Below are 48,229 nucleotides of genomic sequence, written 5' to 3' on the forward strand. Positions count from 1 at the left end.
TGATTTGTTGTCCGGTGGTGAGCGTCGACGTACCGAAATTGCGCGAGCATTAGCTGCTAATCCATCCTTTATTCTTCTGGATGAACCTTTTGCAGGGGTTGACCCGATCGCCGTAGAAGAAATTCAGACGATTGTAGCCAAGCTCAAAACCCGTAACATCGGCATCTTAATTACCGACCACAACGTACAGGAAACACTATCTATTACGGACAGGGCCTACCTCCTAACCGAAGGAAAGATCATGCTGACGGGTACCCCTGAGGAAATTGCAGATAATGAGCTTGCCCGTAAATTTTATCTCGGTCGACATTTTGAATTAAGAAGGAAAAAATTTTAAAGATTAAAGAATCCCTCCCCCTATGGCCTTATTAAACTCCATTTTTACTTGGTTCATGAAAAAAAGAATTCACCAGATTGAACTTTTCATGAAATACCCACACGATGTACAAGAAGAATGGTTTCAGAGTTTAATTGCCACTGCTGAAGCGACGGAATGGGGAAAAAAATACGATTATACAAGTATATTAACCCCAGAGATCTTCAAAGAACGCGTCCCGATACAGGACTATGATGATATCAAGGGCTACGTTGATCGCATGATAAAAGGAGAACAGAATATCCTGTGGCCTTCTGATATCAAATGGTTTGCCAAGTCTTCTGGCACCACATCTGATCGCAGCAAATTTATTCCCGTTAGTGAGGAAGCACTCGAAGAGTGTCACTTCCAGGGCGGTAAAGATATGCTCACAATATACTGTCATAATAGACCTGAAAATCGCGTATTTACGGGAAAATCAGTTGTTATTGGTGGTTCTTCACAAATAAACAATTTCAGTCCGGATTCCTACTACGGTGATCTTTCATCAATCCTCATCCGTAACCTTCCTTTCTGGGCCGAATTTAAGCGAACGCCCAATATGGAGGTTACTTTAAACCCCAACTTTGAAGAGAAAATTGAGCAGATTGCCCAAATTACACTTAAAGAAAATGTAACGAGCTTAGCTGGCGTACCGACATGGAATATTGTTATGGCCAAGCGGATTCTTGAGATTACAGGCAAAGACAACTTGCTTGAGGTATGGCCAAATCTAGAATTTTATGGACATGGCGGAGTGAGCTTCAAACCTTACCGCGAGCAATTCCAAAAATTGATCCCTTCGGACAACATGTATTATCTCGAGAATTATAATGCCTCAGAAGGATATTTTGGCTTACAGGATCAATCTGATTCGGAAGATCTTCTGCTCATGCTAGATTATGGTATTTATTACGAATTCTTACCTACTGAACGAATGCACGAAGAAAATCCGTCAACCTTACGTTTGGATCAGGTGGAGCTCGGAAAAAACTATGCATTGATCATTTCAACCAATGCGGGTTTGTGGCGTTATAAAATTGGAGATACCATCAGGTTTACGTCATTGTCTCCCTATCGCTTTCAGATCTCAGGACGAACCAAACAATATATTAACACCTTTGGCGAAGAGGTTATTGTTGACAACGCCGAACAAGCCTTGGCCGAAGCGAGCAAATTGACACAGGCACGAATCAGAGATTATACCGCTGGACCGGTCTATTTTAAAGATGCCGAGGCCGGAGCACACGAATGGGTGATCGAATTTGAGCAACAACCCAATGATTTTAAGCGTTTTTGTGAAATATTGGATGCTAAACTCCGTGAAATCAATTCGGATTATGACGCCAAACGTTTTAAGAATATGGCGCTTCGACCACCTATTGTACACAATGCGCCCGAAGATACATTCTATAAATGGATGAAATCAAGAGGTAAGCTAGGTGGACAAAATAAGGTTCCAAGATTGAGTAACAGCCGCGAATATCTCGAGCCGCTCCTGAAAATACTCGCCGAATAATACGGCATATCAACTTAAAAATACGGCACAGCGACCGAATAATAGCACGGTCTCCGGCTGGAGATTAGCCAAAATTTTTGGAAACCTTATTTTGGCTAATCTCGTATTGCTGAATTTTGTTGTTTTAAAGAACTGCTGTGAGTTCGTCTAATTGATAAGCTCAAGAAAGCTTAGACTATAATGGAGGTTTGTTAAGGTTTAATTGCCGTTTTATATAAAAAAACAAAAAAACCAAGAATAAAATTCATAGAAATACCTTTCTTCTGAACTTCAACATCACCCTGTAACAAGGAGCGATTATCGCCTGCTGCTACTTCGTTACTTTTGTTTAGACTGTGCGTCAATTCCATACTAAGTTTATTTTTATGATAAGTGATTTTATAGCGTTACTGCGGACCAGAATGCCCATCTAAAGGACCGCATTCTTTACAGCCAAACTTTATGCCATAATATGAAAAGAGTGTATTAATTAATAAAAAATTAACACATTTAATTATTAATACAGGATAACCGAGAGATATGAAGTGAAATTCTTCCATTTCAAAAAAAAGTGTAGTAAAATAGGGAACAACTGTCCGAAATAAAAGGCATAGCCAGGCTGGTAAATTATACAGGTACATGTGCAACTTATATTTCATTTTTTTCCTAACTTAGCCTAAGTAATTAAATAATAAGATGAACGCGACAGAGAACTATTCAATTCGCGTAGAGCCAACTCAAAATTCAAGACTCTCGCAAGTAGATTTCGACAATCTAAAATTCGGAAAGATTTTATCCGACCACATGCTGGTCGCAAACTATGATGACGGTGAATGGAAAGATGTCAGCATCGTCCCTTATGGAGATATCAGTATTAGTCCTTCGATGTCCGCTTTACATTATGGTCAAGCGATCTTTGAAGGAATCAAAGCTTATAAATTTGCAGATGGAACAGTGAGTATCTTCCGTCCGGACAGAAACTGGGAAAGATTCAATAAATCTGCCGCACGTCTTCAAATGCCGGAGGTGCCTGAGGAGATTTTTATGGATGGTCTAAGCAAACTATTGGACATCGACCGTAACTGGATCCCGGCAAAAGAAGGTTCATCATTGTACATCCGTCCTTTTATGTTCGCAACAGAAGCGGCATTAGGTGTACACCCTTCTAAGTCATACAAATTTATCATTATCACTGGCCCTGTAGGCGCATATTATAGCAAAGCAATCAGCTTAAAAGTGGAGACCTACTATACACGTGCAGCAGAGGGTGGTGTTGGTTTTTCTAAAAATGCAGGTAACTACGCCTTATCGCTTTACCCAACACAATTGGCCAATGACGAAGGTTATGACCAAATTATGTGGACAGATGCTTCTGAACATAAATACATTGAAGAAGCAGGTACGGCAAACCTTATTTTCCGCATTGGCGATACGATTATCACACCACATGGTGATACAATCTTACACGGTGTGACACGCCGTACAATTATGGAATTGGCGGAGAAATGGGGTTATAAAGCCGAGCAGAGAAAGGTATCTATTCAAGAACTAATCGACGGTATTAAAGCCGGTACAGTAACGGAAGCTTTCGCAGCTGGTACTGCAGCCACAATTACGGATATCAGCCGTATCGGTTTTGAAGGACAAGATTATCACTTGCCACCAGTAGCGGGCCGCGAGTTTTCAAATCGTGTTTTGAATTACCTCAACGACTTGCGTTATGGTAAAGTAAAAGATCCATTCGGATGGAACTATTTAGTGAAGTAATTTCTAAGAAGAAATAAAAAAAGCCTTNNAAGGCTTTTTTTATTTCTTCTATTTAAATTGCCTGTGTACGATAGGTATGCTTTGAAACACAGGCCATATGCTTCATTTGAATCTTCGCGGATAAGCCCAAGTTCTCTCCTATCAGATCCTTAGGAATGTTCTCCCCTCAGCTCCTTTTGAATAAAATCAATGATAGCGGCAGTTTCCTGGGGTTGGAACCAGTGTGTATTACCGTATTTTTTAAACCATGTAATCTGTCGCTTGGCATAACGTCGCGAATTTTGTTTGATTTTTTCGGTCGCTTCCGCCAAAGACTGCTTGCCATCAAGATAATCAAACAACTCGGCATAGCCAACAGTTAGCAATGCAGGCTTCGTTCTGAAAGGAAGTAAAGCTTTCACTTCGTCCAGCAAGCCATTTTTCATCATCAGATCGACACGTAAATTGATCCTTTCATACAACTTTGCCCGATCCATATTCAAGCCAATGGTAAGAATATCAAAAGGTCTTTTTTCGACATCTTTCTTATGGTAAAATGACATCGGTTTACCAGTCGCCTCAAAAACTTCAAGCGCCCGTACGACACGTTGCGGATTATCGATGTCCGCCGTTTCAAAATATGCAGGGTCAATACTTTTCAATCGATCTTTTAAGGCCTCCAATCCCAATACTGCAAGTTCATGATTAAGTCGCTCGCGCACTTCATCTCCGGCCTTGGGTAGATCATCCAATCCTTCACATAGGGCCCGTACAAACAAGCCTGATCCACCTACCATAATGACGACGTCATGCGATTGAAATAACTCTTCTAGTTTCAGTAAAGCCTCCCGTTCAAAATCTCCTGCAGAATAATCCTGCGTGATGGAATGTGAATCAATGAAATAATGGGGAGCAGCAGCAAGTTCCACTGGATCTGGTTTAGCCGTACCAATAGACATTTCTCGATAGAACTGACGGGAATCAGCCGAAATGATCGCTGTTTTAAAATATTGTGCCAATGAAATAGCCATTGTAGTCTTACCAACAGCAGTTGGCCCCACAATGGCTATCAATGTTTTTTTATTTGCCATAATATAGCACTTCACAGGCCGAAAGAACCTGTAAAGTCTTCTTAATTAATATTCGTCTTCGTAGCCGCTGGATTCTTCACGCTCTTCACCTTCTTCGCCCTCTTCCTCATCGTCACCATCACTGTCGAAGCCATCCAGTTCGTCTTCATCATCGACCCCATATTGCGTATCGTCTTCCTCCACATAATCGTCCTCTTCAACAGCATCTGAGACCGGAAAATTAGCAGCAGTCATTGTTTTGGGAACCTGACCAATAGATTTAAACAACGCCGGATAGTCCTTTCCATCCTCTTCCTTCAAGATCTTGATCAATTCAACCTGGAAATCATAAGGGCGATCAAAATTGTAAACGTAGTAAAATTTCTGATGTGGATCATCGATAAACTTACTTAAACGGATATTCTCCATCAACAATACCTCAGCATCTTTTTTACGTTGTGTAGGCTTGAATGCAATCTCTGTTCCCTTTTTCCACTGATCATTGCTCACATAGAACGAGGAAGATGCATCTGCAGCATAACCTGTTGATTTATGGATTTCCTCATGTAGGTCTATAAATGTGCTTTTAGAAGGCATGTCGATCTCACGATATACATCTTCATAATCCTCAAAAGTAACTCTAAATCTATAAATTGCCATCTCTGCTATTTTCTTCTTTTAACCCTCTAAAATTAATACTATATTTTAAGAATTGGAAATTTCCAATGGGATTTCTTCTTTGATCGTCAGGTTCATTTCCCCTGCTTTTTTCACCAAAAATTGGTATGCTTCTACTCTGGAATTTGGAATCTCGCCCTCTAAAATAGCCTCGCGAATCAAATTTTTCAGCAACCCTACAGTACGCCCTGGTGCCAAGCCAAATAGGATCATGATATCCTCGCCACTGATCGGCGGCTGCCAGTTCCGAACCTTGTCCCGCTCTTCGACATCCTTCAATTTTTGTTTGACAAGTTCAAAATTCTGACGATATTTCTTCTTTTTAAACTCATTTTTTGTGGTCACATCCGCATGACATAACATCATCAGGGCTTCAATATCATCGCCAGCCTCAAACAACAGACGACGTACAGCAGAATCTGTTACGATATCCTGCGCCAAGACAATTGGCCGAAGATGCAATTGTACCAACTTTTGCACAAATTTCATTTTCTCATGGAGCGGCAACTTTAGTTCGGCAAAAAGCTTTGGTACCATACGGGCACCACGATCTTCGTGCCCATGAAAGGTCCAGCCGAGCTTTTTATCGAAACGTTTTGTTGCCGGTTTGGCAATATCATGCATAATCGCTGCCCAACGTAACCAGAGGTCATCAGACAATTCACATACATTATCCAGCACTTCCAAGGTGTGGTAGAAATTATCTTTATGGCCTTTGCCATCAATGACATCAACCCCGTGCAAATTATACATGGCCGGAAATATCAATTCCAGGAGACCGGTATCAAAAAGATATTTAAAACCTACTGACGGTTTAGGTGAGAGAATAATCTTATTGATTTCATCGATAATACGTTCTTTCGAGATAATCTTTATTCGCTCTTTGGTATCGCTAATCGCTTTGATTGCATCAATCGTGATTTTAAAATTTAGCTGTGTCGCAAAACGGATAGCCCGCATCATACGCAGTGGATCATCAGAAAACGTTTCTATCGGATCTAGAGGCGTTCGAATAATACGTTGTTCAAGATCTTGCACGCCGTCAAACGGATCCACCAAAGCACCATAATCTGCTTTATTCAATGAAAACGCCATCGCGTTGATCGTAAAATCACGTCGATTTTGATCATCGGATAAGGTACCGTCTTCCACAATAGGCTTACGCGAGTTGGCACGATAGGATTCCCTTCGGGCACCGACGAACTCCACATTGAGTCCTTCATAAACCAGCATGGCTGTACCAAAATTCTTGTAGACAGCAACTTTAGTATGTAGCCTATCACCCAGTAAAGTCGCAAATTCAATGCCGCTGCCGACGACAACAATATCCACATCATTCTTAAAAGGCCGCTTCATAATATAGTCGCGAACATACCCCCCGATGACATAACATTCTGTATTTGTTGTCTCGGCGAGTTCCTTAATGATTGAAAATATTGGATGTTGTAAATTATCGTACATAGTTAGAACAGCAGGTAAAAACCCAAACAGTTTGCAAAAGTAACAATTTTTTTTGTATTGGAATTAGAGACAATTGAACAAGGATCAAAGACGCTGACACTATAAGCGGCGAGCTTACAGATTAAATCAACCCTCTTTATCCTTGTCCCTAAAAAAGTAAGACGGAATATTTAGTCTCTATCTTTGGATAACTTACGGAAAGCAAGTGGATTTTTAAGTAATTCGGCTTGTTCACGGCGGCGTTTTACAATATGTAAAGCCGAGAAAATTGCCTCTACAAAAGAGCTTTCAGAAGCTAAGTTTTTTCCAGCAATATCATAGCCTGTACCGTGATCTGGCGAAGTACGTACAATAGGTAAACCAGCTGTAAAGTTTACACCGGCACCTTTGGCAATATGCTTAAAAGGGATTAAACCCTGGTCATGGTACATCGCGAGTACCGCATCGAATTTCTCATAAGCACCTTTTGCGAAGAATCCATCGGCAGGATATGGACCAAAGCAGAAGATCCCCTGTTCGTTTGCTTTTTCTACGGTAGGTCTAATGATCTGATCATCTTCGGTACCAATAATCCCATGATCGCCAGCATGTGGATTTAGTCCCAAAACTGCGATCTTAGGCTTTTCAATCCAAAAATCTTTCTTCAATGAGTCATTCATGAGGGCTAGCTTTTTAAGAATAGCCTCTTCGGTAATATTCGCCGCAACCTCATGCAGTGGAATATGACCTGTTACCACGCCAATACGCAATTCATCACAAACCATAAACATCAATACATCATCAGCCTCTACTTTGGCCTGCAAGTATTCGGTATGGCCGGGAAATTGAAATCCTTCCTGTTGAATATTATGCTTATTGATTGGGGCAGTCACTAAAGCATCAATCTTGCCGGCTTTCAGGTCTTCAACAGCTTTCTCCAACGAAAGGAAAGCATACTTACCGCCGATCTCGTTTTCTTCACCCAACGAAATCTTGACGTCTTCCTGCCAGCAATTGATCATATTTGCTCTTTTGGAATGCGCCTGCTCAGCATCATTGATCACGTTAAAACTAAAATCATTTACACCGATCGCTTTACGGTGAAAAGAAGCCACCTTTGTATTTCCGTAAACCACTGGCGTAAAGAAATCGCACATACGCTGATCTACCAAAGATTTAATGATGACTTCAAGTCCAATGCCGTTAATATCGCCTACGGTAATTCCGATTTTTAATTTATCGCTCATTCTGTTTAAATGCTTTGATTCAAAAATAGGGATTTTTTTCTTAGAATGACTTTTCACTTATTTATTTTTTACTTTTGCACTATGAGCACAGTAAGAGCAAAAAAACATTTAGGACAGCATTTCTTGAACGATAAAAATGCTGCACAAAAGATTGTGGAAGCATTGGATCCTAAATTGGGTTTTAGCCAGGTGCTTGAAGTTGGCCCGGGAATGGGGGTACTTTCAGATTTTCTCTTGCAGAAGGAAGATTATGAAACTTATTTGATCGATGTGGATGATGAATCCATTGCTTATTTGGACGATAAATATCCCCAGTTGGGTAAGCGATTGATCCACGGTGATTTCCTGAGCCTTGACTTTTCACAGTATTTTGGCGAGAAAATGGCCGTTATCGGCAATTTTCCGTACAACATCTCCTCTCAGATTCTCTTTAAAATTTTGGATGAGCGGCATCGTGTTGTTCAAATGGCGGGGATGTTCCAGAAAGAGGTCGCTGAACGCTGTACTGCCAAAGCAGGAAGTAAAGAATATGGCATCTTGAGTGTCTTTTTACAGGCGTATTATAAAGTAGAATACCTGTTTACTGTAAAGGCGGGAGCATTCAATCCACCGCCAAAAGTATTGTCGGGCGTGATTCGCATGACACGCAACGACAGGGAACAATTGAATTGTGATGAGAAATTATTTTGGCGCGTTGTTAAAGCAGGTTTCAATCAACGTCGTAAGACCCTCCGAAACTCACTTTCGGGTGTTGTTCCGAAAGATAAAATGTCTGACAACCCACTATACGAACTACGCGCAGAACGACTAACAGTAGATGATTTTGTCGGCTTAACAAACGAAATAGCAAACAGTCTCTAATATGCATCCGACCGGCAGCACATTTATGATTATTGGCGGTGGTATCGCTGGATTATGTGCCGCAATAGGGCTTGCAAAAGTAGGTATTGAAGCACATGTCTATGAAAGCGCCATTGAACTCAAAGGCATAGGTGCTGGATTCGGGCTCGCGGCCAACGCCATGCAAGCTTTGGAACATCTCGGATTGAAGGATGAAATCGTCCCGATAGGGCACTACCTTGCATCCTACAACGTCTTGGATCAAAAAGGAAATATTCTTGTTGAACCAGACACTAGGTCAATCAGCCAGAAATATCAACAGGACAACTTCGCTATCCATCGGGCTGATCTGCATCAGTTTCTCCTATCCAAAATCCCCACTGAACAAATTCATCTCGGCAAACGCGCCGTTTCCTTTGAACGAGAGGGGGAAGATATTCAAGTTTATTTCGCAGACGGAAGTCATGTACGCGGCCAGGCTCTTTTGATTGCCGATGGCGTACACTCAGCATTACGACAACAGCTCATACCGGGCTCCGCCCCTCGTTATTCAGGCTATACCTGTTGGCGGGCAACCATTGACAATAGCAGCATACAGCTCAGTAAAGGAACGGAGACCTGGGGCAGCAAAGGACGCTTTGGAATGACCCCACTTGTCAATAACCGCATCTATTGGTACGCCTGCATCAATGCAGAAGCACAGAATCCGGTCTTAAAAAACTGGAAAACAAAGGAGCTCCTCGAAAATTTTAAAGATTATCATGCCCCTATTCCAACGATCCTGTCGGAGACAAAAGATAGCGAACTAATCGCAAATGACATTATTGACATCACACCACTTCAACAACTCGCTTTTGGCAATATCCTGTTATTGGGTGACGCTGGACATGCGACGACGCCCAACTTGGGCCAGGGAGCCTGTCAGGCTATTGAAGATGTTGCTGTTCTCGTGGATGAACTCCAAACCTCAGCTTCCGTTAATTTGGCTTTCCAACGATTCGAAAAAAGACGATTGGATCGCGTAAATTATATCTGTAATACTTCCTGGAGGATAGGAAAAATAGCCCAATGGGAAAATCCTTTCCTCATAGGAATGCGAAATTTTGGCATGAAAATAATGCCCAATCGCATGAAACAACAACAGTTAAATAAATTACTGTCTGTAGATTTTATGCAGATCAACCATAATCATGACGCTGGGATCTAAATCATCGTACTACATAGCAACGGTATTCACTGATCAGTGCCACATAAAAAAAAATTGAATGAAAACTACTATTTTGATCGTCGACGACATTCATGAAATCATGCTTGAGAAATTTGAACAGGCGGGGATCGCCTACAATTATCAACCTGATATCAGCCGAGAAGAAGCTGAAAAAATCATCGCTAATTACTCGGGTATGGTTATCCGTTCCAAATTTCAGGTAGATAAAGCTTTTTTTGACTTGGCGCCAAACCTCCGCTTTATCGCTCGTGCTGGTGCTGGGATGGACAATATCGACGATACAATTGCTGCGCAAAGAGACGTGCTGTTAATTCCGGCCAATGAAGGCAATCGGGATGCTGTAGGTGAACATATGATCGGTATGTTGCTTAGTCTAATGAACAATTTGAATCGTGGTGACCAACAAATACGATCTGGGCAGTGGCTGCGTGAGGCCAATCGTGGATATGAACTTAAGGGGCGTACTGTAGGTTTGATCGGCTATGGACACAATGGTGTGGCCATGGCAAAAAAATTATCCGGCTTTGATGTACAGGTACTTGCCTATGATAAATATCGAATCGACTATACGGATCAATATGCATCGGCAGCAGACATGGAAAAGATCTGCAAAGAAGCCGATGTGATCAGTTTCCATATCCCCTTAACGGATGAAACAAGAGGTATGATTGATGTGGATTATCTGGCAAAATTTGAGAAACCCATTTTCTTCTTACTTGGTGCCCGAGGCGGTATTGTACAGGTACCTGCAGTATTAAGCGGCCTTGATTCCGGTTCCATTATCGGAGCAGCATTTGATGTGTTGCCCGTAGAAAAGTTCCCAAAACTCGCCGAACAGAGCTGGTATGCAGATCTTATCCGTAGAGACAATGTAATCTTGTCGCCGCATGTTGCCGGATGGACCTTTGAAAGTTATTATAAATTGTCGGAAGTCGCCGCAGATAAGATCATCGCCTTTTTGGCGTCTTAATTTTGGCAAAGAGCTATTTGCCAAAATCTTCAATCAATCAATCAATCAATCATGCGAGCAAGTAATCAATTAAGCATCCCCTATTCATACAGATACAGGAGATTAAAGTAAGCCATTGCTCTTGAAAGGTCTAAAAAATCAGGTTCCGAGGCTAAAGATACCGACGACAACAACAATCAGAAACTGAAGCACCAAGCTACAGTCCAGTAGATAAGCGTAGTGGTAATGATCTTTTGTTTTGAAAACAGCCAACTTAAGCAAGGCAAATATGAGTACGTTGGTCAGAATTAATCCGATTTTAATAGGTGCTGTATAAGGCACGGTCAAGATCAAAACACAATGCAGGCCTAATAGTCCATAGGTTAGATTTTTAGCTTTTTGTTCGCCCAGCATATTAGGTAAAGTCCGTAGATGATAATAGGAATCCTGTTGGATATCCCGAATATCGAAAGGCAATGTACAGATAACCAAAAATATAAACTTCAATCCGCAGAGCGCAATAAAAACCCACTGATCTATTGTGACACCGATGTTGGCTAGTTCCACATAAGGGAGCACCACACTGCTGCAGACCCAGACCAGGGCAATGTGAAAAATCTTGGCCCCGGGTATCTGTCGAAGCCCCACTTTGCGATCACGGAAGGTAAATAGAGGCATTCCGTATAGTAGACTCAGGATTCCAATAAATCCCAAAAACAAAAAGGAATACACATGAATAAACCACAAGCAATAACCAAGCACAAGCAAAGCGATACCATTGTTTAACCACATGACCCATTCATGATTAAAGATCCAGCGTGTCCGGGGGAATTTTGATTCTTTTGGGTGCTTCGGTTTGGACCACCACAGGCTAAAATTATAGAGTAGCAAGGTCGCCGTTCCTTCTACTAAAACGATATACCAATTGATAGACCGTTCAAATATGATATAAGTCAATGCGCATTGTGCCATGGCCGCCATGGCGATCAGAAGATTTGTATAGATTGTAATATAGAATAGCTTTCTTAGAAAAGACATCTTGAAAAATCTTGATGCAAGATAACAATCTTATAGATAAAAGTAGTTTAACATTATATTAAACATCAATTTTTTGATAAAATGGGCAAAAACCGCTAAATTGTACACCGAAATCGAAATATCAAAAACAATTTCGCAACAATAACAATATAAATTAAAATAATTCATAATAATCCTAATAACGATGAGCCTACAAATAAAATCATTTGAAGAATATCAAAGTGAATATAAGCGAAGTGTAGAACAACCTGAGGAGTTTTGGGCGAGCATTGCAGATCATTTTTTCTGGAAGAGAAAGTGGAATAAAGTGCTGAACTGGAACTTTGAGGAACCCAATGTCAAATGGTTTGAGGGTGCTAAATTAAATATTACAGAAAACTGTCTAGATCGCCATATTTATGCTAATGGTGATAAACCAGCCATCATCTGGGAACCTAATGATCCCAATGAAGCGCACCGCATTCTTTCCTATAAGCAATTACTACAAAAGGTAGAGCAATTTGCCAACGTACTTAAAAATAATAACATCAAAAAAGGAGACCGGGTATGTATTTACTTGCCAATGGTTCCTGAATTGGTTATTGCTGTATTAGCCTGTGCTCGTATCGGCGCTATCCACTCGGTGGTGTTTGGAGGTTTTTCAGCACGATCTATCGCGGATCGTATCGTCGATGCGGAATGCAAACTGATCGTCACTTCAGATGGTAGTTACCGCGGCAATAAAACCATTGGTTTAAAAAACATTGTGGACGATGCTTTAATGCAATGTGACACTGTTGAAAAAGTAATTGTTTTAACACGTACGCGTACACCGGTATCGATGATCAAAGGACGTGACGTATGGTGGGAAGATGAGATCAAAAAAGTAGAAACACAGGGAAATCCAGCATGTCCAGCAGAAGAGATGGATGCTGAGGACAATTTATTCATCCTTTATACATCGGGGTCCACAGGTAAACCTAAGGGTGTAGTACACACTTGTGGTGGTTATATGGTGTATACAGGCTATACCTTTATGAATACCTTCCAATATAAGCCAAACGATGTATTTTTCTGTACAGCGGATATCGGCTGGATTACAGGACACAGTTACATCGTTTACGGACCGTTATCACAAGGAGCTACTTCTTTAATGTTTGAGGGTATTCCAACCTTCCCGGATGCGAGCCGTTATTGGGATATCGTTGATAAATTCAAAGTCAATATTATCTATACATCCCCTACTGCTTTGCGTTCATTGATGGCTTTTGGGGACGAATTTGTCGACAAAAACGACCTTTCATCTTTACGTGTTTTGGGATCTGTAGGCGAACCAATCAACGAAGAAGCCTGGAACTGGTTTAACGAAAAAGTTGGTAAAAAGAATTGCCCTATTGTTGACACCTATTGGCAGACAGAGAATGGAGGCCATTTGATCACTTCATTGGCCGGGGTAACACCAGAAAAAGCAAGTTATGCGATGTTCCCGATGCCGGGCATTCAACCCGCTTTGATGGATGAGAATGGAAAAGAAATCGAAGGCAATGACGTAACTGGCAATCTGTGTATTAAATTCCCATGGCCAGGTATGTTACGCACGACATGGGGCGATCATGACCGCTGTCGTCAAACTTATTTCTCGACGTATAAAGATATGTATTTTACGGGCGATGGATGTTTCCGTAGTCCAGAGGGCTATTACAAAATCACAGGCCGTGTAGATGATGTATTAAATGTTTCGGGTCACCGCATTGGTACAGCAGAAGTGGAAAATGCCATTAATATGCACGCTGACGTGGTTGAATCTGCCATTGTTGGGTATCCGCACCCCGTAAAAGGACAGGGTATCTATGCTTATGTCATTGCGAATCACCATACCGATGCAGAAGCCACCAAAAAGGATATCATGGAAACCGTTTCACGCATTATTGGCCCAATTGCTAAACCAGACATCATCCAATTTGTTGATGATCTACCAAAAACACGTTCAGGAAAGATCATGCGTCGTATCTTGCGCAAGATTGCCGAAGACGATATCGCCAATGTAGGTGATACTTCGACACTTCAGGATCCTGCCGTTGTAGAAGGAATTATCAAAGGCGCTGCAGCTTTGAAAAAATAGCGTATAAAGTATCTAAAAAAATAACANNTGTTATTTTTTTAGATACTTTTGATTATATCCCACTCAAATTTAACCTTATAGGCAATGTATAGCCAACCCGCACAGGTTCACCACGGAGGATACCGGGTTTCCATTCTCTAAGCTTTTTTACGACCTGTATACCAGCCGCCCCTGTACCGAAACCCAAATCGTTCTTTACTTTCAAATCTTCTATTCGGCCGTGTTGATTTATAATGAACGCTATTTCTACAGTACCACTTACACCGTTCATCATGGCTTGTTTTGGATATTCATAATTTCTTGCCACAAAATACAACATTTCCTTGGTGCCTCCAGGATATTCGGGTTGCGTTTTATAGGTCGTAGAATCATATGGAATGACGACACCATTTTCTTTTGTTTTGGTGCCTGACAGTAATTTATCTGCATTATAATACTCTACAAAGGAATCACGACCGCTCTTTCCTCACCACTCCCCTTCACGCATATTATTGACCAGCTGACCTTCTTCAGTTTCTTCCTTTTCATCTATACTAAAACGAATAATACCATTTCCATTTTCTAACTTTTTATTGTTTAAAGAGTCATAATACACCACATAGATCGGCTTCATCACCAGCACTTTTTTCTTCTTAAGTTCGCTTGGATAAAATACGACCATTTTCAACCTATTGTTGGGGTATAGATAAAATGCCGAATCGATCAATTTACTCTCATCGTTAAAGTTCTCAAGACTTTTGAGTGTGCCATTTTCATAGAATTCATATTTTTTACCTAGAAAATTGAAAGGTGCGTTCCCGCTCTTACTTATCGCATTTAACTTTAGCGAGTCATTGCGTAGATAATACTCCGCTATTCGATACACTTTATCCTTTCCCGCCGCATCGATCTGAATTGCTCTTAAAAAATAAGCCGAGTCTTGCTTCTTCGTCTCCTCCCCATTTTTCTTATGATAAGTGGTAAAAGTAACTTGTGCCGAAAGGCTCAATCCGCACAGGTTCAATAGAAAAAAACAAATAAGTTTCGTCGAAAAGTCTAAATAATACTTCATAATAATTGTTAATGCAACGGTAATAATAAGAAATATCGAGATTAATTAAAAAATTAATAGGTTAAATAATGTTTAATTTTATCGCAAGGGGATTGCAAAATACTTCTTTTATGTTATCCACATTATGTTAATAACATTGTGGATAACATTAAAAGCTACGGTCATCATCATCAACGCGCAAGATTTAGCCGTATGGGCAAGGTATAACCCACTCTTACGGGCTCACCTCTCCGAATACCCGGTTTCCATTTTTTAAGCATTTTTACAACTCGGATACCAGCTTCACCAGTATTAAATCCTAAATCACTCTTTACTTTTATATCTTCGATGTGACCATCCCTATCGACCACAAAATCTATTTCTACTAAACCATTTACCCCATTTTTGACGGCTTCTTTGGGATATTCGTAATTTTTGGCAATAAAAGTCAATAACTTATATATACCACCAGGGTATTCCGGTTGCACAAAATAAGTTTTCGCATCATAGTTTATGAGCTCCCCATTTTCTTTGATTTTACTACCCTTTAATAATTTTCCTTTTTTATATGTTTCGACAAAAGTTTCATTATCTGCCCGTCCTTTCCACTCTCCATCACGCAAATTATTGACCATCCTCCCTTCTTCAACATCATCGTCACCGCCTTCGCGTAAACGAATTAAACCATTTCCATCCGACAAGGTTTTATTCTCTAAAGAGTCAAAATAAGCCACATAAATAGGATCTTCGGCCATCCGATCGCCTCTTTTATTTAATGAGCTTGGGTAAAACACCGTCAATTCAGGCTTACCGCTTGGGTACCAATAGTATGCAGAATCTATCAGTTCACTCTTTTCACTGAAATTTTCCAGGCTCCTTAACACTCCATTTTCGTAAAACTGTGATTTCTGACCTTGAAAGCTAAACTGAGATTTCTGACCCTGAAATCTAAATGGAAAACCAGCGTCTTTGCTGGTTCCTTTTAACTTAATCGTGTTGCTATTGATATAGTACTCTTCGACTACATAATATTTTTTGTTTTGTTCGCTTACAGGACAAATGATACGTTTAAAATAAGCGGGGTCTTTCGCTGTTATCTCTTCCCCATCTTTTTTATGAAATGTTGTGTCGATATCTTGAGCTACAGTAGTCTGCAGGCAAGAAATCATTAGTACAATGAGGCAAGCGAATTTTGACAATTGATTTAAATAATATTTCATAAAATGCGCAGTATAATAAATGTAGGAGGCAATTTACACAATTCATTTGATGGTCTTTTCAACACTGACCCATAAACAGTTTTCCACACAATGTTAATAACGATGTTGATAAGTTTTAAAGCACATTAAGATTAACCAGCATAAAAAAGCATTAAACACAAAAAAGCCACATCATCCCGACGTGGCTAAAATAAACATATGAATTTAATTAAACAGTTTCTATTTATAGGAGTTTACGGAGCTTGTAACCTTCCAGGTTCCCGATTCATTGATTAATGTCACTAGATCTGTTTTCGTGAAATCGTCAAACTTCATGGTGATACGCGCTACCATATAGTTTTCAGATTCCTCAAGTACCTCAGTACTTGTACTGCAGTTCAATTTTTCACCTTTTTGCTTTTTCAGGAAGGAAATGACTTCCGAACGGCTATTGGTACGTGCAGCTTTCCCCTGGACTTTTTGATTGAATTCGGATGCAAACAATTTTTCTACGCCCTGAGATGCACCTTCTGTCATTACTGACACGTAGCTATCGATAGCCAAATCGGCTGTGGAAAGGTTCAATGCTTTACCAGGGTCAGCTGCTGCCATTGCGAAAGTTGATAGTGTAATCAATGCTGCTGCTGCGAATGTCTTTACTAAAGTTTTCATAATTGCTATACTTTATATTGTTAGTTTTTTATCTCTTTTCTTATTGTCGCAAGGATATTGATTTTGTTGCATCATTTCCTTTAAGATTCTGATTCAAAAGTAAGACAACGCAGCATCCCATTTTATTACATTTAGATCAACAGAATAAAAAAGTCGGTAAATGGAGGTAAAGGAGCGGTAAATGATGGCCCACTCCGATAAGAGAAACAAAGTTATAGGCAGGAATTTGTCATAAATCGATATGACGTTTGTATCGAAAAAGTATAGCTATATACGTCTTGCACCTTTATTGGAGTTTGCGGATAAAGTAATCACGATGCTGCTTGATATAAAACCTACAAATATGGAATCTCGAACGGAAGATTTGTCATCCAAAAAAAAGTAAACCGACGCTGCAATTAAAAAACATACGACAAAGGCCAATATTAAAACAAGTACAAATCTGATTTTCATTTTTAAGGTCTTAATACAGTATAGTTAAAAATACAAAAATTATATAAACCCTGAAAGTCACTCCACTTTAATTTTCTAGCTCAATGAGGTTTGACTACAAATTGCGATATTATGGAGAGAGCAAAACGTTTTCCACATCGTTATTAACATCTTGTGGAAAACTTAAATATTCACAAAAACATAACTATTACCTAATTTACGTGGTATGATAATGGTTCTATCGTCCAATACCCCAAGCTAATTGTACATAGAAATGTCCCAGTCTGTCCTTCGGAACATTTGAAACGGCAGCATTCACTACTTTCCAATCATTATGTGTAATCGAAGATTTATAACCGATTCTACATTCTGGGCGAAAGCTAGTTCGTTCGGAATTGGATGTTTTCAACGTAACACTTAGATCGACAATAGCAGCATCATGTTTCATTTTTGTTTGGTTGGACTGTGTTGTCAAAAAATCTCCAAATTCCCCATTCAGATTTTTCTTTTGAATGGTAAAGGTAGTAGACTGCGTACCGACTCCCAGCTGCGGGCTAAAGATCAATCCGCCTGTACGTATCGCATTGGTAGATACATATAGCGTAAAATCGCCTGTATTCATTGTATTGTCGTTTTTACTGCTTGTCGACAAGCTAAAATTCACGCCAATAAGGGTTTGTTTGATCCTGTATGCAAGTCCAGCCCCAGCATTCCACCCAAATCCAGGTACCTTTCCGGAATCATAATCTTTCAGAATCCTATTCAGATTGCTAGCGTTATTAAATTGAACACCAGCAAAATAGATCGTCTCAAATGGCAGATGTTTAGTCTGATTGTTTTTTTTTTGCGCAAATAACTGAGCTGCAAAAACAAATAAAAGGGCACTAAAAAAATACTTCATAAAATTTACACTTTGGTTTATTTCAATTAAACTAATTAAGGTAAGGCCTATATCCTTTAATTATGACAACTGAATCAACAGATTCATTACATCAGAAAAGAGATTTACAAAAACCTTCACCCAAAGCAACGAGAAAACAATCCGTATTGACGAAACTTTATTGAGGCAACATACTATTTTGCTTCGATAACATTGATGCTAGGTGCAATTTGTTTTAATTTATCAATAAATTGGGTTGGATTTTCCGGATCAACGAATATATCATCAATCACATTATAATGCAGGATCATCCCTTTTCTATAGGGTCTCAAAATTGTAAGCCTCATCGTCCCAAACCAATCGACTTTTTCAGTCTCCAATTTACGGATAGATATGATATCTACTGATTTTGTACCCGAAATACTCTTGATAAAAAGTTTATTATCTTCAATCCAATACCGTTTAAAAAAAAATGTAAAATACCAGGTTAAAGCAAATACGACAAACAACAATAATGCCCCCGTATATAAACCTCGCTGCAAATCCTCGTAGGATATCCCGGCAATAAAAATAATCACCACCACTCCCCAAATATAGCTACCGAAGTGGATGTGTGTTTTAAATACTTCTCTCATAACCAATCATTCTTAATAATTCAATTATCCCTATTCCAATCTGCCAGATTTCTCTTATCGGCAATTGAAAATAAATGATAAACTTCACGATATTTTTCAAAATCGTCTTTATTATTTACTTGAATTTGATAAATATTGGGGATTACCTCGCTATCTATATTATTTTTCATAAAATTTATTTCTTCATGTAACAATGCTGCTTTGACATCTGGCAACCAATCTTTTGCTAATAGCGTATTCAATCGCTCTAAATTTTCGATTAATTGAAGACCATTGTAATGGGCTGATTGCTGAAGGCTGTCTTTTTTATATCGATTTTCAGTCTTATAATGATCCACTAACACTAAGTATTCATTATATATCCTGTTATTTTTTCCACCAGATACAACTTTCATTTGAATTGATTCACCTCCATTCTTAGCCAGTAATAGTTCCTGTAGTTCCGCTTGTTGATAGCTCCTGTCCAGTAAAAGTTTATAATTATCGGACTCGTTCGCATCTAACCAAAATGTGGTTGATATATAATATTTTGGTGTACCGAGATCAGGCTGACGGGCAAATCGCTCGATTTCTTGGGCTTTCAAAATATCTCTATCCCATGAAACAGTGAGTTGATAAATGCCCTTTGGTAATATGCCTACCTCATAATTGATATTGTTAGAACAAATTGTATCAGACATAACCTTAATTCCCGTACGCATATTGTATACATCGATATAAAAAGGATTTTTTATCGGAATATTCCCACGTAGATGAATTTGATCTGGTGTACCGCAGCCAACTAAAAGAAATAAAATAACACTAAATAACAGTTTTATTTTATTGTTCTCTAAAACGCGTGCATTTTCTGCTGCAAATAAATATATTTCACTATTATAATAGACCATAATACAATTAAGACGGCTTCTTTCTTAAGACATAAAAGAAAAGTAATAGCACAATAGCAAGAAACGTCCGAACAATTTAATATAATACCCCACGATACCTTTTTTGGATATCGTAGGGCATATTTATTAAAAAATCAACATCTTACTTTAGTAAGCGAAAGAGAAATAATAATTTGGATCCTCTACACTTGTAAACTGTATTCCCGACCCAAAATCTTTATCTGTTATGAATGAAAGTTTAAAATCATGATTTATCATTTTCTTAAAGAATGTAGCATTCATGTAAGGCACCATAATCCCCCCATTATTAGTTGTATTCTTGATGGAAAGAAAACGTATCGTGCCTTTTTCAAGATCAATGGAGTAATTCATTAAATACCCTCCAATAAACCTTGTATTCCCCTGATAAATATAACCATCCATGGTAATGACTTTCTTTGCATCATTAAAATTGTAGAAAGAATCTCCTACGGTGAGATTATATCCACTTGTTTTCGATAACCGCACATACTCATTCCAATCCACCACATAACTTGCAGACCAAGTTTTTAAAGGTAGATAGCTCGCATAGCTGTAAACACCTGGCTGGAACATATCCGTAATTGCTGTTCCCAATTTATACTGTGGCGGTAATAAATAGTCGTTCGATTTTTTGATAACAAACGTTTTTCCCGATAAGGCATGCAGTGTATAAACACCATTCTTTTCTGTAATCTTTGAAAATTTCTCGCCATCAAAGGTTGAATCGCTGAGCAAAGTCATATTTTTATCCAAATTGTAAAAATATGGAATCTGTACACTCTCCACTTTACCATCGATCATTGCCATTAGATTAACTTGTTTTGCTGATGTATTCAGTGTAAATTCACAGTTAGCTTTATTCAGCATGACAATGTTTATTCCATTTTCAAAATAAGCGTCTACATCATTTATACTAGCCAAAAGTTTTTTGCTTAAATAGGCCGTCTGTTCTTCCGCCGTCGCCTTGACCAATACAAGCGGTTTTATAAATTTCCGTCCTTGGAAAAACAAAGTATCACCATGTGTTTTAACATAATCGTACTCGTTGTCGCTCCCATGTCCCCTTCCTGGAAGACCTCCATAAACACTGGGGTCTGGATCTTGTAACATAGTAATGTAGTTATAGGTGTCAAATGACAAGGTAGCATACATAATCTGGCGTATCCGATAAGTAGATTCTTTTGCTTCGGAAGCAGTCGTTTTGTTTAGATCTGCAATCATCCTCAACCGATCATTTTTATCAAACTGCATATAAAAGCCATATCCACCTTTAGATATTTCCGTCGTTGTATAAGCTTTCCAGCCGTATGGAGCATCTACTAATGTCTTCTTGACGTATAACAACGTATCGGATATCCTTTCGTCGGGATTACCGAATATGGGATCCATTTCTTTTGGTTTACTACAACTGAAAGCCAATAGGACCAAAAACATTAAATAAAATATCTTTTTCATAATCTAATACTTCCTCAAATTTACTTTGCCTATGAATGTTGCATTCGGATCTTTTGTATCCTTAAAAATCAAAAATTGCAGATAATCACTTGGATTAACCGTTAAATCAACCTGTTTCCATCCAGTGGAGAAACTGGTACTACCTAGATAATCGATTAACGGCTTAGTATCCTTTAATACCCAATCTATATTTCCGTTACCATAATTATTACCTGTCCCTTGGGTAGCCGACTTAGCGATTTTAAATGTATTGTCTGCATTTTTTGTGATATCAAAGTCATAGGATGCCGTGTAGGTTACATTATTATCGCCAAACCCAATGTTTAATGTTGCCTTTGTAGCGGAGACAAACTGGAATGTCATTGATTTGGTGGTCCATCCGCCAAGCTCATCCAAAATAGCCATAAATAAAGACCTTTGCTTGTTAGAAATCGTGTTCTCTAATCCCCAGGTATTCCTTATATCCCAGTCTAAAGAACCAAAATAATCGCTACTAAGTGCGGTTGCAGCAGAATAACGAGTTGAATTATACTTTTCGGTCATGACGCGTTGAAATTCAATTTGTAACTGCGTTACATCAATATTAAAATTTTGCATCATGTAATCTCGTACAATCGATTCCTTCTGTTTAAACTTGGGATAGGCCTCTCTTCCGCTATCGTAAGCAAAATCATCATAATATAATTGACCTGCGACGATTAAATGTGATAAGACTTCCGCAAAATCTTCACCGATAGACTTTCTTGAATAAGGAGTGATAAACCCCAATGATCTAGCTTTTGCCTGATCATTCTCTTGGGCGGTCCAATTCGAGTAATAATCGCCTGCACAAACTTTTCCGAACTCAGCGGGAATAAATCTCATCTGATTAAGGATATGCGTAAATTCGTGATGGATGACTTGAAGATTTCCACTTATGGAATTTGGATTTACCGCATCGAAATTATTAATTCCATACAAGGTAATGCGTCGACCTCCATCCGCAGTTCCTCCTTTCACAGAGCCATCTACATCGTAGTCTCCTGATCCAAATAAAGCAAACTGTTTGGGTGTATATGTTTTTATAAAGGGCACTCCGCCGATTTTTTTATAGACATCCAAAAATCCATTAATTACCACATCCATTTGGGGAATGACTTTGGACTCATCTGCTGGAGCTATGTTTTTATTGATATCATGCATATTGCGTTGATACCTATATACGACTTCAATATTATAGGGGTCAGTCAGATTCTTTGTAATCCATTCGTCAATAGCTCCTGGAACAAAGGTGTCATAATTTTCAATTTTTGTATTGAGCTTTTCCTCTTTTACGCAAGAATATAAACTGACGATCAGACCGACTATTATGTATGTTTTTGTTATTGTTTTCATAAAATTACCTTGGATTTTGTTCAACACCTGACAATTTTGCTTCTTGTGGGATCTGGAAAACACGTCGCGGATCCTCAGGTTTTAATTCGATATAAGACTCGCTTTCATCATTGGCAATGACAAGATGTTTCACTGTTATCCCTTTACGAATAATATCGAACCAACGTAATCCCATCGACATAAAACCAACCTGCTTAAATTGCAGCACGGTTTGAATAAGCGCTTCCTTATCATCTTGAACCCCAAAAAACAACCGGGACTTTGCAGCCGTTACAGCATGGTTCGTCGGGTTATAATTTTCAATTCTGTTGCTTGCCATCAAATTCATATCGGCAATACCAGCTGCATTATTTCCCAATTCCAAATAAGCCTCGGCTCGATTCATCAGCGCCTCATCTGTGATTAATACCGGGACCATAAGCATAGGAAACCCTGTGTTTGCCGTTGCGTTTGTTACATACCAAAATTCCTTCCAGATATAAGTAGTATAGTGTGGAGCACCATAGGAAACCCCAAAATTATAAAACTTGGCTCCAGCAGCAGTCGTACCATTATAAATATTCTGGAACACATTGATCCCCATAGCGTAACGATTATCCCACCAGCGTTGATAACCACTGTAAGTCTCGTTGATCAAAAGGCTATAAGGCTGATCCGCTTTGGAAAAAACTGAATGTACCTCCTCAAAAGTCATTTTTTTAAAGGTGGAATTATAGGGTATCAATTTCCCCGCAAAATTTCCTCCTGCAAAAATTTTGTTGGCATTGTCAACTACTTTTTGCCATTCGCCTGTAAACAAATAGAATCGAGTCGCAAAGGCATGCGCAGCTGCGGGTGTAAAATGGTATTTAGGCACATTCCATTCAGCAGGGTTTCCATCCAATAGGGCTAAGCCCTCTTCCAAATCCTTCCGAATATTGTCATAGACAGACTTTACGGTTCCACGATCATATTGTTTGATCACCACAGTCTCTGGTTCAATCACATAAGGGATTCCAGGAGAAGTATTGTTCTCTGGTTTTTTATAATCATAGACTTTCGCAAAGAAATTGACGAGCATAAAATGTGCATATGCCCTTGCAACCAAAGCTTCACCTTTAAATGCAGCAATTTCTTTCCCAAAGTTATTAGCTTCAATTGCTGCCAAAGCATGGTTGGCTGCAGCGATCGCTTCGTAACAATTATTCCAGTAACTATTCGGACTATCCGTATCACTATTGTTGATATCTTGCCAACGATATAGAGAAGGAACCGGCTGGTATAGTCCACCCACGCCTTTGTCTTCCACATTATCCGAGTACGTTTCGGCCATAGCAAGATAATTACCAAAAGGATAGGCTGATGTGATCAGTCGTTTGACTTTATCAACCGTATTGATTTCAGCTCTCATATCCGGTTGCTGATCCAGGTATTTGTTACAACTGCTGAGTAGCAGTGCGGAAGAAATGAATAGATATTTAAGATTTGTAAGTTTCATAATTTAATCGTTTAGAATCCCAATTTTACAGACAGAGTGACTTGCTTAGGAACAGGTAAGGCTACCCCCCCATTATTATAGAACTCCGGATCTACTCCATTTAGTTTTTTATCAGCGTAAATCAACCAAAGGTTATTGCCGACTAAATTTACTTGGGCAGTCCTAAATTTAATTTTGCTGACTACGGATTTGGGAATATTATAGCCGACGGAAATTTGCGATAAACGGAGATAATCACCTTTGGCAACTCGTTCAGATGAATAATTATAAGCGTTATAGGAATAAACAGATGCCGTGCGATCCCCAGCAGCGTTCTTAATGTCAAATTCTGCTGTTAGTCCATCGAGCGTAGATGGAACTACTGTTAAATATTCATCTCCTTTATAAATAAAGCGATTGATCAGTTCCCTGGATACATTATACATATCGAGGTAAATCGGTGAATAATTAGGCTGTAAACGGACCATATTTCCCAAACCAAATTTCAGCAAAAAGGAAAAGCTAAAATTTTTGTATTCTAGGCGGTTGTAGTAACCTCCGGCAAGTGTAGGATCCACTGGCCCCTCATACTTTAAGAATTCCGTTTGATTATCTTGGAACCAAAAATAGGTTTCACCCGGAGTACCATCCGTTCCTATATAGGTTGGATAACCTCCATTGGCGGCCAACTTATCAAAATCCAACGAATATAACCCCCTATGCGGCCTGCCGATCATTGCTCCACCTTCACCTGAAATGAGATCCCAAATATTGCGGGTTACATTTAGCTTGGTGATTTTTGTTTTGTTAAAACCTAGTGTAAGCTGCGTACGCCAGGTAAAGCCATTCGGATCTTTAAATGGATATCCACCAAGCTGAATATCAACACCGTGTCCTTTCATATCAGCATAATTGGCTAATTTTTCAAATTGTCCTCCAATCCCTGACGTCCGAATTGGTCCTATTAAATCAAATATATTACGTCTATAATAGTCAAAATTTAAATCAATGCGATCGTTTAAGAAGCCTAAATCTGTACCAATATTAAGCTCGTACATTTTCTCCCAGGTCAACTCTGAATTTTCCAGACCATTGATACTGATCTTACCTTCTTTTTCTCCATCATAAGGTCGATAGGTAATCGCATTATAGAAGACAGCCGAGGAATTCGATGCATTTCCCATATTCGCAACTAAGCCATAAGTCCCCCGTAATCTAGCGCGTGACAAGATCTTATTTTCTCTATTAAAGAAGTTTTCCTGATCGATATCCCAGGCAGCGGAAACATTCCAGGTAGGTAGCCACCTAGCAACATTAGTACGCCCCATTTTATTGGATCCGTCATAACGGGTCGTAAAGTTAAATGAGTACTTATCCTTATAATTATAAGCACCGCGCAAAGCATAAGCTAGTTTACGGTCGTAGGTATAATTCATCGCAAATGGTGCATCGCCAGATTCAAGTTGTTTCTTATAATACCGATACACAGGCAGGACTAGATTACCATTACCATATTCTATTCCTGGCCCATTAAAATCGTGACTCTGTTTATCCGCATATTGAAGTTCATAGGTCCCAAACAAATTCATGGTATGATCATTCCACTTTTTGTTGAATTCCAGATTGTGCCGCATATAATAACTGATCATATTGTTATTGGCGACATTGAAGAATCCTCCGTTGGGAAGAATGACATATTTATCCGTGTTTGGAAAATCCGGATCAGCATAAAGGAAGCGATTGCCGCTATTTACCGTCTGATCTTGATTTGCACGATAAGCCTTAGAAAGATTAGCATTCTCCGTGATCATATGCTGCCTTTCGGAATTATAATAACGATACATTCCGGTCGCAGAATAGGTCAAAGAAGGTAAAATTTTATACGTTATACCCGCTTGCACCTTAATATCCATTAATTTAAGTTTGATATAATTATTATCAAGTTCATTGAAGATATTAAATGGAGCATAATCTCGCGTAAAATATTCGCGGTCACCATTTTCATCATATGGTGTAATAATACGACTGGTATTTAATGCGTAGGAATATGGATTAATATCAAAATCCCGCGAATAGCTACCATATACCGCATCAGAATTTCGATTTAAAGTACCTGGTGTACGCTGATCGCGAATATTTCCCTGAAAAATAAATTCCGTACTAAGTTTGTCATTGATTTTATAGTTATTACGAATGTTGGCCGTAAACCGCTTTGCCTGGTTACCGAGTGTATAACCTGGGTCATTCATAAAACTCGTTGAAGCATAGGTCTGCGCCTTAGCCGTTCCAGTACTCATACTTAACGAATGATCATGCACAAAACTGTTCCTGAACAACAAATCAAACCAATCTGTATTGACGTTCGCATAACGTTGCAAGAAGTTATAACGAGAGGGGGCATCATTTCTGAGTTTGAAAGAATCGGTGTTTGGGTCATATTCGTACATGAGATTGTACATTTTGGTGAATACTCCCCCCGTTCCGGCTCTCGAAACCTGGGAATGATTTAAGTACCCTTTGTTTTCCATATCAATAACCAATTGCATCTGCTCAGCAGAGTTCATGATATCGAATTGATTATAATTGGGTTTTATATAGGTTGTAAAGTTTCCGGAATAGTTGAAGTGTACTTGTCCTTCTGTATTTTTACCTCTTTTTGTATTTACAACGACCACACCATTCATCGCAGCCGCACCATACATGGCGGTAGCTGCGGCATCCTTTAACACAGTAATTGACTCAATGTCGTCTGGATTTAACCCCGCTACAGAGGATCCTAATAAGGTGTTAGCATCCCCAGTTGATAGTGCTTCATTGGAGATATTGACCGCCTCATCTAAGATCACACCATCAATTACCCAAAGTGGTTTATTATCTCCAGTTAATGAGGTTGCGCCCCGGACCCGAATTTTAGGTGCAGCACCAAAAGTACCCGACACATTTTGAACAGAGACACCAGCGGCCTGCCCTTCCAGCATGCGTGATACATCAGGCACCCCTGCGCGTTCAGCCTCCTTAGCATCAATTTTTGTAGATGCTCCAGTGAAAAACTTACGATCCAGATTCTGATACCCGGTTGCAACCACATTGACCTCCTCCAATTTCAAGTCATTTGCCGTAAGCACAACATTTATGGTCGACTTACCATCCATGGGAATTTCCCTGGTTCCAAACCCGACATACCGAACGACCAAAACGGAAGATGAAGAGGCATTAATCCTAAAGTGGCCTGAATCATCGGTTTGGGTCGAAATAGAAGTTCCCTTTACAGTTACAGTAGCGCCGCTTAGTCCCTTTCCGTTTTTATCAGTGACCGTACCTGAAACAGATTGCTGTATAGCCAATGGGACTGTCATGCTGATATTCTTTGCATTACTGTTGACCGAAATAGTATTAGCAATAATTTTATATTCAATATTATTGCTTTTCAAGACAGCATTCAATGCTTCCTCGACAGACGCATCTTTAACGTTCACTGAAATCCGGGCCTTAGTATTCAAGTTTTCACTATATAATACACGTAGATGGGACTGCTTGGAAATGGCAGACAGTGCTTCTTCAATACGTGCATTTTTCATATTCAACGTGACTTTTTGTGCCGTGCTCTTAGCGTGCACACCCGTCACAAATGCGAATAGAAGACATGTACTAATTTTCATAATACGTAATGGTTTGCAAAATCGTGGGTCTTGAGGGATCAAGGACCACCTTTTGCTAAGTGGTAAGTTATTCATACATTTACACTTTGTGGTTTATTGGGATTTAATTGTTCATTTTTAGATTTAGGACCTGATGATCGCATCTTTTTCTGAACAGGGATGCTGCAACATTCCTGTTCTCTTTTTTTAGGTCATTGCTTTTGATGTATTATTTTACCATAGGCGTGCTATTTACTGCTTTATAAATTGTTAATCCTTAACTTTTGGTAGCAATAATCAATTTATTGCCTTCAACTTCAAATTTTAGGTTACTGACATAGGATAACATCTCCAATACCTGTGACAATTTTACATCACGTTCGATACTTCCGGTATACTCTTTATCCAGCTGCACATCTCCTCGGAAGGTAACATCGAGATCATACCAGCGCGATAACTGATGTGCTATGTTCGTTATCGTTTCCTTTTTGAAATAAAATTCATTATTGTGCCAAGCAAGATCATGGGCTAGATCTGCCCGCCCTTTGACCAAATTATCCTTAAAAGAAGAAGCGAATTCACCTGGTAATAATTCGACAAACTGATTATTCTGCCGCACCTCGACCCTCCCTTCAGCTAAAGTTGTACGAATCTGATCGGAGTAGGCGTTAATATTAAAATGTGTTCCCAACACCTTGATTTCATTTCCTCTGGATTCTACAATAAATGGTTGCGCTGCATTAGGGGCAACTTCAAAATAGGCTTCTCCCTCCAAAAAAACTCTACGCTCCTTAGCTGAAAACTGCGCCGGAAATTTCAATTGAGATAACGCATTTACCCATACTTTAGTCCCATCCGCCAAAGTCATCTTATAGAAACTTGCTTTTGGAACAATCAAAGAGTTATATTGTAATGGGATCGCTTGATCTGTTTGCTTAACGATCAGTTCATTGCTGTTCCCAATCAGATTATTGTTTTTAGTCAGGGTTTTCGTAGAATCACTATTTAAAGAAACTTTGGTACCATCAGCTAGCACTAATACCGCACCACTTGTTGCAGGAGCAATATCTTGCTTTTTTGCAACTACTACACTTTTATCGCCCGAAAAGAATGAGGCAAAATCACCTTTCCATAATAGAAAACCTCCTAACAAAAATACAATAGATGCTGCAATGCTTAAGGGCCATTTCCAGAAAAATCTCCTGCTGTTAGCTTCTTTATTTTTCAACCGGCCCCATGCTTGATTTGCGTCTAATTGCCGAATAATAGCTAAATCTTCTGCTATATTTTCCGCATTTCGGAAGGATTCTAAAAGTTGTTTATTTTGTGAACTGGCCTTGAGCCATTCATCAAGTTGTACTTGTTCCTCAGCTGTCAATTGTCCAAAAAGGAATTTCTGTATTAAATCAGCGATATGTCTTGTGTTTTCTTTCATTAACTACCATAAAGAAACCTAAGACGAAGAAAAGGGTGACAAAAATTTAAATATTTTTTAACAAAAATATAATAAGGGGAATAAACTCGGGATTCAAACGCTTGAGCAACATTTTCATACCACGTTGCTTCTGTGTTTTTACGGTATTGATACTAATTTGTAGCTCGCGTGTAATTTCAAGATTGGATAACCCCTCGAGATAACCCAGCCGAAAAACTTGTTGACAGGCAAAAGGCATTTCCTCAATAATTTTATATATTTCCTGAATGACCTCACTGTGAATCATATTCAATTCAAGCGCCGTATTATCTTCTTCGGTAAAACCTACGACATTCCAATACTTTTGCCGCACTTTTTCATGACGGATATGATTATAACAGCCAAAACGGACAGAACTGTATAAGTAATTCTTAATAGCAATATCATTATCGCTGACTTGATCGGTATTTTTGAAATACGCAATAAAAGAGTCTTGTACCAGATCCTCCGCAACAGAAAGGTCACCAACAATCTTCCATGCAAAATGGCAAAGTCCATTATAGTGCGTCTTAAACAATACTTCTTCTTTCTGCATAGTTAGGTCGCTTCCACACTCAGCTTATATTATTGTATAGATGAGGTTATTTAGGATAAAAAACACATCCGAATACGAATGTTTAATAATTGTATCGTAAAAATGCTCTTTTTTTTTGTTAATCACAAATAATAATTTTAAACCAGCATGTATCGCTCTCTAAATTGCTAAACCAGTTTAGTTTTTTTTCAGACAGACAAAACAAAATCCCCTCTTTCATCCTTTATATAGCGGGAAAATGATCAAAAACTAGCATTTTTTCGCTTTTTTTTATTATATTGTAAACTTTCAAAAAACCTTCATCGCCATATAAGCATTGGCAACGATGAAATAGTGAAGGTTAAAAATTAAAACAAAGACTAAATGCTATTTACTGTTCTGTCAGGATTAATAACATCGAGCCTTATTGTTCCATTTGGTCGGTTCCTAAAAACCAGATGGGGTATTATTCTCGCATTCTTACCGGTACTTCTATTTCTATACTTTGCGCAATATATCGTACCTATTGGTCAAAGCTCCTATTTCGTGCAATCAACACCCTGGGTGCCCTCCTTAGGCATCAATCTGGATTTTAAATTAGATGGACTATCCCTACTTTTCGCCTTATTGATCACTGGGATTGGAGCTTGTATCTTTTTCTACGCGAATGCCTATCTCAAAGGTCATCGGTATATCGACCGGTTCTTTGGCTACCTCTGCCTTTTTATGTCGGCTATGCTGGGGCTAGTCCTGTCGGACAATATGCTGTTGCTCTTCATCTTTTGGGAACTAACCTCGATCAGCTCATTTTTTCTCATTGGATTTAACAATGACAAAAATGATTCGCGCAAAAGCGCATTAACTGCATTTTCCATTACTGGTCTGGGTGGTTTTTTTCTACTGGCAGGTTTTATTTTGCTGGGTAATATTGCGGGTACTTACCATATTACAGCACTCATCGACAAAGTATCCCTCATTCAGCAACATCCACTATTTCCCCTGGTCTTTGCCCTCATAACACTTGGAGCAATTACGAAATCAGCACAATTCCCTTTCCATTTTTGGTTACCCGGTGCCATGAAGGCGCCAACGCCAGTGTCGGCCTACTTACACTCGGCAACGATGGTTAAGGCAGGAATCTATCTTTTGGCCCGTTTTTCACCAATTCTTGGGGGCAACCCGATCTGGACGTATTCCCTCATGGCTATTGGTGGTTTCACGATGCTTTATGCTGCATTCCATTCGCTTTTTAGAACAGACCTCAAGGGAGTACTCGCCTATTCGACCATATCCGCCCTCGGTATTTTAGTATTCTTGTTGGGATTAGGCACCAAGGATGCCGTTATCGCAGCAAGTGTCTTTATACTCGTACATGCCTTGTATAAAGCTGCCTTATTCTTGATTACGGGGATTATAGACCATGAAACGGGAACGCGGGATCTTACCATCTTACGGGGGCTACGTAAGGTATTAATGCCTGTCGCTATAGCAGGTTTCCTAGCGGCACTTTCCAGTGCCGGTATTCCACTTACATTTGGGTTTATTGGAAAGGATCTGATTTATGAGGCAACGCTACACGCCACCCCCAATTTATTTCTCTATTTGACTGTCGCCGCAGTAGCAACCAATATACTCCTGGTCTCTGCTGGATTTATGGCCGGCATCAAACCTTTTATGGGTAAGTTGCCCGAGCAATTTCATGAAATCCACCTACCCTATAAGGCCATGTGGATCCCGCCTTTACTTTTAGCCGTCCTCGGTGTTGCTTTTGGCTGTATCCCTGGACTTATCGGCGACTGGATTGCAGGGCCAACCGCGGTAAGCATACTTGTAAAACCGGAAACTTTTCAACTGAAAATCTGGCATGGCTTTAATTTAGTCCTGCTATTAAGCGCTATTACAATTGCCGCGGGTACCTTACTTTATTTCGCAAACAGACCCAGTGCTAAAAAATTGGCTTGGATTGCAAATTTCAATAAGATTTCGCCTGAATATATCATTCGATTATGTGCTCAGGAAATTGTTTTATTCTCTACTTTTTTCACCAGCAAAATGCACAACGGCTATTTGCGTTCGTATCTGTTGAAAATTATCTTATTTGCCGAATTACTCATCGCCTACCAACTATACCTGGGTGGGCCACTCCATATTAAATGGGAAACCTTATCTCCGGTGAGTTTCTACGAAGTCACCACAGTCTGCATTTTGATCGGCGCCATTGTACTCACCATCCGCACCTCATCCCGTTTAACAGCCGTAGTAGCCACCAGTGTTGTAGGTTATGCTATATGTCTTATTTTCGTGTTTTACAGTGCTCCAGATCTAGCGATGACACAGTTTACCATCGATACCCTTACTGTGGTGCTCTTCGTATTGGTACTCTTTAAACTACCTTCTTTCCTGAACCTGGCCAACCGGCGCACCATCATTCGTGACGCCATTGTCGCTATCGTTTTTGGAATTTTGCTTTCCATGGTCGCACTTCGAGTTCTGCACGAACCAACAACCACAAATATCAGTGATTTCTATGGCGATTACGCCTATGTGCTTGCTAAAGGAAAAAATGTCGTCAATGTAATACTTGTCGATTTCAGAGGTTTTGACACCATGTTTGAAATTGTGGTATTGAGTATCGCTGCACTGGGGGTATATAGTTTATTAAAATTACGTTTAAAGTCCTCTGACAAAGAATAATGATAGATAAAGGTGATGCACAAATGAGCGGACAACTCATTGCTAAATAATAACAAATGAACAGTACAATATTACAGACCGCTACGCGGTATTTATTACCAATACTTTTACTTTTCTCGGTGTTCCTTCTACTCCGGGGGCATTATTACCCAGGCGGAGGTTTCGTGGGCGGCCTGGTTGCTTCGATTGCTTTTGTCCTGCATAGTTTTGCCTTTGGCCCTCAAAATACCATGAAATTGATTCAATACAAACCCCTGTCACTCATCCCCATCGGACTGGGAATTTCGGCCATCAGTATGTTCCTACCTGCATTTTTTGGTTATCCCGTCATGACCGGGCTTTGGCTGGAAGAGAAAATTCCCGTCATCGGGATGATAGGAACCGCCTTATTTTTTGACCTTGGTGTGTACTTTGTTGTCATTGGCGTTGTCCTGACGATTTTATTTACAATTGCTTTAACGACAGAAGAAGAATAATAATGGAACTGATACTCGTACTCTTGATCGGCATCCTTTATGCTGCCGGAATATACCTCATCCTGCGTCGAAGCATGGTGAAATTGTTGCTGGGTATTATGTTACTGGGCAATGGTACCAATATATTGATCTTCTTATTGGGAAACATTATTAAGGGTAAACCACCCATCATAGGCCCCGATTTGAAGGTATTCACCGATATTTATGCGGACCCGATTCCGCAAGCCCTTATTTTAACGGCCATCGTGATCAGCTTTGGCCTGACCTCCTTTGCCATCGTTTTACTCAAGCGTGTATATGCATTGCTGGGTACCGATGATCTGGATGATTTGAACACGCCTGAGGAAGAAGATATATGATAGACAACCACATTATTGCCACGATTATCGTGCATTTATTTATTGCTATTGTCCAACTGATGTTGTGGCGCAAATCCACTGCACAACGTTTTCTGAGCGTTGGTGGAAGCTTGCTTGCACTCATTCTTGCCTTTAAACTATTCTTCAAGGTTTATGACGGTGGTATTTTGACCATGAATGCGGCCAATTGGAAAGCTCCTTTTGGGATTGTTTTTGTTGCCGACCTATTCAGCAGTACCCTTGTTCTCCTGACTTCAATCGCAGGGCTGGCGGTCTCCATCTTTTCCTGTGTCGGTGTGGGACGCCAGCGCATCCTCTATGGCTATTTCCCGATCTTCCACTTTTTGATGATGGGACTTAACGGCGCCTTTCTGACAGGTGACATCTTCAACCTGTACGTATGGTTTGAAGTCATTATTATTTCCTCTTTTGTACTGATGACCTTAGGGGGTAGAAAATCCCAATTGGAGGGGGCTGTAAAATATATGGCCATGAATATCCTGGCCTCCACATTTTTCCTAACCGGAATAGGCATACTTTATGGCATTTCAGGTTCCTTAAACATGGCCGACTTGGCACTGCGTATCCCCAAAATACAAAATCAGGCATTAGTAGAAATTACAGCAACATTTTTCCTGATCGGTTTTGGCATTAAATCCGCCGTTTTCCCACTCTATTTCTGGTTACCCTCTTCTTACCATACGCCGCCTTCGGCCGTAGCAGCGACATTTGGGGGCTTATTGACCAAAGTTGGGATTTACGCCTTGTTCAGAGTCTTTTCCCTATTATTTATTCCCAATCATTTTACCAAAGAACTCCTTATCGTACTGGCTATATTGACTATTCTGACGGGCGCTTTTGGTGCATTGATCAAATCCAATATCCGGAGGTTATTTTCCTATTTGATCGTTTGCCATATTGGTTTTATGATTGGCGGATTAGGCTTGTATAGCAAATGGGCTTTATTGGGCGCCGTTTTCTATCTGATCCATGATATCATGGTCAAAACGAATTTATTCCTCATCGCCGGTGTTATACGACAACTCCGTGGTACCATGGATATGAATAAACTGGGCGGACTTTATGCGCAATACCCAAAGATCTCATTGCTTTTTGCCATTGTTCTTTTTTCACTGGTGGGCATCCCACCGCTCTCGGGCTTTTGGCCTAAAATCTATCTATTCAAAGATGCCTTTCACCTAGAGAAGTATGCTTTCGCGGGAGCTCTGATCATTGGCAGTTTTATCACCTTGTTTGTCATCGCCAAAATGTGGGCACAGGTATTCTGGAAAGATGCCCCCGATCCGGAAATCATTGAGGATAAATTTGCGGGCATGATCGGCTATAAAAGAACAATGCTCATACTTCCTGTCGTTATTTTGGCATCAGCGTCCCTGTATATCGGACTCAACGCCGAATCAATTATCCATGTCGCAGATCAGATCGCTACACAATTATTGGACACATCACCTTACATAAACGCTGTATTAGGAGGGCAGAAATGATATGATTAAACAGTTTTTAATGAACCTCATGTTATCCTTTATCTGGGTCGCACTGACGGGATCGATGTACTATACCAACTTCCTATTCGGCTTTATGTTGGGATTTGGTATCCTCTGGTTGATGAACAGAAATGAGGTGGATCAACGCTACTTTTATCGGGTACCCAAAACATTGAGTTTTATTCTTTTTTTCCTGTGGGAAATGATTGTCGCCAATGTGCAGGTTGCCTACGACGTGATAACACCCAAGTTTTTTATCAAACCGGCGATTGTTAAATACCCCATGGATGCAAAAACCGATTTGGAAATAAACCTGCTTTCAACCTTTATTTCGTTGACACCCGGCACACTTATCCTCGACGTAAGTGAAGATAAAAAAACGCTCTTTATTCACGTCATGTACATGAAAAGCAAAGAACAGTTTGTTTCTACCCTTAAAAATAATGTTGAACGAAGACTTTTAGAACTCTTAAGATGACTTTAAATAGCTACTTTGATTATGTGATCCTTCCGATCCTGACTATTTCAGTCATACTGGCTTTTATTCGTCTGTATAAAGGCCCTCAGATATTTGATCGTGTGATTGCCCTCGATCTCATTATCACCATCGGGATCGGCATTATTACCGTGTATAGTATACGAACGTCGCAGGAAGTGTTTTTAGACATTGCCATGATCTTGGCACTGATCGCATTTCTTGGCACGATCGCGTTTTCATTTTATTTAGAAAAACAAAGCAAAGATGATTGATATTACTTTAGCCATACTCAGTACCATCGGGGCATTGGCCATACTATTTGCGTCTATTGGCATCTTGCGGATGCCCGATTTTTATTTACGCCTTTCGGTTACGGTAAAGGCAGCAACGCTGGGTGTGGGACTTTTACTCATCTGTGCGGCCATGACCTTCCCGGATGTATCCGTAACAACCAAGGCTATAGCCATTGGATTTTTTCTGATCCTAACGGCTCCGGTTGCCGCACACATGATTGGCAGAGCAGCTTATATACAGCGTGTGAAAACATGGAAGGGTACCACCTTAAATGATCTCGAAAAGGAAGGTAAATTAGATTGTCGAAAGGAAGATTTTTAAGAAAAGCCTATACAGTTATTCCTAAAAATCTTCTTCTTATTAGAACGTCCTTTCTGGATTAAAATATAATACAAACAGGAGCTGGTACAGCGATTTTTTTTCCAGTATCTGTCAACAAACCCGTTTTGGCATCCCGGCTAAACAAAACAATGTTATTGGTATATTGATTTGCGACCAAAAGATATTTCCCGTCCGGAGAAAGGTTGAAATTGCGTGGTCCTTTGCCTTTCACTGAAAGATTAGAAATTTTCTTCAATTCGCCGTCCTTCTCTACCGAAAAAGTAGCTATTGTATTGGCATCGCCGCGGTTGGTCGCATACAGAAATTTTCCATCAGCGGAGATCTTAATATCAGCTCCACCGTTACTTCCTTTAAAACCTTCGGGGTTGATATCAAAAGTACTTTGATACATCCATGCATCTCCATCTTTCTTATACGATGCAATTTGACCGGTCATTTCCAGGACGACATATAGGAATTTCTCTTTCTTATCAAACACGATATGACGTGGTCCTCCTCCAGCTGGAGTAAAGACATCTTCCGATTCATCAGCAAGACTATAGACATTTCCCGCTTTATTCACCGGATAAATAGAAATCTCATCCAAACCAAGATCTTGGATGTACAACTTATCCCCTTTATTGGAGAAAAAAGTAGAATGTACATGTGGCTTTTCTTGGCGTACGGGATCCACCCCCTTACCCTCGTGTTGTATTAAACGCGCTCTTTTGCTTAACACACCATTACTTTCTAAATCAAACAAAGCTGCAGAGCCGCCTGTATAATTTGCCACAGCGAGCAAGCTACCCTTCGGATGTACTTCAACAAAACAAGGCGACTCCCCTCCAGAAGGAAGTGAGTTTAGAAAAGTTAAATGACCGTCCTTAAAAGAATAGGCAGAAACAGTCCCCTCTTGATTTGGAACCTCATTAACGGCATAAATAAAGTTATTATTTCGCGCCAAAAAGGATGGATCTTTACTTTCTTGTGTGCTCGACAAGGTTGTTTCACCAGTTTTAACATCAAAATTATAAATATAGATGCCCTTGCTCGCGGTTTTACTCGTATATGTTCCCACAAACATGGGAATCTGTTGCGCAAAACTAGCCAGAGGTAAAATTGTCATCAAATAAACAAATGCTTTTTTCATTGAAATTATTTTATAAATGTAGCTACTCATTTGTTGAATGAGCCGTTACATCAAGTTTGTTTCTAAATTATACGAGATCCCACTCAAATTTCCCCATTCATTCCGCAGTGTGAGGATCTAAAACCCCGCCATTTTATAGGCGTAAATATCGTCAATAGACTTGTTAAATTTGGTTAAAACCGTCCTTTCTAATAGGCAAATGCGTATTTTAGCACATCAATTTTAACAATTCCAAAATCACCCATTTAAAATATTGGGAATACAAAAATATTGTTAAATAAAAGTACGAATAATTCATATAATCTGATAATTTTGTGCTGTTGTTCAAAAAAGTATATATTGAACACAAATACTACGCATACCGCCGAAGGCAGCGTGAATGCTTGTGACAAAAAACAAATGATGAACAAATAACCGAGTGAAACGAGTTCATTTATATAAATGAAGATCACTCATAAATATCATAAATAATTTATACGGATGAAAAAAAACATTTATATATTGTTTTTATTGCTGTTTGCATCAATTCAGGCCAGTCTTGCGCAACGTCAAGTTATTGATCGCGTTGTAGCAACGGTTGGATCGGGCATTATCTTACAGTCCGACGTGGATATGCAATATTCTCAATGGTTGGCGCAAGGGAATAAACCAGATGAAAACTATAAAGATGGTATATTGGAACAGTTAATTGTCCAAAAATTATTATCACAACAAGCCGTAATTGACTCCATCGATGTAACCGAGACCGAAGTGGATGACAACCTCAATGCACGTCTGCGCCACATGTCACAACAGGCAGGAGGGCAAGAACGCCTTGAAAAATTCCTCAACCGTTCCTTATTACAATACAAAGAAGAGATGCGTCCTAGTGTTTTCGAGCAATTAAAAGCACAGAAAATGAGACAAAACATCGTTTCCAAAATAGATGTAACTCCATTGGAAGTAAAGCGTTATTTTGAGGGCTTGAATAAAGACAGTCTCCCTTACTTCAATACCGAGGTAGAAATCGGTGAAATTGTCATGATGCCCAAATTGACCGATGCAGAGAAAAAGGAACAGCGCGAGAAGATTGAAGGTATCCGCAAACAGATTGTAGATGGCTCCGACTTTGGTACAATGGCTCGTATATACTCTCAAGATCCCGGATCTGCCCCCTATGGTGGTGATTTAGGCTTTGGTACACGTGATAATTATGTCAAAGAATTCTCTGCCATGGCTTTTAAATTAAAACCGGGAGAAATATCACCTATTGTCGAATCCAAATATGGCTTTCATATTATTCAGGTGCTGGAAAGACGTGGCGAAGAGGTACACACACGCCATATCCTGATGAAGATCAATCCTGGCCCTGCAGCATTAGAACGAACAAAAAATAAATTGGACAGTATCTATAAATTGGTCGTTGACAAAAAAATGGATTTCTATCATGCCGCTACAAATTATTCTGATGCGGAGGAGAGTAAATTCAATGGTGGTATGATCCTAAATCAAGAGGGTTCAAGCCGCACAACCGTAATTCCTATGGATGGCTTGGAGAAATCAGTATTTACAGCGATCGATCCGCTAAAACCGGGAGAATACTCCAAACCAGAGCAATTTACAGACAAAATGGGCGATGTTGGTTACCGTTTCAATTACCTGAAAACACGTATACCACCGCACAAAGCGAACTTGGACGAGGATTTCACAAAGATCAAAGAAGCCGCCGTTCAGGATAAAACCAATCGTAATCTGAGCAAATGGTTCGATGATAAATTGAAGACCACCTACATCAATATCAGTGATGATTTCGGTCAGAGTGAAGGATTGAAAAAATGGAAAAAACAATAAGTGTACAATACACTTATCCTATAAAAAAAGGGCTTGAATAGTATATATTCAAGCCCTTTTTTTATGTTGCAATCGTCCTATTATTTCTCAAACATCATCTCGATCAGAATATTCCAGTTCGCTTTCTTCACATCATCCTTCGCTAATTCACTCAATTGCCAGATACGAATATAATTATACTTCACCACCTTATCCTTTTGTCGCACCGTTGCAGTTCCCTTGGTATAGGCAAAATCGCCACTATATGAACGTTTTACTTCTTCGGGAACTGTCTCTATCGTCATGCGTTGTTTTTTGAGATAGGCCATCATTTTAGCCTTTCCTTCCATCGGATTGGTCCAAGGGAACAAAAACCGGACATCCTCACTTAAAAACTCCTTATATGCGGTTGGATTGTCGGCTTTCAAAACGGTTGACATCAATTTGTCTGTCTCCAGGACAATATCTTCACGCTGGTTTAAGCGTACTTTAGAACGATGCTTCAGATACCACGAGTCGGTAGGTTCGATATATTCAAGATCAAACTCCCCGTCGTTCCCGTTGTTTTCAACTTCGGCACGAATATCGACCAGCCACTTACCTTTTTTGTTGCGTTTCCAGACAGTCAAGTATTCTCCATGACGCAATCTTGCACCTACTTTCTGAAAGTCCATAGACCCCGAAGTCACACCAAACTCCTGACTTTTAGCAATCAACGCAAAGGTAGGCTGCCAATTTAAAACATCGGGAATATTTGGTCTATTATTCAGATAGTTATAGGCATTTACTGCCGATGGGACATAAAACGTAGATTCCTTATCAATGATCGAAAGAAACGCCTGGTGTGGCGTAGACGCTTTCGCCAATGCAGCAGCATCCTTATCGGCCTGCAATAGGCTTCCAACTTTCTCAGGTATCTGCGCATATAGTGTTGTACCAGCAACACTCATCAATGCGACGACGGATAGCCTATTCCAAAAATTCATATGCAAAATGATCTTTCTTTTAAAGGTGATATGAAATATCCATTGGTTTCCACAGATAACGTGTTTTCCCAATAAGAATATTCCATTGCATTCCTCTTGTATAAATTCGATTTCTTATCTATCAAATCTTATTCCAAAGTGTTCCTTCTTTACTATCTTTCAATTGAATTCCAATAGAATTAAGCTCATCACGAATACGATCTGAGGTGACGAAGTCTTTATTTGCTTTTGCTTCATTACGTAGCTTGATGACCAGATTCATGACGTCATCGATATCATCGGATGCTGAAGTCTGATCGTTTCGAAGGCCTAGAATATCCTCTACAAATTCTTTCATGAATAGTTTAAGACCCTCCAATCCTTCTGCCGTTACTTTCGCTTTACCATCATAAATCGAGTTGATGATACGTACAATTTCAAATAATTCAGCAATGAGTACAGGGCTATTAAAGTCGTCATCCATAGCCGCGTAACATTTACGGCGAATTTCAGCCAAATTGAATGAATCAGCACCTTTCGACACCTTCAATTTGTCTAATAGACTGATTGCAGTCATCAGCCTTTTATACCCCTTGTCGGCCGCATCCAGCGCCTCATTGGAGAAATCCAACGTACTTCTATAATGGGCCTGTAACATAAAGAAACGTACAGCCATCGGCGAATAGCCTCTATTCAATAAGGGATGATTTCCAGTAAATAGCTCGCCCGGCAAAAATCCATTCCCTGCAGATTTGGACATACGCGCACCGTTGACAGTCAACATATTCGTGTGCATCCAATATTTGGCAGGGCTCGTATGGTTACATGCTTCGGACTGTGCAATTTCATTGGTATGATGGGTTGCTGCCAAATCCATTCCACCGCCATGAATATCAAATTGATCACCTAGGTACTTTCTGCTCATGGCCGAACATTCGATATGCCAACCTGGAAAGCCAACACTCCAAGGTGCGGGCCAACGCATAATCGTTTCAGGCTTTGCTTTGATCCACAAGGCAAAATCCAAACGCCCCTTTTTCTCATCCTGACCACTCAATTCACGGGTATTATTGAGCATATCCTCCAATTTACGATTGGTCAATATCGTATAATCGTATGTTTCAACGTATTTTTCAACATCAAAATAGACTGTACCATTCCGCTCATAGGCATAACCATTCTCGATAATCTGTTCGATCATTTCGATCTGCTCGGAGATATGTCCTGTCGCAGTAGGCTCAATACTCGGTGGCAACGTATTGAAAAGACGCAATACGTCATGAAAACCTATCGTATACTTTTGAACGATTTCCATCGGCTCCAATTGTTCCAATTTTGCTTTTTTTGCAAATTTGTCATCCCCTTCATCACGATCGCCTTCCAAATGCCCCGCATCTGTAATATTGCGCACATAACGCACTTTATAACCAAGATGACGCAGGTATCTAAAAATCAAATCAAAAGATACAAACGTCCGACAGTTACCCAAATGCACATCACTGTATACGGTGGGTCCACATACGTAAATACCAACGAGGTTGGGATGAATAGGTTCGAATTTTTCTTTTGTTCGCGAAAGCGTATTGTATAAATAGAGATTATGGTCCATGTTTAATCGCTGCTTGGAAATCTATTTTTGTCTGAAATATATTTGAATTGGCACACCTGTAAAGTCAAAGTGCTCACGCAATTTGTTTTCAATAAAACGTTTGTATGGATCTTTGATGTATTGTGGCAGATTACAGAAGAATGCAAACATCGGTGTCCGTCCAGGCAACTGTGTTGCATATTTAATTTTGATATATTTACCCTTTAAGGATGGGGGTGGATAATTCTCGATAATATCCAACATCACTTCATTCAACTTGGAAGTCGGAATCTTTTTGGTCTTGTTGGCGTATACCTTATCCGCAACTTCCAACACCTTAAGGACACGTTGTTTTTCGGTTACGGAAGTAAAGATAATAGGCACATCTGTAAATGGTGCTATTTTCTCTTTGATACGATCTTCGAAAGCCTTCATTGTTTTGTTGTCTTTTTCGATCAAATCCCACTTATTGACAACAATGACAATACCTTTGCGGTTCTTCTCCGCCAAGTTGAAAATATTAACGTCCTGCGCTTCTAATCCATCCTGTGCGTCAAGCATTAAAATTGTCACATCAGAATCTTCCAAAGCTTTGATGGTACGCATCACTGAATAAAATTCAATATCTTCATTTACTTTGGACTTACGACGAAGACCAGCAGTATCGATCAATAAAAAGTTATGTCCATATTGATTGTAATGTATACGGATTGAATCACGTGTTGTCCCGGCCATTGGCGTTACAATATTGCGATCTTTGCCGATCAAGGCATTTGTCAAGGAGGATTTACCCACATTCGGGCGCCCCACGATGGTATATTTCGGTAAAGATTCTTCTTCTTCCTCTTCCACTTCAAAATGAGAAACAACAGCATCCAACAATTCACCTGTACCGGATCCTGTAGCCGACGAGATATTAAAAACCTCACCTAAACCAAAAGCATAAAACTCTGCCGATTCATGGTGCAATTTAGCGTGATCGACTTTATTAGCCACGACATACACGGGCTTAGAACTTCTTCTCAGAATATCAGCGATTTCGTCATCCAAGTCGGTAATGCCAGTGGTGACATCCACCATGAATATAACGACCGAAGCTTCTTCAATAGCGATATAGACCTGATCACGAATAGCCTCTTCAAAGACATCATCCGAACCATGTACAAAACCACCTGTATCAATTACTGTAAATTTCTTTCCGATCCACTCGGCTGTTTCATAATGACGGTCGCGCGTCACCCCGCTAAAGTCATCAACAATCGCTTTTCTACTTTCTGTAAGACGATTGAATAAGGTAGATTTACCAACATTTGGACGACCAACAATTGCAACAATATTTGCCATATTTATTTTATTTGATCCACCCACTATCACAGCAGGTGGCACTTTTATGCTAAAAATATACTTAAGGGAACAAAGATACGGATTCGAAAGGGATTATCGCGACACAAAAACAAAAATGGCTTTACCGTGAAGTAAAGCCATTTATAGGGTTTAAATTATCAATATTCGCCTAATTAGACGTTGGATTCTGAGTCAATTTCCCTGGATATGAATTGATCGCATCCTGTGGAATAAAATAAGTCACTCTAAAATCTGTCGGCACAATATCCTCAAATTGTTTTTGTGGCCCAGGATAAGTTCTATTTAACGGCAAGCCATTACGAAACACATCATAACTGCGTTCAGCCTGGTAAGCCAATTCCAACTGACGCTCTTTGTCGATCAGTTTACTTGCATTGGTAGCATCAATTGAAGTATATCCCCCATTGACAATAGAACGATTTCTGATGGTATTTAAATCATTTAGCGCAGCACCATAATTACCTAATTTTGCATTAGCCTCTGCGCGATTTAAATAAATTTCACCCAAGCGGCTGATTACAGGTGAGTGCAATTGCGACTCCTCGCCTTCACGTGAGCATTTCACAATATAGAATTGTGGATAAGCACGGTTTAAGGAAATATAGTAATCGATCATACCGGAGTAGGTATTGCCATCTTCATAAGTAATTGAATAGGTCTGTTGATTAGCATTAATTGCCGTCAATGTATATTCTTTAACAACCTCATTATCACCTATCTTTTTGACTTCTCGTGCAACAACAGTATTTCCGTTAATTACAACTGGAATTTGCAGATAGCTCATTGTTTTAGGATCACCGGCTTTCGCAGGTATATCTTGTTTGATAAATCGAAACACAGTTGAGTATTTGCCGGCCTTATCTTTGGAATAAGTAGGTTCAATAAAGGCCGCACGTGCATCGACAATCGTATAATGATCAGGTCTCCAGTCATTGCGACCTGTTTCATTTAATAAATCAATGTACTTGGCACTGGAATACATCTCGCCCCAGCCCATACCACCGATATTGGAGTACATACCACCAATACCATAATAGTGATCATCACCTGAAAATTCAGAAGCGACACGTTTCACCGCAAAGATCGTCTCTTTGTTATCTTCTGGTCTAAAGGTATTGTATTTCATGAATTGCTCACGAGCCAATAGGACATATTTACCTGAATTAATCACCTTGTCTGCGTATTCTACAGAAAGACGTGCATATTCTGCATTTGGATTTTTATACGTGTCGCTCATATACAGGTATATACGGGAAAGCATTGCTTGTGCCGCCCCCTTTGAAGCATACACTGCCCCCTTATCGATCTTCAATAAAGCTTCTGCTTTTTTCAGATCACTGATCGCTTGCGCATAAGTATCTTTTACAGACGCACGGTCTGGCAAGTTCAAATCATTGAATACATCTTCAGGTGTACCGTTGACAATTGGAACACCCAAGTTTGTCTCGGGACTTTGGTAATAAGGCTTCCCGAACGCACGGCAAAGGTAAAAATACATCATTCCACGGATGTAATAACATTCACCCAACTTATTATCCATCTCTTCACTTTGACCTTCGGCAAACATCTTAATGACGTTCGAAGATTGCGCGATAGCTTTATAACCGCTATCCCAGAAGTTCTGCAAACGGTAATTATTAGGTGTTCTCGCATAGGAGATAAATTCGTAAAATGCGTCTGTCGATGACCCGCGGATCATCATATTATCACCAGCGTATTCACCAAGACGGTGCATTGGGTCGGACCAAGCTTTTAACTGCGCATAAGTACCTGTTACCATGGCATCAGGATTACTCACAATATTCTCTTCGTCCATCGAAGTATAAGGAAGACGATCGATATCGCAGGAGGATACTGCCGATGCGATCAAAAGTCCGATTAATATCTTTTTCATTATTGATTTTCTAAACGTTAAAATTAAAATGTCACACTTGCGCCGAACATGTATTTACGAACCATTGGATATACAGAGACGCCTGTAGATCTGATCATTTGACCACCCCCGCCTTTACCATCTGGTTCAGTCAATGGAAGCTCCGGATCAACACCCGAGTAGTTTGTAATCGTAAACAAATTCTCTCCAGCTAAGAATACACGTAAATTTTTGATGTTATACTTTTTCAGATCGAAGTTGTAACCCAAAGTCAAGGATCTCATTTTTAAGAAATTGTTACTTTCCAAGAAGCGTGTTGACGGTGAATTACCTTTATCTTGGTTATCGTATCTTGCTATCGGATGAGTAGCAACATCACCGGGTTTTTCCCAGCGGCTCCAACCATCCTGTAACTTCATCTGATTACGATCGGTATAAGTTCCATCCGAGTCAAATTCTTGGCGCGAATAATTATACAACTTACCGCCCAAAGAGAACCCGAACACGGCATTTAGATCAAACTGCTTATAACTTAAGGCTGTACTGAAACCGCCAAAGAGATCTGCATTTCCTTTTCCTGCATTACGGAAAGTTGCATTGGAATAGTTCGACGTTGTAGTCCTCGTTTCATTGCCATTGGCATCTGTCTCGTATCTGTACCACATTGGCAAACCATTATCAACATTGACACCAGCCCATTCTTTTAGATAATAGGTATCTACCGGATAACCAGGTTGAAGCAAACGTTGCGCCGATCCAGCTATCCCTGATCCGTCCCCTGCGATAATTGGTTTCGAAACAAGATTACCATTGGCATCTTTTGTCGCAAATAGCTCCGTCAATTTATTCACATTGTGACTTAAATTAACATCCAAACTCCAATGTACATTATCATTGCGAACGATATCGCCACCGATGGTCAATTCAATCCCCCGGTTTTGCATCTTACCAATATTTTTCCAGATAGAAGTGACACCTGTCAGACCACTGATCGGCACTTGATAAAGCACATTATCAGTCTTCTTATCGTAATAATCAACATTAAGTCTTAGCCTATTCTTAAATAAGGCTGCATCCACACCAAATCCTGTTGTGTATGTTTTTTCCCAAGTCAGATCTTTATTACCGATTTGGCTAATTAATGCCCCTGGTATTCCATTATAGCTTGATGATGCTGATACCGAATAAAGGCTATATTGTGGATATAATGAGCTCGGTCTATTACCTACTGATCCGTAAGCCGCCCGCAGTTTTAAGTTATCTACCCAATCAGCCTTGAACCACTCTTCTTTATTGATATTCCAACCACCGCTGATTGAAAAGAAATTTCCGTATTTCGCATTGGTACCAAAATTGGATGCTCCATCTCGACGAAACGACACCTGTGCCAGATATTTATTATCGTATGCATAGTTTGCATTCGACAAGAAGGACTGTACTGCCCATTCGGAAATTCCACCTTTCGTACGTTCTGGTTTTGCAACAACATCCAATACCTCGAAACCATTTACAATACCCGTTCCGTAAGCATCTAAAGTTTTTGTCCAGTAGTCGTTAAATTCGTATGCAGCCAATCCATTCAGGCTATGTTTATCCCAGGTCTTGTTGAAACGCAAGATTTGGTTGGTATAACGACGCGCAAACTCCATGCGGTAATCCGTCACACGCCCAATTACACTTTCACCGCTGTTTGATCGCGGATCTTGATAACCACTGTCAGAATACGTATTGTAGCGATAATTGTTGACAGAGGAGAAGGTCAACCAATCCGTTAATTTGACATCGAAATCTAAGTTACCCATAAATTCATAATTGGTATTGGCACTATGATTCCATTGCAAGTCATACAAGTAATTCGTGCTTGCATTATTGACCCAGCCACTATAACGGTGTGGCACTAAATTTCCATTTGCATCGTATGGACTATCCCAAGGTAGGTTTCCATACATGGCATTGACATCATATTGACGATCATCTACCGCACGTCTCGAACCGGCAATAGATGGCTTGATGGTCAACCAGTCAAAAGGCTTATAGTTGGTACGTAATCTAAAGTTATAACGATCGTAATCATACCCTTTTACAGCACCGGCTTCGTTGTAGTACCCTAAAGACAAATAAGACTGTAGTTTATCATTTCCTCCCTGAATGGATAAATTGTGGTTTTGGACAAATCCGGTCTTCGTTGCCAGCTTCCACCAATCAAAATTGCTATTGCGCAAGTCCGAATTCCAACGTGGGAATTTGATATCAGCGGGATTCGAAAATGAAGCAAAGTAGTCATAAAGTTCAGCCCCGTCCATCATTTCCATGTGTCCATTGGAAAGTTGGTTGATACCCATTTTTGTAGAAAAACTAATGCTTGTTTTGGAAGCCGAAGGATTTTTTGTTGTAACGACAACAACACCATTTGCACCCTGAGAACCATAAATAGATGTTGAGGCAGCATCTTTTAGGATAGTCAATGATTCAATGTCATCTGGATTGATATCACCTGGGCTTGAGCCAACGATAACACCATCAATAACCCACAACGGACTCGTCGTACCGCTTAGGGTTGCCTGACCACGAATCACAACACCACCATTTGACCCCGGTTTACCAGCCCCTGGTGCAACATATACACCGGCAGCCTTACCATTCAGCATATTCTCAACCGACGGCGTAGTGACATCACGTAATTTGTTTCCCTTAACAGCCTGAAGGGCACCAGTTAAACTTTCTTTTTTCTGTTGTGTTCCATACCCAACGACAACAACTTCCTGAAGTGCTTCACTATTGGACTCCAGATTGATGTTAACAACCGGTCCTGTCACCGTCACTTCCTGTGTTTTATAACCAACACTTGTAACGACCAGTACATCACCATTTTTAGCATCTATGGTAAACCGTCCATCTACTCCTGCCGATGTCGATTTAGCGCTCCCCTTAACACTAATGGTTGCACCAGCCAATGGGCCGTCTGTTGACTGCACTTTTCCATTCACTTTTTGTTGATAAACCGCGTCATTCAACAAAATATTGTTGTTTGGAAACGTAAGACCATTAGCATTAGCCAAGTTGTGTGTACTTGTAATGAGTAAAGCTAATGATAACAGACTCAACTTGTGATTGTCGAGAATCTTTGAAATCATAATATTTAATAGTTAGTTTAAAAATTGATTAGCGTGCTAATCAAAATTTAGGTACATGAATGCTAAAACTAAAGGATGATGACAGTATATCAAAATTTAGCAGCAACGAAATCGATTGCGCCAATTAAACAAACGATTGCATAAACACACATTTTACAGTACAATCCACTATCAAAAAATTAGAGCGATTAACTAACAGCAAAAGACAGTTTTTTAACAACCTCAGGACAGTCGACAATGAGAAATTTAGACGAGCAGGAAAAAGATAATCCTGAAAGACAGGTGGTATTATAGCGTGATTTAGGACACAAAAAAAAGCCAAGATATTCACCTCGGCTTTTTTCTTTTAGTAGCGGGGACC

General features: G+C 39.8%; 40 protein-coding genes (1 of these 40 running past the window's edge). 15 read left to right on the forward strand and 25 right to left on the reverse strand.

The features are described 5' to 3' along the window. Together lptB and B3P16_RS12525 are read left to right on the forward strand one after the other, a co-directional pair. Positions 1–337: the 3' portion of an LPS export ABC transporter ATP-binding protein gene (gene lptB / locus B3P16_RS12520; RefSeq protein ID WP_028072074.1), read on the forward strand. It extends 398 nt beyond the left edge of the window; 337 of the gene's 735 nt are visible here — the last part of the coding sequence; its start codon lies beyond the left edge, outside the window; its stop codon occupies positions 335–337. A gap of 22 nt (positions 338–359) precedes the next feature. Continuing rightward, positions 360–1,874, forward strand: a complete 1,515-nt coding sequence (locus tag B3P16_RS12525; RefSeq protein WP_286752640.1) for a GH3 auxin-responsive promoter family protein — start codon at positions 360–362, stop codon at positions 1,872–1,874. A gap of 191 nt (positions 1,875–2,065) precedes the next feature. On the opposite strand, the gene B3P16_RS12530 is transcribed toward B3P16_RS12525, so the two are convergent. Then, complete coding sequence (locus B3P16_RS12530) at positions 2,066–2,224, reverse strand: hypothetical protein (RefSeq protein ID WP_156167568.1); 159 nt, start codon at positions 2,222–2,224, stop codon at positions 2,066–2,068. A gap of 325 nt (positions 2,225–2,549) precedes the next feature. On the opposite strand from B3P16_RS12530, the gene B3P16_RS12535 reads away from it, so the two are divergent. Continuing rightward, positions 2,550–3,620, forward strand: a complete 1,071-nt coding sequence (locus B3P16_RS12535; protein WP_286843148.1) for a branched-chain amino acid aminotransferase — start codon at positions 2,550–2,552, stop codon at positions 3,618–3,620. A 149-nt stretch (positions 3,621–3,769) separates the two neighbouring features. Here B3P16_RS12535 and miaA read toward each other — a convergent pair whose 3' ends face one another. The 4 genes from miaA to pdxA all read right to left on the reverse strand — a co-directional run bounded on the left by miaA (position 3,770) and on the right by pdxA (position 8,034). Next, positions 3,770–4,690 (reverse strand): tRNA (adenosine(37)-N6)-dimethylallyltransferase MiaA, encoded by a 921-nt coding sequence (gene miaA / locus B3P16_RS12540; RefSeq protein WP_286802961.1) that lies wholly within the window; start codon positions 4,688–4,690, stop codon positions 3,770–3,772. Between the two features lie 45 nt (positions 4,691–4,735). Further along, positions 4,736–5,329: an IS1096 element passenger TnpR family protein gene (locus B3P16_RS12545; RefSeq protein WP_112374903.1), complete on the reverse strand. Its 594-nt coding sequence runs from the start codon at positions 5,327–5,329 to the stop codon at positions 4,736–4,738. Between the two features lie 45 nt (positions 5,330–5,374). Further along, the gene (locus B3P16_RS12550; protein WP_112374904.1) at positions 5,375–6,808 is read right to left on the reverse strand and encodes a CCA tRNA nucleotidyltransferase; all 1,434 of its coding nucleotides are present in this window, start codon (positions 6,806–6,808) and stop codon (positions 5,375–5,377) included. Between the two features lie 170 nt (positions 6,809–6,978). Further along, positions 6,979–8,034, reverse strand: coding sequence for a 4-hydroxythreonine-4-phosphate dehydrogenase PdxA (pdxA, locus tag B3P16_RS12555; protein ID WP_070560760.1), 1,056 nt, complete (start codon positions 8,032–8,034; stop codon positions 6,979–6,981). Positions 8,035–8,115: 81 nt separating this feature from the next. Between pdxA and rsmA the strand changes: the two genes are divergently transcribed. From rsmA to B3P16_RS12570, 3 genes are read left to right on the forward strand one after another with little or no spacing between them, the layout of a single operon-like run. After that, complete coding sequence (rsmA, locus tag B3P16_RS12560; protein ID WP_286843149.1) at positions 8,116–8,895, forward strand: 16S rRNA (adenine(1518)-N(6)/adenine(1519)-N(6))-dimethyltransferase RsmA; 780 nt, start codon at positions 8,116–8,118, stop codon at positions 8,893–8,895. Between the two features lies 1 nt (position 8,896). Beyond that, on the forward strand, positions 8,897–10,081 hold the full coding sequence (locus tag B3P16_RS12565) for an FAD-dependent monooxygenase (protein WP_115046572.1): 1,185 nt from the start codon (positions 8,897–8,899) through the stop codon (positions 10,079–10,081). A gap of 58 nt (positions 10,082–10,139) precedes the next feature. Next, positions 10,140–11,072 (forward strand): NAD(P)-dependent oxidoreductase, encoded by a 933-nt coding sequence (locus B3P16_RS12570; protein ID WP_286843151.1) that lies wholly within the window; start codon positions 10,140–10,142, stop codon positions 11,070–11,072. A gap of 138 nt (positions 11,073–11,210) precedes the next feature. On the opposite strand, the gene B3P16_RS12575 is transcribed toward B3P16_RS12570, so the two are convergent. Continuing rightward, the gene (locus tag B3P16_RS12575; protein WP_115046570.1) at positions 11,211–12,089 is read right to left on the reverse strand and encodes a hypothetical protein; all 879 of its coding nucleotides are present in this window, start codon (positions 12,087–12,089) and stop codon (positions 11,211–11,213) included. A 184-nt stretch (positions 12,090–12,273) separates the two neighbouring features. Here B3P16_RS12575 and acs point away from each other — a divergent pair, with 184 nt between their 5' ends. Continuing rightward, complete coding sequence (gene acs / locus B3P16_RS12580; protein WP_046671623.1) at positions 12,274–14,190, forward strand: acetate--CoA ligase; 1,917 nt, start codon at positions 12,274–12,276, stop codon at positions 14,188–14,190. Between the two features lie 52 nt (positions 14,191–14,242). Here the strand turns inward: acs and B3P16_RS12585 are convergent, their stop codons facing one another. The 13 genes from B3P16_RS12585 to B3P16_RS12645 all read right to left on the reverse strand — a co-directional run bounded on the left by B3P16_RS12585 (position 14,243) and on the right by B3P16_RS12645 (position 29,878). After that, on the reverse strand, positions 14,243–14,497 hold the full coding sequence (locus tag B3P16_RS12585) for an energy transducer TonB (protein WP_286843154.1): 255 nt from the start codon (positions 14,495–14,497) through the stop codon (positions 14,243–14,245). Between the two features lie 159 nt (positions 14,498–14,656). Then, positions 14,657–15,241 (reverse strand): hypothetical protein, encoded by a 585-nt coding sequence (locus B3P16_RS12590; RefSeq protein ID WP_286843156.1) that lies wholly within the window; start codon positions 15,239–15,241, stop codon positions 14,657–14,659. A gap of 170 nt (positions 15,242–15,411) precedes the next feature. Next, on the reverse strand, positions 15,412–16,440 hold the full coding sequence (locus B3P16_RS12595) for an energy transducer TonB (RefSeq protein ID WP_286843158.1): 1,029 nt from the start codon (positions 16,438–16,440) through the stop codon (positions 15,412–15,414). Positions 16,441–16,659: 219 nt separating this feature from the next. After that, positions 16,660–17,091, reverse strand: coding sequence for a nuclear transport factor 2 family protein (locus B3P16_RS12600; protein WP_115046567.1), 432 nt, complete (start codon positions 17,089–17,091; stop codon positions 16,660–16,662). 670 nt (positions 17,092–17,761) lie between these two features. Further along, positions 17,762–18,424, reverse strand: a complete 663-nt coding sequence (locus tag B3P16_RS12605; protein ID WP_286843159.1) for a hypothetical protein — start codon at positions 18,422–18,424, stop codon at positions 17,762–17,764. A 173-nt stretch (positions 18,425–18,597) separates the two neighbouring features. Next, positions 18,598–19,038 carry a PH domain-containing protein gene (locus B3P16_RS12610; RefSeq protein WP_286843160.1) on the reverse strand — a complete coding sequence of 147 codons (441 nt, stop codon included), beginning with the start codon at positions 19,036–19,038 and terminating at the stop codon, positions 18,598–18,600. Between the two features lie 20 nt (positions 19,039–19,058). Next, on the reverse strand, positions 19,059–19,925 hold the full coding sequence (locus B3P16_RS12615) for a hypothetical protein (protein WP_286843161.1): 867 nt from the start codon (positions 19,923–19,925) through the stop codon (positions 19,059–19,061). A gap of 147 nt (positions 19,926–20,072) precedes the next feature. After that, entirely contained in the window at positions 20,073–21,401 is a 1,329-nt protein-coding gene (locus tag B3P16_RS12620; RefSeq protein WP_286843162.1) for a DUF4302 domain-containing protein, read from the reverse strand. Between the two features lie 3 nt (positions 21,402–21,404). Beyond that, the gene (locus B3P16_RS12625) at positions 21,405–22,775 is read right to left on the reverse strand and encodes a substrate import-associated zinc metallohydrolase lipoprotein (protein WP_286843163.1); all 1,371 of its coding nucleotides are present in this window, start codon (positions 22,773–22,775) and stop codon (positions 21,405–21,407) included. A 4-nt stretch (positions 22,776–22,779) separates the two neighbouring features. Then, positions 22,780–24,252 carry a RagB/SusD family nutrient uptake outer membrane protein gene (locus B3P16_RS12630; protein WP_115046561.1) on the reverse strand — a complete coding sequence of 491 codons (1,473 nt, stop codon included), beginning with the start codon at positions 24,250–24,252 and terminating at the stop codon, positions 22,780–22,782. 11 nt (positions 24,253–24,263) lie between these two features. Then, positions 24,264–27,890: a SusC/RagA family TonB-linked outer membrane protein gene (locus B3P16_RS12635; RefSeq protein ID WP_167450445.1), complete on the reverse strand. Its 3,627-nt coding sequence runs from the start codon at positions 27,888–27,890 to the stop codon at positions 24,264–24,266. Positions 27,891–28,146: 256 nt separating this feature from the next. Further along, on the reverse strand, positions 28,147–29,304 hold the full coding sequence (locus B3P16_RS12640; protein ID WP_286843165.1) for a FecR family protein: 1,158 nt from the start codon (positions 29,302–29,304) through the stop codon (positions 28,147–28,149). A 46-nt stretch (positions 29,305–29,350) separates the two neighbouring features. Continuing rightward, entirely contained in the window at positions 29,351–29,878 is a 528-nt protein-coding gene (locus tag B3P16_RS12645; RefSeq protein ID WP_115046558.1) for an RNA polymerase sigma-70 factor, read from the reverse strand. Between the two features lie 363 nt (positions 29,879–30,241). Between B3P16_RS12645 and B3P16_RS12650 the strand changes: the two genes are divergently transcribed. The 7 genes from B3P16_RS12650 to mnhG are packed head-to-tail and all read left to right on the forward strand — an operon-like array spanning position 30,242 to position 35,984. Continuing rightward, positions 30,242–32,551 carry a putative monovalent cation/H+ antiporter subunit A gene (locus tag B3P16_RS12650; RefSeq protein ID WP_286843167.1) on the forward strand — a complete coding sequence of 770 codons (2,310 nt, stop codon included), beginning with the start codon at positions 30,242–30,244 and terminating at the stop codon, positions 32,549–32,551. A gap of 56 nt (positions 32,552–32,607) precedes the next feature. Further along, entirely contained in the window at positions 32,608–33,027 is a 420-nt protein-coding gene (locus B3P16_RS12655) for a Na+/H+ antiporter subunit B (protein WP_075994294.1), read from the forward strand. A 2-nt stretch (positions 33,028–33,029) separates the two neighbouring features. After that, the gene (locus tag B3P16_RS12660) at positions 33,030–33,386 is read left to right on the forward strand and encodes a Na+/H+ antiporter subunit C (protein ID WP_046671609.1); all 357 of its coding nucleotides are present in this window, start codon (positions 33,030–33,032) and stop codon (positions 33,384–33,386) included. Further along, positions 33,383–34,891 (forward strand): proton-conducting transporter membrane subunit, encoded by a 1,509-nt coding sequence (locus B3P16_RS12665; protein ID WP_112374930.1) that lies wholly within the window; start codon positions 33,383–33,385, stop codon positions 34,889–34,891. Before B3P16_RS12660 ends, B3P16_RS12665 begins: the two co-directional genes overlap by 4 nt. Positions 34,892–34,910: 19 nt before the next feature. Further along, positions 34,911–35,369 (forward strand): Na+/H+ antiporter subunit E, encoded by a 459-nt coding sequence (locus B3P16_RS12670; RefSeq protein WP_227550155.1) that lies wholly within the window; start codon positions 34,911–34,913, stop codon positions 35,367–35,369. Beyond that, entirely contained in the window at positions 35,366–35,641 is a 276-nt protein-coding gene (locus B3P16_RS12675) for a monovalent cation/H+ antiporter complex subunit F (RefSeq protein ID WP_046671612.1), read from the forward strand. The genes B3P16_RS12670 and B3P16_RS12675 overlap by 4 nt, the downstream gene beginning before the upstream one ends. Then, positions 35,634–35,984 (forward strand): monovalent cation/H(+) antiporter subunit G, encoded by a 351-nt coding sequence (mnhG, locus tag B3P16_RS12680; RefSeq protein WP_046671613.1) that lies wholly within the window; start codon positions 35,634–35,636, stop codon positions 35,982–35,984. The genes B3P16_RS12675 and mnhG overlap by 8 nt, the downstream gene beginning before the upstream one ends. A gap of 58 nt (positions 35,985–36,042) precedes the next feature. Here the strand turns inward: mnhG and B3P16_RS12685 are convergent, their stop codons facing one another. Beyond that, the gene (locus B3P16_RS12685) at positions 36,043–37,134 is read right to left on the reverse strand and encodes a lactonase family protein (protein ID WP_286843169.1); all 1,092 of its coding nucleotides are present in this window, start codon (positions 37,132–37,134) and stop codon (positions 36,043–36,045) included. 480 nt (positions 37,135–37,614) lie between these two features. On the opposite strand from B3P16_RS12685, the gene B3P16_RS12690 reads away from it, so the two are divergent. Further along, a complete protein-coding gene (locus tag B3P16_RS12690) occupies positions 37,615–38,964 on the forward strand; it encodes a peptidylprolyl isomerase (protein ID WP_112374932.1) in 1,350 nt (449 codons plus the stop codon). Between the two features lie 80 nt (positions 38,965–39,044). Here B3P16_RS12690 and B3P16_RS12695 read toward each other — a convergent pair whose 3' ends face one another. The 5 genes from B3P16_RS12695 to B3P16_RS12715 all read right to left on the reverse strand — a co-directional run bounded on the left by B3P16_RS12695 (position 39,045) and on the right by B3P16_RS12715 (position 47,868). Next, positions 39,045–39,929 carry a DUF4440 domain-containing protein gene (locus tag B3P16_RS12695; RefSeq protein ID WP_112375433.1) on the reverse strand — a complete coding sequence of 295 codons (885 nt, stop codon included), beginning with the start codon at positions 39,927–39,929 and terminating at the stop codon, positions 39,045–39,047. Positions 39,930–40,050: 121 nt separating this feature from the next. Beyond that, entirely contained in the window at positions 40,051–41,517 is a 1,467-nt protein-coding gene (cysS, locus tag B3P16_RS12700) for a cysteine--tRNA ligase (RefSeq protein WP_286843171.1), read from the reverse strand. 21 nt (positions 41,518–41,538) lie between these two features. After that, positions 41,539–42,840 carry a ribosome biogenesis GTPase Der gene (gene der, locus B3P16_RS12705; RefSeq protein ID WP_112375434.1) on the reverse strand — a complete coding sequence of 434 codons (1,302 nt, stop codon included), beginning with the start codon at positions 42,838–42,840 and terminating at the stop codon, positions 41,539–41,541. 169 nt (positions 42,841–43,009) lie between these two features. Beyond that, positions 43,010–44,755, reverse strand: a complete 1,746-nt coding sequence (locus tag B3P16_RS12710) for a RagB/SusD family nutrient uptake outer membrane protein (RefSeq protein ID WP_286843173.1) — start codon at positions 44,753–44,755, stop codon at positions 43,010–43,012. A gap of 23 nt (positions 44,756–44,778) precedes the next feature. Next, positions 44,779–47,868 (reverse strand): SusC/RagA family TonB-linked outer membrane protein, encoded by a 3,090-nt coding sequence (locus B3P16_RS12715; RefSeq protein ID WP_286843174.1) that lies wholly within the window; start codon positions 47,866–47,868, stop codon positions 44,779–44,781. Positions 47,869–48,229: the final 361 nt, after the last annotated feature.

It is taken from the genome of Sphingobacterium sp. UBA7631 (assembly GCF_002483935.1).
GTDB classification, from domain to species: Bacteria; Bacteroidota; Bacteroidia; order Sphingobacteriales; family Sphingobacteriaceae; genus Sphingobacterium; species Sphingobacterium multivorum.

What these genes read in the sequence shown, in the direction of transcription:
- B3P16_RS12695 (WP_112375433.1), bottom strand. Translation starts at nt 39,929, where the DNA reads ATGAATTTTTGGAATAGGCTATCCGTCGTCGCATTGATGAGTGTTGCT.
- B3P16_RS12665 (WP_112374930.1), top strand. Translation starts at nt 33,383, where the DNA reads ATGATAGACAACCACATTATTGCCACGATTATCGTGCATTTATTTATT.
- B3P16_RS12650 (WP_286843167.1), top strand. Translation starts at nt 30,242, where the DNA reads ATGCTATTTACTGTTCTGTCAGGATTAATAACATCGAGCCTTATTGTT.
- B3P16_RS12570 (WP_286843151.1), top strand. Translation starts at nt 10,140, where the DNA reads ATGAAAACTACTATTTTGATCGTCGACGACATTCATGAAATCATGCTT.
- B3P16_RS12525 (WP_286752640.1), top strand. Translation starts at nt 360, where the DNA reads ATGGCCTTATTAAACTCCATTTTTACTTGGTTCATGAAAAAAAGAATT.
- B3P16_RS12550 (WP_112374904.1), bottom strand. Translation starts at nt 6,808, where the DNA reads ATGTACGATAATTTACAACATCCAATATTTTCAATCATTAAGGAACTC.
- B3P16_RS12605 (WP_286843159.1), bottom strand. Translation starts at nt 18,424, where the DNA reads ATGAAGTATTTTTTTAGTGCCCTTTTATTTGTTTTTGCAGCTCAGTTA.
- B3P16_RS12600 (WP_115046567.1), bottom strand. Translation starts at nt 17,091, where the DNA reads ATGAAAACTTTAGTAAAGACATTCGCAGCAGCAGCATTGATTACACTA.
- B3P16_RS12535 (WP_286843148.1), top strand. Translation starts at nt 2,550, where the DNA reads ATGAACGCGACAGAGAACTATTCAATTCGCGTAGAGCCAACTCAAAAT.
- cysS (WP_286843171.1), bottom strand. Translation starts at nt 41,517, where the DNA reads ATGGACCATAATCTCTATTTATACAATACGCTTTCGCGAACAAAAGAA.
- B3P16_RS12675 (WP_046671612.1), top strand. Translation starts at nt 35,366, where the DNA reads ATGACTTTAAATAGCTACTTTGATTATGTGATCCTTCCGATCCTGACT.
- mnhG (WP_046671613.1), top strand. Translation starts at nt 35,634, where the DNA reads ATGATTGATATTACTTTAGCCATACTCAGTACCATCGGGGCATTGGCC.
- B3P16_RS12595 (WP_286843158.1), bottom strand. Translation starts at nt 16,440, where the DNA reads ATGAAATATTATTTAAATCAATTGTCAAAATTCGCTTGCCTCATTGTA.
- B3P16_RS12545 (WP_112374903.1), bottom strand. Translation starts at nt 5,329, where the DNA reads ATGGCAATTTATAGATTTAGAGTTACTTTTGAGGATTATGAAGATGTA.
- B3P16_RS12575 (WP_115046570.1), bottom strand. Translation starts at nt 12,089, where the DNA reads ATGTCTTTTCTAAGAAAGCTATTCTATATTACAATCTATACAAATCTT.
- der (WP_112375434.1), bottom strand. Translation starts at nt 42,840, where the DNA reads ATGGCAAATATTGTTGCAATTGTTGGTCGTCCAAATGTTGGTAAATCT.
- B3P16_RS12655 (WP_075994294.1), top strand. Translation starts at nt 32,608, where the DNA reads ATGAACAGTACAATATTACAGACCGCTACGCGGTATTTATTACCAATA.
- acs (WP_046671623.1), top strand. Translation starts at nt 12,274, where the DNA reads ATGAGCCTACAAATAAAATCATTTGAAGAATATCAAAGTGAATATAAG.
- B3P16_RS12660 (WP_046671609.1), top strand. Translation starts at nt 33,030, where the DNA reads ATGGAACTGATACTCGTACTCTTGATCGGCATCCTTTATGCTGCCGGA.
- B3P16_RS12610 (WP_286843160.1), bottom strand. Translation starts at nt 19,038, where the DNA reads ATGAGAGAAGTATTTAAAACACACATCCACTTCGGTAGCTATATTTGG.
- rsmA (WP_286843149.1), top strand. Translation starts at nt 8,116, where the DNA reads ATGAGCACAGTAAGAGCAAAAAAACATTTAGGACAGCATTTCTTGAAC.
- B3P16_RS12530 (WP_156167568.1), bottom strand. Translation starts at nt 2,224, where the DNA reads ATGGAATTGACGCACAGTCTAAACAAAAGTAACGAAGTAGCAGCAGGC.
- B3P16_RS12565 (WP_115046572.1), top strand. Translation starts at nt 8,897, where the DNA reads ATGCATCCGACCGGCAGCACATTTATGATTATTGGCGGTGGTATCGCT.
- B3P16_RS12640 (WP_286843165.1), bottom strand. Translation starts at nt 29,304, where the DNA reads ATGAAAGAAAACACAAGACATATCGCTGATTTAATACAGAAATTCCTT.
- B3P16_RS12615 (WP_286843161.1), bottom strand. Translation starts at nt 19,925, where the DNA reads ATGGTCTATTATAATAGTGAAATATATTTATTTGCAGCAGAAAATGCA.
- B3P16_RS12715 (WP_286843174.1), bottom strand. Translation starts at nt 47,868, where the DNA reads ATGATTTCAAAGATTCTCGACAATCACAAGTTGAGTCTGTTATCATTA.
- B3P16_RS12635 (WP_167450445.1), bottom strand. Translation starts at nt 27,890, where the DNA reads ATGAAAATTAGTACATGTCTTCTATTCGCATTTGTGACGGGTGTGCAC.
- B3P16_RS12685 (WP_286843169.1), bottom strand. Translation starts at nt 37,134, where the DNA reads ATGAAAAAAGCATTTGTTTATTTGATGACAATTTTACCTCTGGCTAGT.
- B3P16_RS12625 (WP_286843163.1), bottom strand. Translation starts at nt 22,775, where the DNA reads ATGAAAACAATAACAAAAACATACATAATAGTCGGTCTGATCGTCAGT.
- pdxA (WP_070560760.1), bottom strand. Translation starts at nt 8,034, where the DNA reads ATGAGCGATAAATTAAAAATCGGAATTACCGTAGGCGATATTAACGGC.
- B3P16_RS12645 (WP_115046558.1), bottom strand. Translation starts at nt 29,878, where the DNA reads ATGCAGAAAGAAGAAGTATTGTTTAAGACGCACTATAATGGACTTTGC.
- B3P16_RS12620 (WP_286843162.1), bottom strand. Translation starts at nt 21,401, where the DNA reads ATGAAAAAGATATTTTATTTAATGTTTTTGGTCCTATTGGCTTTCAGT.
- miaA (WP_286802961.1), bottom strand. Translation starts at nt 4,690, where the DNA reads ATGGCAAATAAAAAAACATTGATAGCCATTGTGGGGCCAACTGCTGTT.
- B3P16_RS12690 (WP_112374932.1), top strand. Translation starts at nt 37,615, where the DNA reads ATGAAAAAAAACATTTATATATTGTTTTTATTGCTGTTTGCATCAATT.
- B3P16_RS12630 (WP_115046561.1), bottom strand. Translation starts at nt 24,252, where the DNA reads ATGAAACTTACAAATCTTAAATATCTATTCATTTCTTCCGCACTGCTA.
- B3P16_RS12670 (WP_227550155.1), top strand. Translation starts at nt 34,911, where the DNA reads ATGAACCTCATGTTATCCTTTATCTGGGTCGCACTGACGGGATCGATG.
- B3P16_RS12710 (WP_286843173.1), bottom strand. Translation starts at nt 44,755, where the DNA reads ATGAAAAAGATATTAATCGGACTTTTGATCGCATCGGCAGTATCCTCC.
- B3P16_RS12590 (WP_286843156.1), bottom strand. Translation starts at nt 15,241, where the DNA reads ATGAAGTATTATTTAGACTTTTCGACGAAACTTATTTGTTTTTTTCTA.